53 protein-coding genes and 1 pseudogene (1 of these 54 cut by a window edge) are annotated in these 56,653 nt (G+C 69.3%); 21 read left to right on the forward strand and 33 right to left on the reverse strand.

Annotation, left to right across the window (positions count from 1 at the left end):
* Positions 1-528: 528 nt before the first annotated feature.
* Positions 529-1,803, reverse strand: a complete 1,275-nt coding sequence (gene tyrS / locus ACFWN2_RS39845) for a tyrosine--tRNA ligase (RefSeq protein WP_382435756.1) — start codon at positions 1,801-1,803, stop codon at positions 529-531.
* Between the two features lie 67 nt (positions 1,804-1,870).
* Here tyrS and ACFWN2_RS39850 point away from each other — a divergent pair, with 67 nt between their 5' ends.
* From ACFWN2_RS39850 to ACFWN2_RS39860, 3 genes are all read left to right on the forward strand, one after another.
* Positions 1,871-2,326, forward strand: a complete 456-nt coding sequence (locus ACFWN2_RS39850; protein ID WP_382435757.1) for a hypothetical protein — start codon at positions 1,871-1,873, stop codon at positions 2,324-2,326.
* A gap of 133 nt (positions 2,327-2,459) precedes the next feature.
* Positions 2,460-3,503 carry a toll/interleukin-1 receptor domain-containing protein gene (locus ACFWN2_RS39855; protein WP_382435758.1) on the forward strand — a complete coding sequence of 348 codons (1,044 nt, stop codon included), beginning with the start codon at positions 2,460-2,462 and terminating at the stop codon, positions 3,501-3,503.
* A 26-nt stretch (positions 3,504-3,529) separates the two neighbouring features.
* Positions 3,530-5,035 carry a TIR domain-containing protein gene (locus ACFWN2_RS39860; RefSeq protein ID WP_382435759.1) on the forward strand — a complete coding sequence of 502 codons (1,506 nt, stop codon included), beginning with the start codon at positions 3,530-3,532 and terminating at the stop codon, positions 5,033-5,035.
* Between the two features lie 12 nt (positions 5,036-5,047).
* On the opposite strand, the gene ACFWN2_RS39865 is transcribed toward ACFWN2_RS39860, so the two are convergent.
* Genes ACFWN2_RS39865 through argC form a run of 9 tightly spaced genes read right to left on the reverse strand, consistent with a single transcriptional unit; the run spans position 5,048 to position 12,933 of the window.
* A complete protein-coding gene (locus ACFWN2_RS39865; protein WP_382435760.1) occupies positions 5,048-5,650 on the reverse strand; it encodes a DNA-3-methyladenine glycosylase in 603 nt (200 codons plus the stop codon).
* A complete protein-coding gene (argH, locus tag ACFWN2_RS39870) occupies positions 5,640-7,031 on the reverse strand; it encodes an argininosuccinate lyase (protein WP_382435761.1) in 1,392 nt (463 codons plus the stop codon). The genes ACFWN2_RS39865 and argH overlap by 11 nt, the downstream gene beginning before the upstream one ends.
* Before the next feature lie 29 nt (positions 7,032-7,060).
* Positions 7,061-7,315 (reverse strand): argininosuccinate synthase, encoded by a 255-nt coding sequence (locus ACFWN2_RS39875; RefSeq protein WP_382435762.1) that lies wholly within the window; start codon positions 7,313-7,315, stop codon positions 7,061-7,063.
* Positions 7,316-7,319: 4 nt separating this feature from the next.
* Positions 7,320-7,805: an arginine repressor gene (locus tag ACFWN2_RS39880; protein ID WP_382435763.1), complete on the reverse strand. Its 486-nt coding sequence runs from the start codon at positions 7,803-7,805 to the stop codon at positions 7,320-7,322.
* Complete coding sequence (argF, locus tag ACFWN2_RS39885; RefSeq protein WP_382435764.1) at positions 7,802-8,734, reverse strand: ornithine carbamoyltransferase; 933 nt, start codon at positions 8,732-8,734, stop codon at positions 7,802-7,804. The genes ACFWN2_RS39880 and argF overlap by 4 nt, the downstream gene beginning before the upstream one ends.
* On the reverse strand, positions 8,731-9,864 hold the full coding sequence (locus ACFWN2_RS39890; RefSeq protein ID WP_382435860.1) for an acetylornithine transaminase: 1,134 nt from the start codon (positions 9,862-9,864) through the stop codon (positions 8,731-8,733). Before ACFWN2_RS39890 ends, argF begins: the two co-directional genes overlap by 4 nt.
* Positions 9,865-9,884: 20 nt before the next feature.
* Positions 9,885-10,754 (reverse strand): acetylglutamate kinase, encoded by an 870-nt coding sequence (gene argB / locus ACFWN2_RS39895; protein WP_382435765.1) that lies wholly within the window; start codon positions 10,752-10,754, stop codon positions 9,885-9,887.
* Positions 10,751-11,923, reverse strand: a complete 1,173-nt coding sequence (gene argJ / locus ACFWN2_RS39900) for a bifunctional glutamate N-acetyltransferase/amino-acid acetyltransferase ArgJ (protein WP_382435766.1) — start codon at positions 11,921-11,923, stop codon at positions 10,751-10,753. Before argJ ends, argB begins: the two co-directional genes overlap by 4 nt.
* Positions 11,920-12,933: an N-acetyl-gamma-glutamyl-phosphate reductase gene (argC, locus tag ACFWN2_RS39905; RefSeq protein WP_382435767.1), complete on the reverse strand. Its 1,014-nt coding sequence runs from the start codon at positions 12,931-12,933 to the stop codon at positions 11,920-11,922. The genes argJ and argC overlap by 4 nt, the downstream gene beginning before the upstream one ends.
* 118 nt (positions 12,934-13,051) lie before the next feature.
* Here argC and ACFWN2_RS39910 point away from each other — a divergent pair, with 118 nt between their 5' ends.
* From ACFWN2_RS39910 to ACFWN2_RS39920, 3 genes are read left to right on the forward strand one after another with little or no spacing between them, the layout of a single operon-like run.
* Positions 13,052-14,548: a sensor histidine kinase gene (locus tag ACFWN2_RS39910; RefSeq protein WP_382435768.1), complete on the forward strand. Its 1,497-nt coding sequence runs from the start codon at positions 13,052-13,054 to the stop codon at positions 14,546-14,548.
* The gene (locus tag ACFWN2_RS39915; protein ID WP_382435769.1) at positions 14,545-16,023 is read left to right on the forward strand and encodes a sensor histidine kinase; all 1,479 of its coding nucleotides are present in this window, start codon (positions 14,545-14,547) and stop codon (positions 16,021-16,023) included. The genes ACFWN2_RS39910 and ACFWN2_RS39915 overlap by 4 nt, the downstream gene beginning before the upstream one ends.
* Before the next feature lie 10 nt (positions 16,024-16,033).
* Entirely contained in the window at positions 16,034-16,675 is a 642-nt protein-coding gene (locus ACFWN2_RS39920) for a response regulator (protein WP_382435770.1), read from the forward strand.
* Here the strand turns inward: ACFWN2_RS39920 and sthA are convergent, their stop codons facing one another.
* Positions 16,676-18,091, reverse strand: coding sequence for a Si-specific NAD(P)(+) transhydrogenase (sthA, locus tag ACFWN2_RS39925; RefSeq protein WP_382435771.1), 1,416 nt, complete (start codon positions 18,089-18,091; stop codon positions 16,676-16,678).
* Positions 18,092-18,101: 10 nt separating this feature from the next.
* Complete coding sequence (locus tag ACFWN2_RS39930; protein WP_382435772.1) at positions 18,102-19,106, reverse strand: hypothetical protein; 1,005 nt, start codon at positions 19,104-19,106, stop codon at positions 18,102-18,104.
* Positions 19,107-19,252: 146 nt separating this feature from the next.
* On the opposite strand from ACFWN2_RS39930, the gene ACFWN2_RS39935 reads away from it, so the two are divergent.
* Positions 19,253-19,921, forward strand: a complete 669-nt coding sequence (locus ACFWN2_RS39935; RefSeq protein ID WP_382435773.1) for a DNA alkylation repair protein — start codon at positions 19,253-19,255, stop codon at positions 19,919-19,921.
* Between the two features lie 11 nt (positions 19,922-19,932).
* The gene (locus ACFWN2_RS39940) at positions 19,933-20,496 is read left to right on the forward strand and encodes a GNAT family N-acetyltransferase (protein ID WP_382435774.1); all 564 of its coding nucleotides are present in this window, start codon (positions 19,933-19,935) and stop codon (positions 20,494-20,496) included.
* Here ACFWN2_RS39940 and ACFWN2_RS39945 read toward each other — a convergent pair.
* The 3 genes from ACFWN2_RS39945 to pheS form a co-directional block, all read right to left on the reverse strand.
* Complete coding sequence (locus tag ACFWN2_RS39945) at positions 20,465-20,962, reverse strand: hypothetical protein (RefSeq protein WP_382435775.1); 498 nt, start codon at positions 20,960-20,962, stop codon at positions 20,465-20,467. The genes ACFWN2_RS39940 and ACFWN2_RS39945 overlap by 32 nt on opposite strands.
* A 440-nt stretch (positions 20,963-21,402) precedes the next feature.
* On the reverse strand, positions 21,403-23,880 hold the full coding sequence (gene pheT, locus ACFWN2_RS39950; protein WP_382435776.1) for a phenylalanine--tRNA ligase subunit beta: 2,478 nt from the start codon (positions 23,878-23,880) through the stop codon (positions 21,403-21,405).
* Positions 23,881-23,884: 4 nt separating this feature from the next.
* Positions 23,885-24,952, reverse strand: a complete 1,068-nt coding sequence (pheS, locus tag ACFWN2_RS39955) for a phenylalanine--tRNA ligase subunit alpha (protein WP_382435777.1) — start codon at positions 24,950-24,952, stop codon at positions 23,885-23,887.
* Between the two features lie 134 nt (positions 24,953-25,086).
* Here pheS and ACFWN2_RS39960 point away from each other — a divergent pair, with 134 nt between their 5' ends.
* Positions 25,087-26,850, forward strand: coding sequence for an HSP90 family protein (locus ACFWN2_RS39960; protein WP_382435778.1), 1,764 nt, complete (start codon positions 25,087-25,089; stop codon positions 26,848-26,850).
* A gap of 2 nt (positions 26,851-26,852) precedes the next feature.
* Positions 26,853-29,555: a hypothetical protein gene (locus tag ACFWN2_RS39965; RefSeq protein ID WP_382435779.1), complete on the forward strand. Its 2,703-nt coding sequence runs from the start codon at positions 26,853-26,855 to the stop codon at positions 29,553-29,555.
* A 41-nt stretch (positions 29,556-29,596) separates the two neighbouring features.
* On the opposite strand, the gene ACFWN2_RS39970 is transcribed toward ACFWN2_RS39965, so the two are convergent.
* Positions 29,597-30,055 (reverse strand): YybH family protein, encoded by a 459-nt coding sequence (locus ACFWN2_RS39970; RefSeq protein ID WP_382435780.1) that lies wholly within the window; start codon positions 30,053-30,055, stop codon positions 29,597-29,599.
* Between the two features lie 14 nt (positions 30,056-30,069).
* On the reverse strand, positions 30,070-31,002 hold the full coding sequence (locus tag ACFWN2_RS39975) for an alpha/beta hydrolase family protein (protein ID WP_382435781.1): 933 nt from the start codon (positions 31,000-31,002) through the stop codon (positions 30,070-30,072).
* A gap of 132 nt (positions 31,003-31,134) precedes the next feature.
* Between ACFWN2_RS39975 and ACFWN2_RS39980 the strand changes: the two genes are divergently transcribed.
* Entirely contained in the window at positions 31,135-32,028 is an 894-nt protein-coding gene (locus ACFWN2_RS39980; protein WP_382435782.1) for a LysR family transcriptional regulator, read from the forward strand.
* Here ACFWN2_RS39980 and ACFWN2_RS39985 read toward each other — a convergent pair.
* The 5 genes from ACFWN2_RS39985 to infC all read right to left on the reverse strand — a co-directional run bounded on the left by ACFWN2_RS39985 (position 32,017) and on the right by infC (position 35,104).
* Complete coding sequence (locus ACFWN2_RS39985) at positions 32,017-32,904, reverse strand: S41 family peptidase (RefSeq protein ID WP_382435783.1); 888 nt, start codon at positions 32,902-32,904, stop codon at positions 32,017-32,019. The genes ACFWN2_RS39980 and ACFWN2_RS39985 overlap by 12 nt on opposite strands.
* 36 nt (positions 32,905-32,940) lie before the next feature.
* A complete protein-coding gene (locus ACFWN2_RS39990) occupies positions 32,941-33,783 on the reverse strand; it encodes a TrmH family RNA methyltransferase (RefSeq protein WP_382435861.1) in 843 nt (280 codons plus the stop codon).
* A complete protein-coding gene (gene rplT / locus ACFWN2_RS39995) occupies positions 33,780-34,169 on the reverse strand; it encodes a 50S ribosomal protein L20 (protein ID WP_382435784.1) in 390 nt (129 codons plus the stop codon). Before rplT ends, ACFWN2_RS39990 begins: the two co-directional genes overlap by 4 nt.
* A gap of 78 nt (positions 34,170-34,247) precedes the next feature.
* The gene (rpmI, locus tag ACFWN2_RS40000; RefSeq protein ID WP_086663968.1) at positions 34,248-34,442 is read right to left on the reverse strand and encodes a 50S ribosomal protein L35; all 195 of its coding nucleotides are present in this window, start codon (positions 34,440-34,442) and stop codon (positions 34,248-34,250) included.
* 50 nt (positions 34,443-34,492) lie between these two features.
* A complete protein-coding gene (infC, locus tag ACFWN2_RS40005; protein WP_285639322.1) occupies positions 34,493-35,104 on the reverse strand; it encodes a translation initiation factor IF-3 in 612 nt (203 codons plus the stop codon).
* Between the two features lie 297 nt (positions 35,105-35,401).
* Here infC and ACFWN2_RS40010 point away from each other — a divergent pair, with 297 nt between their 5' ends.
* Positions 35,402-35,743 (forward strand): DUF1844 domain-containing protein, encoded by a 342-nt coding sequence (locus tag ACFWN2_RS40010; protein ID WP_382435785.1) that lies wholly within the window; start codon positions 35,402-35,404, stop codon positions 35,741-35,743.
* Positions 35,744-35,777: 34 nt separating this feature from the next.
* On the opposite strand, the gene ACFWN2_RS40015 is transcribed toward ACFWN2_RS40010, so the two are convergent.
* The 5 genes from ACFWN2_RS40015 to ACFWN2_RS40035 form a co-directional block, all read right to left on the reverse strand.
* A complete protein-coding gene (locus tag ACFWN2_RS40015) occupies positions 35,778-36,431 on the reverse strand; it encodes a hypothetical protein (protein ID WP_382435786.1) in 654 nt (217 codons plus the stop codon).
* A complete protein-coding gene (locus ACFWN2_RS40020) occupies positions 36,428-37,018 on the reverse strand; it encodes a hypothetical protein (RefSeq protein ID WP_191302584.1) in 591 nt (196 codons plus the stop codon). Before ACFWN2_RS40020 ends, ACFWN2_RS40015 begins: the two co-directional genes overlap by 4 nt.
* A gap of 75 nt (positions 37,019-37,093) precedes the next feature.
* Positions 37,094-37,474: a RidA family protein gene (locus ACFWN2_RS40025; protein ID WP_030481733.1), complete on the reverse strand. Its 381-nt coding sequence runs from the start codon at positions 37,472-37,474 to the stop codon at positions 37,094-37,096.
* A 12-nt stretch (positions 37,475-37,486) separates the two neighbouring features.
* A complete protein-coding gene (locus ACFWN2_RS40030) occupies positions 37,487-38,233 on the reverse strand; it encodes an IclR family transcriptional regulator (protein ID WP_382435787.1) in 747 nt (248 codons plus the stop codon).
* The gene (locus ACFWN2_RS40035; RefSeq protein ID WP_382435788.1) at positions 38,234-39,199 is read right to left on the reverse strand and encodes a sugar kinase; all 966 of its coding nucleotides are present in this window, start codon (positions 39,197-39,199) and stop codon (positions 38,234-38,236) included.
* An 85-nt stretch (positions 39,200-39,284) separates the two neighbouring features.
* On the opposite strand from ACFWN2_RS40035, the gene ACFWN2_RS40040 reads away from it, so the two are divergent.
* The 5 genes from ACFWN2_RS40040 to ACFWN2_RS40060 all read left to right on the forward strand — a co-directional run bounded on the left by ACFWN2_RS40040 (position 39,285) and on the right by ACFWN2_RS40060 (position 46,266).
* On the forward strand, positions 39,285-40,577 hold the full coding sequence (locus ACFWN2_RS40040; protein ID WP_382435789.1) for an amino acid deaminase: 1,293 nt from the start codon (positions 39,285-39,287) through the stop codon (positions 40,575-40,577).
* A gap of 13 nt (positions 40,578-40,590) precedes the next feature.
* Positions 40,591-42,174 carry an amidohydrolase family protein gene (locus ACFWN2_RS40045; protein ID WP_382435790.1) on the forward strand — a complete coding sequence of 528 codons (1,584 nt, stop codon included), beginning with the start codon at positions 40,591-40,593 and terminating at the stop codon, positions 42,172-42,174.
* Positions 42,171-43,568, forward strand: a complete 1,398-nt coding sequence (locus ACFWN2_RS40050; protein WP_382435791.1) for a GntP family permease — start codon at positions 42,171-42,173, stop codon at positions 43,566-43,568. Before ACFWN2_RS40045 ends, ACFWN2_RS40050 begins: the two co-directional genes overlap by 4 nt.
* A 4-nt stretch (positions 43,569-43,572) precedes the next feature.
* A complete protein-coding gene (locus tag ACFWN2_RS40055) occupies positions 43,573-44,079 on the forward strand; it encodes a hypothetical protein (protein WP_382435792.1) in 507 nt (168 codons plus the stop codon).
* Between the two features lie 99 nt (positions 44,080-44,178).
* Entirely contained in the window at positions 44,179-46,266 is a 2,088-nt protein-coding gene (locus ACFWN2_RS40060) for an alpha-galactosidase (protein WP_382435793.1), read from the forward strand.
* Positions 46,267-46,322: 56 nt separating this feature from the next.
* On the opposite strand, the gene ACFWN2_RS40065 is transcribed toward ACFWN2_RS40060, so the two are convergent.
* The gene (locus ACFWN2_RS40065; protein WP_382435794.1) at positions 46,323-47,486 is read right to left on the reverse strand and encodes a hypothetical protein; all 1,164 of its coding nucleotides are present in this window, start codon (positions 47,484-47,486) and stop codon (positions 46,323-46,325) included.
* A 71-nt stretch (positions 47,487-47,557) separates the two neighbouring features.
* Positions 47,558-48,709 (reverse strand): FAD-dependent oxidoreductase, encoded by a 1,152-nt coding sequence (locus ACFWN2_RS40070; protein WP_382435795.1) that lies wholly within the window; start codon positions 48,707-48,709, stop codon positions 47,558-47,560.
* Positions 48,710-48,784: 75 nt separating this feature from the next.
* Here ACFWN2_RS40070 and ACFWN2_RS40075 point away from each other — a divergent pair, with 75 nt between their 5' ends.
* Genes ACFWN2_RS40075 through ACFWN2_RS40085 form a run of 3 tightly spaced genes read left to right on the forward strand, consistent with a single transcriptional unit; the run spans position 48,785 to position 51,883 of the window.
* The gene (locus ACFWN2_RS40075) at positions 48,785-49,381 is read left to right on the forward strand and encodes a TetR/AcrR family transcriptional regulator (RefSeq protein ID WP_382435796.1); all 597 of its coding nucleotides are present in this window, start codon (positions 48,785-48,787) and stop codon (positions 49,379-49,381) included.
* Positions 49,382-49,415: 34 nt separating this feature from the next.
* Entirely contained in the window at positions 49,416-50,666 is a 1,251-nt protein-coding gene (locus ACFWN2_RS40080; protein ID WP_382435797.1) for a VWA domain-containing protein, read from the forward strand.
* Positions 50,663-51,883, forward strand: coding sequence for a hypothetical protein (locus ACFWN2_RS40085; protein WP_382435798.1), 1,221 nt, complete (start codon positions 50,663-50,665; stop codon positions 51,881-51,883). The genes ACFWN2_RS40080 and ACFWN2_RS40085 overlap by 4 nt, the downstream gene beginning before the upstream one ends.
* On the opposite strand, the gene ACFWN2_RS40090 is transcribed toward ACFWN2_RS40085, so the two are convergent.
* From ACFWN2_RS40090 to uvrA, 3 genes are all read right to left on the reverse strand, one after another.
* Complete coding sequence (locus tag ACFWN2_RS40090) at positions 51,884-52,351, reverse strand: SRPBCC family protein (RefSeq protein ID WP_382435799.1); 468 nt, start codon at positions 52,349-52,351, stop codon at positions 51,884-51,886.
* A 129-nt stretch (positions 52,352-52,480) separates the two neighbouring features.
* Complete coding sequence (locus ACFWN2_RS40095) at positions 52,481-52,663, reverse strand: hypothetical protein (protein ID WP_382435800.1); 183 nt, start codon at positions 52,661-52,663, stop codon at positions 52,481-52,483.
* The gene (gene uvrA / locus ACFWN2_RS40100) at positions 52,663-55,542 is read right to left on the reverse strand and encodes an excinuclease ABC subunit UvrA (protein ID WP_382435801.1); all 2,880 of its coding nucleotides are present in this window, start codon (positions 55,540-55,542) and stop codon (positions 52,663-52,665) included. Before uvrA ends, ACFWN2_RS40095 begins: the two co-directional genes overlap by 1 nt.
* A 225-nt stretch (positions 55,543-55,767) precedes the next feature.
* On the opposite strand from uvrA, the gene ACFWN2_RS40105 reads away from it, so the two are divergent.
* A complete protein-coding gene (locus ACFWN2_RS40105; protein WP_382435802.1) occupies positions 55,768-56,520 on the forward strand; it encodes a maleylpyruvate isomerase family mycothiol-dependent enzyme in 753 nt (250 codons plus the stop codon).
* Between the two features lie 47 nt (positions 56,521-56,567).
* Here the strand turns inward: ACFWN2_RS40105 and ACFWN2_RS40110 are convergent.
* A pseudogene (locus ACFWN2_RS40110) lies at positions 56,568-56,653 on the reverse strand (acyltransferase family protein); its annotated part runs 874 nt beyond the window's last position; the annotation flags it as partial.

The raw sequence follows: 56,653 nt of genomic DNA on the forward strand, positions 1-56,653 counted from the left end.
TCTTGCCTCAAAGGAACTACCTCGACGAGGAGGTAATTCATATATTACTGGCTGTGTTTCGGCACGCTGTTGAGTTCTCAAAGAACACGCGCTCATCATCACGATCCGCCACACGGCGGCTCGATCCGAGGCTGTGTCATACATAAGCTTTTGGTTGAAACTTCCGACGCCCTTGGCCTCTGAGCTCAGACGAGCTACCGGCTGGGTCTTCATCGTTTCGCGGTCACCCACTCTACCACAGTCCGTGGAAGCTTGGTTCGTGACCTGTGTCGCGCTCCGTTCCGGTGTTCCCGGCCCGTTCCTCGCTGACATGGAGAAAGTTACACGCACGCCAACTGAGGGTCAAATCGGGGGCAACCCGGCTTCCTGCGATCCAGAAACCGCAGGTCAGCAGCCCCGTACAGGACCCTCCGACCACGCTATCGCAGGCCAAACCCGTGCACACTGTGACCGCGATCACACGCAGAAAGATCGAAGGCCGCCGGTCCCAGGTGGGATCGGCGGCCTTCGGAGACCTGAACGTGCAGGTCAGACCTCTACGTGCACGCTCGCGTTGTTGCGCTTGCCGCGACGGAGCACCAGCCACTTGCCGTGGAGCAGGTCCGACGGCGCCGGCTTCCACTCCTCGTCGGTCACCTTCGCGTTGTTCACGTAGGCACCGCCCTCGTTGACCGTGCGCCTTGCGGCACCTCGGCTGTCGGCCAGGCCCGACGCGATCAGCAGGTCGACGATCGTGGGCTCGTCCGCCAGGCGCACCTGCCCCTTGGGAGCCTCGGCCAGCGCCGCCTCCAGCACCGGCGCGTCCAGGTCGCGCAGCTCGCCCCTGCCGAACAGCGCCGACGACGCGAGGATGACCTGCTGCGTCGCGCGTTCGCCGTGCACCAGGTCCGTGAACTCCTGCGCGAGACGCTTCTGCGCGGCCCGCTTGTGCGGCTCCTCCGCGGTCTGCTTCTCCAGCTCGTCGAGCTCCTCACGCGTGAGGAACGTGAACAACCGCAGGTAGCGCAGCACGTCGGCGTCACCGACGTTCACGAAGTACTGGTACCAGGCGTACGGCGACGTCATCTCCGGGTCGAGCCACACGTTGCCGCCGCCGGTGGACTTGCCGAACTTCCTGCCCTCGGCGTCGGTGACCAGCGGCGCGGTCAGGGCGTGGACGTGCTTGCCCTCGACGCGGCGGATCAGGTCCACCCCGCCGACGATGTTGCCCCACTGGTCCGAGCCGCCGATCTGCAGCGCGGTGCCGTGCTTGCGGTGCAGCTCCAGGTAGTCGTTGGACTGCAGGAGCAGGTAGCTGAACTCGGTGTACGACATGCCGTCGCCTTCGAGGCGGCGCTTGACCGTCTCCCGCGACAGCATGACGTTGATCGAGAAGTGCTTGCCGACGTCGCGCAGGAACTCGAGCGCGGTGACCTGGCCGGTCCAGTTGAGGTTGTTCTCGACGACGGCGCCCGTGGGCGAGTCGTCGAAGTCGACGAACCGCTCCAGCTGGCCGCGGATGCGACCGGCCCACTCGGCGACGGTGTCCAGCGAGTTCAGCGTGCGCTCACCGGTGTCGCGCGGGTCGCCGATCATGCCCGTCGCACCGCCGGCCAGCACGATCGGCCGGTGGCCCGCCATCTGGAAGCGCTTGAGCATGAGCAGCGGCACCAGGTTGCCGGCGTGCAGCGACGGCGCCGTCGGGTCGAAACCGCAATAGAGGGTGAGCGGGCCGGCGTCCAGGTCCTTCCGGAGTGCGTCGAGGTCGGTGGACGTCGCGATCAGGCCGCGCCAGGCAAGTTCGTCAAGGATGTGCTCGCTCACGCGTCTCATTGTCGCCTACCTGGTCCAACAGGTTTCGACCCGGTCGTGTGACGGGTACGCCGTCGCCATGACGGAGCCACGTGACTCGGAGTTACGCCGGCCGACCGAGCGCTTGCCGCGCGTCCAGGACCCGCGCGTGCAGGAACCGGTCGTCGAAGAGGTCGTCGAGCGAGACGACAGCTACCGCAAGCTGCGGACGGTGCGGACCGTCTGCGCAGTCATCGACATCGTGTGCTGGACGTTCGCCATCGTGCTGTTGGTGCACATCTTCCTGGTGATCGCGGGCGCCAACGCGGGCAACGGGTTCTTCCAGTTCGTCGCCGGTTGGGCGGACGGGATCACCCTCGGCCTGGACGGTCTGTTCACACCGGAGAACGCGTCCGTGGCCACGCTCCTCAACGAGGGCCTCGCAGCTCTCTTGTGGTTGGTCATCGGTGCGTTGCTGACCAACCTGATCACCCGCGTGGCACTGCCTTCCGGACACCGGCGGGCCTGGTACCGCCGGACCACCGCCATCCGCTGACGACACGGCCAGGGTTCCCTGGTCGAGGGAGTGTTCACCGACGAGCGTCGCAGCGGCGGGGCGCTCGTCGGTGGAACGCCGCTGTCCGGCGTCAGGTGGTCCCCCAGGACGTTTCGAGCCGTACATTGGTCCGGTGGCCGAGTACGAGTTCGACGTCGCTCCCTCGTTCGCCGAGCAGGACAGGGATCGGGTGCTGCCGATCGTGCGGCGCCTGGAGGAGCTGGGCGTCGCGGTCTACTACGACGACGACCAGGTCGTCGCGCGGTGGGGTACCGACCTGGTCGAGCACATCGCGGAGACGTTGACGCACAAGGTTCGTTACGTGCTGATGTTCGCGTCACGGAACTACGTCGATCGTGGTCTGGTGCGACACCAACGCCGAACCGCGCAGGCGCGGGCGTTGGTGCAGCAGAACGAGTTCTTGCTCCCCATCCGGATCGACGACACCGAGGTGCCCGGTCTGCTGCCCAGCATCGGGTACCTGGACCTGCGCAAGCACGACAACGAGGTGATCGCGCAGTCCGTCGTGCAGAAGCTCGCTCAGCACCGCGCCGAGTTCACCCCGACGACGCCGATCACGGCCAAGTCGGTGGCGGCGCTGGCTCGGGAGAAGCCGAAGGGGTGGGAGTACCTGCTCTACGCGACCGTTGTGGCGCAAGGACTTGCCGAGTTGCAGCCGAAGTACCGCGAGCACTTCCTGCGCTACTCGCCGCGCAACGGGACCGTCGAGCACGGCAACGGGATCGGGCTCATCCGGGATCGCAACGTGCTGCTGAGCGAGATCATCAAGGTCGCCGTCGAGTCGGTCTTCACGCCGGAGACGCAGGAAGCCGCGTTCGGCAGGGTCGGTGAGGCCGGGGACGCGGACCGGATCGTGCACCTCGGCGAGCTGTTCGTGCGGACGTTCGACGAGATCCTCGAATGGGCGCGGGGCATTCACGGGACCAGCTACGCGGACGACCACGCTCGTGCCGCGGCTCGGGTGCAGGCGCGGTTCGCCGATCGGCAGCTCCAGGCGATGCACGTGGTGGCGCAGGACCTGCGGGCGGTGGCGGACACGCTGGTCGAGCGGTTGACGGCCGGGGAGCAGATCAGCATGACCGTGCCGCTGGTGTTCGAGGTGGAGCCGGCGTTGGAGCTGGAGTTCAAGGCGGCGCTGGACAAGCTCTCACGCTGACGTGCGCGCACGGGCAGAATGACCGGGTGCAGGAGTACGAGTTCGACGTCGCCCTTTCGTTCGCCGACCACGATCGGATGCAGGTACTTCCGATCATGCAACGGCTGGAGGATCTGGGCGTCAGGGTCTACTCCGAAGAAGACAGGCTCGTGGAAGGGTGGGGCCTCGACCTCGTGGACCTTATCGTGGACACCTTGAACCACAAGGTCCGCTACGTGCTGATGTTCATCTCGCGGCACTATGTCGGGCCTGAGTGGTCACGGCGAGAACTCCTTGGTGCGCGGACAAAAGCGTTGGCCGAGCAGAACAAGTACGTGTTGCCGGTCAGGCTCGATGACAGCGAGGTACCCGGCCTCGTGTTGAGCATGGGCTATCTGGATCTGCGCGTGCACAACATCGAACTCATCGCGCAGGCGGTGGTGCAGAAGCTCGCACAGCACCGCTCAGGGTTCACGTCGCCAGTTCTGGTCACGCCGCGGACGGTCGAAGCGCTCGTTAGGGAGAAGCCGAGCGGCTGGGAATACCTGCTTTACACACGGGTGGTACTCGAAGGCATAAGCGAGCTCGAGAACAAGTACCACGAGCACTTCCTCCGATATGCGCCACGCAACGACAGGGTGGAGCACGGCAACGGACTGGACCTGATCAGCGATCGCGGTGTCAGGCTCGACGAGATCATCACGGTCGCCATGGCAAGGGTGTTCGCTCCTGAAGCTCAGCAGATCGCGTTCGGCCCACCGGGCATGGCCGGCAACGCGAGCAGGATCATTCACTTCGGCGAGCTGTTCGTGCAGGTCTTCGACGAGATCCTGAACTGGGCCAGGGACATCCACGGCACGAGTTACGCCGACCCGAACGCCCGCGACGTGGCGTACGTCCAGGCGCGCTTCGCCGACCAGCCTCTGCAGACGATGCGAGGACTCATGGCACGCCTCCGCGACGTCGCGGACACGCTTGTCGAGCGATTCGCCGCAGGCGAGAAGATCGACCTGACCTTGCCCCTGGTGCTGGAGGTCGATCACAGAGTCGAGGAAGAGTTGCGCGACGCCGTCGCCCAGTTGTCGGCCAGCGGCGTTCCAGCAGAACGCGCCCGAGCTTCTGAGTACGAGTTCGACGTCGCGACATCGTTCGCGGGGGAAGACCGCGAGGAAGTTCTGCCCATCGTGCGACGACTGAAGGAACTGCACGTGCGGGTGTTCTACGACGAGGACTTCACCGCCGAGCTGTGGGGTGTGAACCTCGTCGACCACCTTCCGAAGGTCTACGGGCAAAGCGTTCGGTTCGTGCTCCTGTTCGTCTCCAAGAACTACGTTGGTCCCACGAAGAAGTGGACCAAGGTCGAACGCCAGGCGGCGCAGGCTCGCGCTGTCGAACTGACCGAGGAGTACCTGCTGCCGATCCGCCTGGACGACACCGAAGTCCCAGGGCTGTCGTCGTCCGTCGTGTACCTGGATCGTCAGAAGTACTCAGTGGAGGACATCGCACAGACAGTTGTGCGCAAGCTCGCCAAGATTACGGGCGGAGCGAACTGAGCCAACAAGCTCTCACGCTGACGGGCGGCGCTTGCCGCCTCTCTTGTAGGTCGACACGGCAGGAGAGTCGATCCAGAACCGCCACGGCACGTCCATCGCCACGGCGACACCGACGCGCGGGCCGGAACGCACCTCGGAGACTGGATCACCCGCGTACAGGCGCACGGGCGAGACGGCAGACGTCAGGTCGAGGCCGTTGGACGACCGGTCCAGCCCGAGGACCTTGCACAACCGTGCGGGACCCTTGGCCAGTTCCGCGGCGGAACGCGAGGCGGGGCGGCGGGAGAAGGCGACGTCCTCACCCTCGACGACCTCGCCCGCACGCAGGAGAACGGCGCCGGGCACGCCGTCGGTCAGCGACACGACGTTGGCGCAGAAGTGCATGCCGTAGACGAAGTAGACGTAGAGGAAGCCGGCCGGGCCGAACATCACCTCGTTGCGCGGGGTCCTGCCGCGGTAGCAGTGGGACGCCGGGTCGTCGCCGCCCCGGTACGCCTCCACCTCGACGACGCGCACGCGCACGCCGTCGGCCTCCAGGAACGAACCGAGGAGGAGCCGGGACGCATCGACCGGGTCGATGGCCAGCTCCTCCCTGGTCAGAAGCCTAGAACTCACGTGCGGCAGCGGCCTTCGCGACGAGGGCGTCCAACTGCTCGCGGACGCGAGAAGGTGCCGTGCCGCCGTGGGCGTCGCGCGAGGCGATCGAGCCCTCGACGGTCAGCACCGAACGGACCTCGGGTGTGAGAGCGGGCGAGATCGCCTGGAACTCCTCGTCGGTCAGGTCCTCCAGGCCGACGCCGCGCGACTCGGCGGCGCGGACGCACGCGCCGGCGGCCTCGTGGGCCACGCGGAACGGAACTCCCTGGCGCACCAGCCATTCCGCGATGTCGGTGGCGAGGGTGAAGCCGGCCGGGGCGAGTGACGCCATCCGCGCGACGTCGAACTTCAGCGTGGCCACCATGCCGGCGAAGGCGGGCAACAACAGCTCCAGCTGCCCGACCGAGTCGAACAGCGGTTCCTTGTCCTCCTGCAGGTCGCGGTTGTACGCCAGCGGCTGGGCCTTCAGCGTCGCGAGCAGGCCCGCGAGGTTGCCGATCAGGCGGCCCGACTTGCCGCGCGCCAGTTCGGCCACGTCCGGGTTCTTCTTCTGCGGCATGATCGAGCTGCCGGTGGACCAGGCGTCGTCGAGGACCGCGAAGCGGAACTCGGCGGTGGTCCAGATGATGATCTCCTCGGCCACGCGGGAGAGGTTCACGCTGACCATGGCCAGCACGAACGCGATCTCGGCCGCGAAGTCGCGGGAGGCGGTGCCGTCGATCGAGTTCTCGACGGGGGCGTAGAAGCCCAGGTCCGCGGCCACCTTCGCCGGGTCCAGGCCCAGCGAGGAACCGGCCAGGGCGCCGGAGCCGTACGGGGAGTAGCCGGCGCGCTTGTCCCAGTCGTGCAGGCGGTCGACGTCGCGCAGCAACGCGTGGGCGTGCGCCAGCAGGTGGTGCGAGAGCAGCACGGGCTGGGCGGACTGCAGGTGCGTGCGGCCCGGCATGACGGCACCGAAGTGCGTGGAGGACTGCTCGGCCAGCGCGTCGACGACGTCGAGCACTCCGGCGGCGACGCGGCGGGCGGCGTCGCGCAGCCACATGCGGAACAGCGTGGCGACCTGGTCGTTGCGGGAACGGCCTGCGCGCAGCTTGCCGCCCAGTTCGGTGCCGGCGCGGTCGATCAGACCCCGCTCCAGCGCCGTGTGAACGTCCTCGTCCTCCAGCACCGGGGTGAACGCGCCGGACTCGACGTCGGCGAGCAGTTCGTCCAGCGCCTTCTGCATGCCGGCGAGCTCGTCGTCGGTCAGCAACCCGGCGGCGTGCAGCACACGGGCGTGCGCGCGCGAACCGGCGATGTCGTACGGCGCCAGCACCCAGTCGAAGTGCGTCGACAACGACAGCCGTGCCATCGCCTCGGCCGGTCCCGACTCGAACCGGCCACCCCACAAAGAACTCATTGCAGTGCAACTTTCATTTCGGCTAACTCTCAGCTAGCGAAGTCGTAGAGCGATTCTTCCGAACGGGCCACCAGCCCGACCACGCGCCCCTCGTACAGTGCGACGTCCACCTCGCCGGAACCCGACGGCAAGGCCATCCGCGCGACCCGCACCGCGACCGTGCCCAGGCTGGACCTGATCACGCCGGCGCGGAAGTTGAGCTCGCGGACGGCCTCGGCGACGGAGACGGTCTCGCCGTCCACCGCCACGACCACGCCCGCGTCGAACGTCAGAACGGCGTGCACGGGCTCATTCATCGACGTCGCCCGACGCGAGCGCGGTGATCCGCTCGGCGAGCTCGGCGCCGGTCATCGGTTCGCGGGCGACGACCAGGATCGTGTCGTCCCCCGCGATCGTGCCGACGACCTCGTGCAACGCCGCCCGGTCCAGGGCGGAGGCCAGGAACTGCGCGGCGCCGGGAGGGGTCCGCAGCACCGCGAGGTTGCCGGAGAAGTCCGTCGACACCAGCAGTTCGCCGAGCACGCGGACCAGGCGCGTGGTGCCGCCCTGGACTCCGCGCACGGGACTGCCGTCCTCCGGGATCACGTAGACCGGCGCACCGCCGTCAGGACCGCGCAGCTTGACCGCGCCGAGCTCGTCGAGGTCGCGCGACAGCGTGGCCTGCGTGACGTCGATCCCTTCCGCGGCAAGCAGTTTCGCGAGCTCGGACTGGCTGCGCACGGCTTGGTGCGCGACCATCTCGACGATGCGGCCCTGACGGGCGGTGCGGGTCATGCCGACTGCTCCAGCAACCACACGAGGAGCGCCTTCTGCGCGTGCAGCCTGTTCTCCGCTTCCTGCCACACGAGCGACTGCGGGCCGTCGAGCACGTCGTCGGTGATCTCCCAGCCGCGGTGCGCCGGCAGGCAGTGCAGCACCGTCGAGTCCGGCTTCCCGGTGGCCCCCAGCAACGACGCGTTCACCTGGTACGGCCGGAACGGGCCGACGCGGTCCTTGCCGTCGTTCTCCTGCCCCATCGACGTCCACGTGTCGGTGACCAGCACGTCCGAGCCGTCGACCGACTCCTGCGGGTCGCTGATCAACGCCACCGAACCACCGGTCTCGGCGGCGCGCTTCTTGGCGTCCTCCAGGAACTGCGGGTTCGGCAGGTAGCCGGCGGGCGCGCCGATGCGCACGTGCATGCCGGCCGTGGCACCGCCGAGCATCAACGAGTGCGCCATGTTGTTGGCGCCGTCGCCCAGGTACGTGAGCGTCAGTCCGGCCAGCTTGCCGTAACGGCGGCGGATCGTCTGCAGGTCCGCGAGCACCTGGCACGGGTGGAACTCGTCGGTCAGCGCGTTCACGACCGGAACGCGCGACACGGAGGCCATCGCCTGCATGCGGGCCTGGGCGAACGTCCGCCACACCACCGCGTCGACGTACCCGGACAGGATGCGCGAGGTGTCCTCGATCGTCTCCTCGCGGCCCAGCTGCATCGACCGGCCGTCGATGATCACCGGGTTGCCGCCGAGCTGAGCGATGCCGACCTCGAACGAGAGCCGGGTGCGCGTGGAGTTCTTCTCGAAGATCACGGCGACGGACTTGGGGCCCGCCAGCGGCTTCGCGGTGAAGCGGTCCGCCTTGTAGGCGTCGGCGAGGTCGAGGACGGCCGCCTGCTCCTCGGTGGACAGGTCGTCGTCGCGAAGGAAGTGCCTCAGGCTCACTGCGTCTCCTCGAAGAAGGTGGGGAGCGCGGCGACGAAGGCCTGCGCGTCGGACTCTTCCAGAACCAGGGGCGGGGCGAGCCGCAGCACGTCGGGCTGGATCGGGTTGATCAGGTAACCGGCCTTCTGCGCAGCTGCCGCGGCCTTCGCCGAGACCGCCTCGCGCAGCGTGATGCCGAGCAGCAGACCGGCTCCCCGCACTCCGGAGATCGCGGGGTGGTGCAACGCCTCCACCCCCGCGGCGATCTCCTTGCCCACGGACGAGGCGTGCTCCAGCAGGCCTTCCGAGGCGATCGTGTCGAGCACCGCGAGACCGGCCGCGCAGCACACCGGGTTGCCGCCGTACGTCGTGCCGTGGTGGCCGGGCTTGAACAGCTCCGCCGCCGCGCCGAAGCCGATCGTGGCGCCGAGCGGCAGGCCGCCGCCGATGCCCTTGGCCAGCGTCATGACGTCCGGCACGATCCCGGCCTGCTGGAACGCGAACCACGTGCCGGTGCGGCCGACGCCGGTCTGCACCTCGTCGAGGATCAGCAGCGCGCCGTGCTCGGAGGTGATCCGGCGGGCCTCCTGCAGGTAGCCGGCGGGCGGCACGATGACGCCCTGCTCGCCCTGGATGGGCTCGACGATGAACGCCGCGGTCTCGTCGTCGATCGCCGCTTCCAGTGCTGCCACGTCACCGAACGGGATGTGCGAGACACCGGGCACGAGAGGTTCGAACGGCGCGCGCTTCGGCTCCTGGCCGGTCAGCGTCAACGCGCCCATCGTGCGGCCGTGGAACCCGCCGATCGTGGAGACGATCCTGGTGCGGCCGGTGAGGCGCGCCATCTTGAGCGCCGCCTCGTTGGCCTCGGCGCCGGAGTTGCAGAAGAAGACCTTGCCGGGCTCCCCCGCGAGGTCCAGCAGGCGTTCGGCGAGCTTCAGCGCGGGCTCGTTGACGTACAGGTTGCCCGTGTGGCCGAGCTTCGCGATCTGCGTGGACACCGCCTCGACGATCGCCGGGTGCGCGTGGCCGAGGGCGTTGACCGCGAGACCGGTCAGCAGGTCGACGTACCGGTTGCCGTCCGCGTCCCAGACGTGCGCGCCCTCACCGCGTTCGAGCTGCAGCGACGGTGTGCCGTAGTTGTCCATCATGGACTGTTGCCACCGCGTGGTCACTTGTCCCCCAAGACCATCGTTCCGACACCTTCAGTGGTGAAGACTTCGAGTAGAACGCTGTGGGCCAGCCGGCCGTCGATCACGTGCGCCTGCGGGACACCGCCGCGCACCGCGCGCAGGCAGGCCTCCATCTTCGGCACCATGCCGCTCTCCAGGTCCGGCAGGATCTTCTCCAGGTCGGAGGCGCGGATCTGGTTCAGCAACGACGAGCGGTCCGGCCAGTTCGCGTACAGGCCCTCGACGTCCGTGAGCACCACGAGCTTCTCGGCGCCGAGAGCGACCGCGAGAGCGCCGGCCGCCGTGTCCGCGTTCACGTTGTGCGGCACGCCGTGGATGTCCGGCGCGACCGACGACACGACCGGGATGCGGCCCGCGCGCACGATGTCGAGCACCGCGTCCGGGTTGACCTCGGTGATGTCGCCGACGAGACCGATGTCGACCTCCTCGCCGTCCACGATCGCGCCGCGGCGGGTGGCCGTGAACAAGTGCGCGTCCTCGCCGGAGATGCCCACGGCGTAAGGACCGTGCTGGTTGATCAGGCCGACGAGCTCACGCCCGACCTGTCCGACCAGGACCATCCGCACGACGTCCATGGCCTCGGGCGTCGTGACGCGCAGGCCGCCGCGGAACTCGCTGTGGATGCCGAGCCGGTCCAGCATGGACTTGATCTGCGGGCCGCCGCCGTGCACGACGACCGGGCGCAGGCCGCACAGCCGCAGGAACACCATGTCCTCGGCGAACGCCTTCTTCAGCTCGTCGTCGATCATGGCGTTGCCGCCGTACTTCACGACGACGAGCGCGCCGCGGAAACGCTCCAGCCACGGCAGTGCTTCGACGAGGACTGCCGCCTTCTCCTGTGCGTTCATGAGGAATACGCGCTGTTCTCTTCGACGTAGTCGTGCGACAGGTCCGTGGTCAGCACGGTGGCTTCGGCCTCACCGACGTTGAGGTCGATGACGATCTCGATGTCACGGCCCGAGAGGTCGGCCTCGGAACGGTCGCGGTCGCGAGTTCCGTTGCGGTACAACGAGACGCCGTTGATGATGATCTGCAGGACGTCCGGGTCGATCTCGGCGTCCGCGCGGCCGAGCGCCATCGCGATGCGGCCCCAGTTCGGGTCGCTGCCGAACAACGCGGTCTTCACCAGGTTGTCCTCGGCGACGGTCCGTCCGATGTGGACCGCCTCGGCCTCGGTGGCGGCCTGCTTCACGGTGATGCTGATCTCCTTGGTCACGCCCTCGGCGTCACCCTGGAGCTGCTTGACGAGGTCACCCGCGACCTCGGTCAGCAGAGCCACGAAGTCGTCGAACGACGGCTCGACACCGGAGGCGCCGGAGGCCAGCACGAGCACGGTGTCATTGGTGGACGTGCCTCCGTCGACGTCGAGCCGGTCGAACGTGCGGGACGTCGCGAGGCGCAGTGCCTTGTCCAGCTGGTCGCCGGAGATCTTGGCGTCGGTCGTGATGACCGACAGCATCGTGGCCATGTTCGGGGCGAGCATGCCCGCGCCCTTCACGAACCCGCCGGCGGACCAGCCCTGCTCGGAGGCCTTCCACGACTGCTTGGGGCGGCTGTCCGTGGTCATCACGCCGGTCGCGGCGTTGAGCCCGGCCTCGATCGACGAGTCCAGCTCCTTCGCGACGTTCTCGACGCCGGTGAGGATCTTGTCCATCGGCAGGCGCTCGCCGATCAGGCCGGTCGAGCAGACCGCGACGTCGACCGCGCCGGTGCCGAGCACCTCGGCGACCTTCTCCGCGGTGGCGTGCGTGTCCTGGAAGCCCTCGGGACCGGTGCACGCGTTGGCGCCACCGGAGTTGAGCACGACCGCGGTCAGTCGCCGGGACTGGATCACCTGCTGCGACCACAACACCGGCGCGGCCTTCACCTTGTTCGTGGTGAAGACGCCCGCGGCGGAGTCGGACGGGCCGTCGTTGACGACGAGGGTGAGGTCCAGCGCGCCGGATTCCTTGATCCCGGCGGCGATCCCGGCTGCCCGGAAGCCCTGGGGTCCGGTGACGCCCTTGTTGCGGTTCACGGAGCGACTCCAACGGTCGAGAGGCCGGTCGTTTCCGGCAGTCCGAGAGCGAGGTTCATGCACTGGACAGCGGCACCGGCGGTGCCCTTGGCCAGGTTGTCGACGGCGGCCACGACCACGAGCCGGTTCAGGTCCGGGTCGACGGTGACTTGCAGCTGGACGGCGTTCGAACCGAGCACGGCGTTCGTCGTCGGCCAGAGACCTTCGGGCAGCAGGTGCACGAACGGCTCGTCCGCGTACGCCTTCTCGTAGGCCTCGCGAACGTTTGCGCCGTCCTTCAACGTCGCCGTGCAGGTCGCGAGGATGCCCCTGGACATCGGCGCGAGCACCGGCGTGAAGCTGACCTTGATCGGCCGGCCCGCCGCCGCCGTGAGGTTCTGGGTGATCTCGGGCGTGTGCCGGTGCGCGCCACCGACGCCGTACGCGCTGGCGGAGCCCATCACCTCGGAGCCGAGCAGGTTCGTCTTCAGCGACTTGCCGGCGCCGGACGTGCCCGACACGGCGACGATGACGACCTCGTCCTCGATGAGGTCCACGGCCGGTGCGAGCGCCAGAGAAGAGACCGTCGGGTAGCAGCCGGGCACGGCCACGCGGCGGGCGCCCACGAGCGCGTCCCGCCCGTTGGGAAGTTCGGGAAGCCCGTACGGCCAGGTGCCGGCGTGCTCTCCGCCGTACCACCGCGTCCAGTCGTCGGCGCTGGTCAGCCGGTGGTCGGCGCCGCAGTCGATCACGACGGTGTCGTCGCCGAGTTGCTCGGCGAGCGCGGCTGAGTGACCGTGGGGAAGTGCGAGGAACACCACGTCGTGGCCCTTGAGGGTCTCGACTGTGGTGTCTTGTAGTTCCCGGTCGGCGAGCGGCAGGAGGTGCGGCTGGTGCTTGAGCAGCTTGTCACCGGCGCTGCTGTTGGCCGTCAGCGCGCCGATCTCGATGTCCGGATGGCCCAGTAGCAGGCGGAGCAGCTCGCCACCCGCGTACCCGCTGGCGCCCGCGACCGCGATCCTCACTGTCATGCGCATGATTATGCACGGTCATGCAAACTCACTCAACAGTGAACGTGGCCACCTGGCCACCCGATCGGGGCCACCTGGCGCTGTGGACGGGTGACCGGCGTCGACCATGATGATCAGCGTGGACGTGAAGCTGCGCGACGGGCTGTGGACGGCCGGCGCCTTCGTTCTGGCGCTGTTGTCGCTGTTCGCGCCGCTCGGCAGGCCGGTGGAGCCGTGGCTGATCGTCGTCTCGGCGGTGTGGGCGGCCGCGCTGGTGCCGATCAGCGCGCGGTGGCCGCGCTGGGCGATCGTGCTCACCACTCCCCTGCACGGCGTGAACAACCTGCTCGCGGTGGCACCGACGTCACTCGTGATCTTCCGGTCGGCGCGGTCGATGCGCTCGCCGTGGCAGGTGGTCGCGGTGGTCGGTGCCAGCGCGGTGCTGCAGGCCGGGTTCGGCGCCCTGCACTCGTGGCGGGTGGGCAACAGCCTCACCGAGTTCCTGCTCGACACCGCGTTCACCGTGCTGTTCCTGCTGGTCTTCCCCGCCGTGGCCGGTGCGCTCGTCGGACACCGCAAGCCACTCACCCAGGTGTTGATGGAACGAAACGACTACCTGGAACACACGCGCGTGCTGACCGCGAACACCACGAGGTCCGCGACGCGCGCGCACATCGCAAGCGAGATGCACGACATGCTCAGCCACCGGCTCCGGCAGCTGACCGCGCACGCGGGCGCACTGGAGCGGTCCGCCGCCGAGCAGGCCCCTGAGCTGCGCGAACAGGTCGAGCTGATCCGCAAGACGTCCGCCGTGGCGATGGACGAACTGCGCGAGATCCTCGGCGTGCTCGGCACCTCCGCCGACGCCGACGAGGACGCCGGTACGCGCACGGACGTCGAACGGCTCGTGGCCGCGTCGGCATCAGCAGGCGTGTCCGTGCACCTGGACTGGTCAGGACCTGATCTGGCCGATGCCGACGCACGGCTGCGCAGGGCCGTTCATCGGGTCGTGCGCGAAGCACTCACGAACGTGCACAAACATGCGCCGTCGGCTCGCACCCGCGTGTCCGTGGTCGTCGCGGACCGGGTGAAGGTCGAGGTGCTCAACGCGCCCAGCGGCGAACCCCGGGGCGGCGGCACGCGTCGTGGGCTGATCGGGCTGGAGGAACGCGTCGAGCTGATCGGCGGCACGTTCCTCGCCGGGGTGCCGCTCGGAGGCGGGTTCCAGGTGACGGCCGACCTGCCGGCGCACCCGGTCGTGCAGGACGAGGCGGGTGCGGCGGGCGCCGTGGCGGAGGCACCGCCCCCGATCACCGCCGAGATCCTCACGATGCCGCGCGTGATCGGCAGCGGCTGCCTCGGCACGCTCGCCGTCATCCCGGCGCTGGGCACGGCGATGGTCCTGCTCATCATCGCGATCTTCAGCCGCACCGAGATCAGTCCGCAGGAGTACGCGGCCTTCCAGGAGTCGGTCACGCACGAGCAGGAGGTCACCGAGACGTTCGGCTTCGGCGTGCTGTCGGGCAACCCCGGCTGCTACCGCTACCACCTGCGCGACTCGGACGACCGGGACGTCGAGCTCTGCTTCGGCAGGGACGACGGCCTGCTGACCACGAAGAGGGAGCTCGCACGATGAGGTTCGTCTGGCCGTCGCTCGCGTTCCTCGTCGGGCTCGTGCCGCTGATCGCCCCGCTGGCGCCGATCCCGCACCCGTTGCTGACCATCGCCAGCGCGTTGTGGATCGCCGCTCTCGTGTGGTTCGCGCCGAGCAGGCCGGAGTGGGCGTTGCTGCTCACGGCCCCTCTCTTCGCGATCAACAACCTCTGGGCGATGTCCCTCACGGCGTTCGTCGTCTTCGCCGCGTCCCGGCGCGTGCCGCGGCTCGGCAGGCTGTGGGCGCTGCTGGGCGTGACGACGCTCCTGCAGACGGCGTTCGGCCTCTTCCAGGTCTACGACAACTCGCCGCTGTGGCAGACCCTGGTCGGCGGTTTCTTCGGGTCGGCGTTCTTCGTGGTCTTCCCCGCCGTCTCCGGCATGCTGCTCGGCCGCCGCAGGCCCATGGTCCGGCTCCTGCGGGAACGCAACGAGTACCTGGAACGCGCCCGCGCGCTGACCGCCGCCTCCGCCCGTTCCGAGGAACGCGCGCACATCGCCGGCGAGATGCACGACATGCTGGGCCACCGCCTGAGCCTGATCTCCATCCACGCCGGGGCGCTGGAACTCGCGACCGCGACGAAGGCGCCCCAGCTGCACGAGCAGGCCGAGCTGATCCGCACCACGTCGTCGCTCGCGATGGCCGAGCTGCGCGAGATCCTCGGCGTGCTGCGCACCAACCCCGAACCCGAGTCGCTCGACGAGGACACCGGCACCAGGTCCGACATCACCGCGCTGGTCGAGAGCTCGGTGAACGCGGGCATCACCGTCTCGCTCGACTGGTCCGGCGACGACCTGCACGGCGCCGACCCGCGCACCCGCCGCGCCGTGCACCGGGTGGTCCGCGAGGCCCTGACCAACCTCCACAAGCACGCCCCCGCCGCACGGGCACGGGTGCAGGTGGCGGTCCAGGCGGGCAGGGCGCGCATCCAGGTGCTGAACGGCCCGTCCACCGCGGTGCCCGGCAAGGGCACCCGGCGCGGCCTGATCGGCCTGGAGGAACGCGTCGGGCTGCTCGGCGGCTCGTTCACCGCGGGCCCGCCGCCCGAGGGAGGGTTCCGGGTGGCGGCGGACGTCCCGCTGCACCCGCCCACGCAGGCGGAGCAGGCGGCCACCGAGGTCGCCGAGGTGCCCCCGCCGCTCGCCGCCGAGGTGCTGACCGTGCCGCGCGTGCTGGGCGGCGGCTGCCTCGGGTTGCTGGCGCTGGTGCCCATCGTCGGCGCGCTGACCGTGCTGCTGCTCTTCGCGTTGCTGAACACCAGCCAGATGAACGCGCCGTACTTCGACTCCCTGAAGGTGGGCGTCACCCCGGAGGACGAGGTGATGGACCAGTTCGGCGTCGGACAGCTCGGCGTGGACGGGTGCTCGCGGTACCGGACCTCGCACAACGCCGAACTGCTCTACAAGCTGTGCTTCCGCGACGGCAGGCTGCAGTCGAAGGAGCAGGAGAGGCCGTAGGGTGCGGGGCGTGATCCGAGTGCTCATCGCCGACGACGAAACGCTCATGCGCGCCGGCATCCGGCTGATCCTGGAGAACGACCCGGACATCACCGTCGTGGCCGAGGCGAGCGACGGCAGGCAGGCCGTGGAGCTGACGCTGAAGCACTCGGTCGACGTCGCGCTGCTCGACATCCGCATGCCGGGCGGGGACGGGTTGAAGGCGGCGGAGCAGATCGCGTCGAGGGTCAACGTCGTCATGCTCACGACGTTCGGCGAGGACTCCTACGTGGCGCAGGCGCTGAAGGTCGGCGCGACCGGGTTCCTGCTCAAGGACACCCCTCCGCAGGAGCTGATCAACGCCGTGCGCAAGGCCGCGCAGGGCGAACCGATCCTCGCCCCGCAGATCACCAAGCGCCTCATCGAGAAGCACCTCGTCGCACCCGACGACGGCACGGAGGCGCGCCGCAAGATCGACGCGCTGACCGAGACCGAACGCAACGTGCTCAAGCTCGTGGGTGAGGGGCTGTCCAACACCGAGATCGGCGAGCAGCTCTTCATGGCGACCGGCACGGTGAAGGCGCACATCAGCCGGATCCTGCCCAAGCTGGAGGTCACCAACCGCGTGCAGGCCGCCATCGTGGCTCACGACGGCGGCCTGACCCGGTCGTGATCACCTGGTCGTGAAGCGCTCCAGCGCACGGATCTTGTTCGTGGCGTCCAGCGCCGCGATCTTGTACGCCTCGGACAGCGTCGGGTAGTTGAAGACCGTGTCGACCAGGTAGTCGACCGTGCCGCCGCAGCCCATCACGGCCTGGCCGATGTGCACGAGGTCCGTGGCGCCGGTGCCGAACACGTGCACGCCGAGGATCTTGCGGTCCACAGTGGACACCAGCAGCTTCAGCATGCCGTACGCGTCGCCGACGATCTGGCCGCGTGCGAGCTCGCGGTAGCGGGAGATGCCGATCTCGTACGGCACGGCGGACGACGTCAGCTCGGCTTCCGTGGCGCCGCAGTAGGAGATCTCGGGGATCGTGTAGATGCCGATCGGCTGCAACGAGGTCAGCTCGTGCACCGGCTCGCCGAACGCGTGGTACGCGGCCAGCCTGCCCTGGTCCATCGACGTCGCGGCCAGCGCCGGGAAGCCGATCACGTCGCCGACGGCGTAGATGTGCTCGACCGGCGTGCGGTAGTGCTCGTCGACGGACAGGCGCCCGCGGTTGTCGGCTTCAAGACCGGCCGCGGCGAGGTCGAGCTTCTCGGTCGTGCCCTGGCGGCCCGCCGAGTACATGACGGCGGCGGCCGGGATGCGCTTGCCCGACGCGAGCGTCGTGACCGTGCCGCCGTCGGAGACCTGGACGTTCACGACCTTCTCACCGAAGCGGAACGTGACGGCCTGGTCGCGCAGGTGGAACTTCAGCGACTCCACGATCTCCGGGTCGCAGAAGTCGAGCATCCGCTCGCGCTGCTCCACGACCGTGACGCGGGTGCCGAGCGCCGCGAACATCGACGCGTACTCGATGCCGATCACGCCCGCGCCGACCACGACCAGTGACGACGGGATCTCGGTGAGTGCGAAGACCTCGTCGGAGTCGAGGATCCGCTCCTCGTCGAAGTCCACGACGGACGGACGCGCGGGCGTCGTGCCGGTCGCGATCACGATGAACTCGCCGGTGATCGTCGTGTGGTCGCCGCGGTGGGCCCCGTCCACGGCGATGGTGTGCTCGTCGAGGAACCGGCCGAACCCGTTGAGCAGGTCGACGCCGTTGCGGTGCAGCTGCGCGCGCACGACCTGGACCTCGCGGCCGATGACGTGCTGCGTGCGGGCCATCAGGTCGGTGATCGTGATGTCCTGCTTGACGCGGTAGCTGGCGCCGTACAGCTCGCGCTGGCTCATGCCCGTCAGGAACATGACGGCTTCGCGCAGCGTCTTCGACGGGATCGTGCCCGTGTTCGTGCAGACGCCGCCGATCATCTCCTGCTTGTCGATGATGGCCACGCGCTTGCCCAGTTTCGCACCCGCGATCGCCGCTTTCTGGCCGCCAGGACCAGAGCCGATGACGATCAGGTCGTAGTCGTACGGCGTCATGGTCAGCAGCCTACTTCGACGGCTGCGATTCCACGGAGGAACTCGTGAACGGCAGCAGGTCGATCAGGCGGGTCGTGGCGCGGTACTCGGCGACGCGGTCCGCGAACGGCCGCTGCACGATCCTGTGCACGGCGTCGCTGCTCAGCCGCTCGTAGGCGGGCACCGTGTCGTTGCTCAGGAAGTCCCAGCGGGCCACCCGGTCCGCGTAGTTGAACGCCGGCAGCGGACCGCCGAACAACGGCCGGTACTGCGCCGGCGTCTTCCCGCCCGGCACCGGCATCGGCCCGGCGACCGTGATCGCGTACGTGACGATCTCACCGGGTGGCAGCAACCTCGACCGCATGCGGTTGAACTGGTCCGCGATCACCAGGTTCTGCTCGCGCGAGGAGAACTCCATGACCGCCTGCGCCGGGTCCTCCCACGCCGCGGTGGTGTCCGCGTCGATGAGGCCCGCGTCGCGCATCTCCCGGACGGCGTCGACCCCGCCGTGCAGGTACGCGGCGTGCATCGCGCCCAGGTCCATGAAGATGTGCTTCTGCATCGCCATCAGCATCGTCGAGAACCAGCGCAGCTCCGGCACCGAGCCGAGGTCCAGCATTCCGGCGGCGAACGCGGGCGCGCCGATGTTCGCGAACCCCATCCACCGCAACGTGTCCGGGTGCGTCAGGTAGAGCCTCGCGTAGAAGTCGTAGACGGCGAAGATCACGGACCGGTTCGCGGCGGCGGTGCGCTGGGGGTCCCACTCGGACAGGTTCACGCCCGCGTCCTCGGCGGCGCGGACGATCCAGTACTGCCACAGCAACGCCTTGAACCTCACCGGCGAGATGCCCTCCGCGCGGTATCCGGCCAGTGACTGCTCGATCGTGGCGCGGTCGGTCGGCAGGTCGGGGTGCACTCCACCCCGCTGTTCGCCGTTTCCGTTCACCAGCGGCAGATCCAGATAACCCACCGCGTCCGCTTTGGTGGCGCCCATGCTGCCGAGCACGAGCGCCGCCACGACCATGAGCACACGCATGAGCGCGAACTGTATAGGGGCCGAGCATCCTTTCCGTTCACAGAAGCGCCCGGTCAAGTGATGTTTTGCTGGTTCGTTAGCACTTTCGGTACCGATGGGGCCATAAATCTCAACAGGGCTACTCCTAATGCCTATACCGTTTGGACGTGACTCTTGAGGTTTCCTTGATCAAAGCGGTCAGAACGGGGCTGGAGGAGCTCGCGGATCCCGTGAAGGCGCCGGAGATGCAGGCGTACATGAAGTCCGACATGCCGTTCCTCGGCGTGCAGAAACCGGGACGCGTGACGTTGCTCAAGTCGTTGCCCCGGTTGCACGACCGGGACGAGTGGCTCGACGCCGTGCGGACGTTGTGGCGCGAGGCGACCTATCGCGAAGAGCGCTACATCGCGTTGTCGTTGAGCGGGGACAAGCGCTTTCAGTCCGTTGATCTGCTGCCGTGGTTCGACGAGATGATCGTGACCGGCGCGTGGTGGGACTACGTCGACGAGATCGCGTCGAAACGCGTCGGGCCGTTGCTGCGGACGGATCCGGGCGTCGTGCGGCCGTTGATGGTGAAGTGGTCGCGCGACGCGGACAAATGGCGGCGGCGGACGTCGGTGATCTGCCAGCTCGGGTTCAAGGGCGCGACGGACGTGGAGCTGCTGACGGCGTGCGTGGACGCGAACGCGGACGATTCCGACTTCTTCCTGCGCAAGGGGATCGGGTGGGCGCTGCGGGAGTTCGCGAAGACCGAGCCGGGGTGGGTGCGCGCGTTCGTGGAGGCGCGGCCGGGGTTGTCGCCGTTGTCACGGCGAGAGGCGCTCAAGCACCTCTAGGGTCAGTCCTCATGGAAGGGAAACACGTCCGGCTCGAACCGCTGTCGCTGGACCACGCCGAGGAACTGTTCGACGCCACCCGCGACCCGGAGATCTGGACGTGGCTGCTGAGCCTGCGGCCGTCCTCGGTCGACGACATGCGCGAGTGGGTCGCCGCCGCGATCGTGTCGCGGGAGGCGTTCGCGCAGATCGAGGTCGCCACCGGGCGCGTCGTCGGGACCACCTCGTTCTACGAGGCCTCGCCGGAGCACCGCAGGCTCGTGATCGGCTACACGATCGTCGGCAGGGAGTGGCAGGGCACGGCGATCAACCCCGAGGCCAAGCTGCTGTTGCTGACCGAGGCGTTCGACGTGCGCGGCGCGCTGCGGGTCGGCTGGTACACCGACGCGGCGAACGTGCGGTCGCAGCGGGCGATCGAGAAGCTCGGTGCCGTGAAGGAGGGCGTGCTGCGGGCGAACATCACGCGGCCGGACGGCACTCAGCGGGACACGGTCGTCTACTCGATGGTGCCGTCGGAGTGGCCGGCGGCGCGCGAGCGGCTGGCTAGCCGTGTTTCGCGCGGCCCGAGTAGGTGAGCGGGAAGACGAGCTCGGCGCACTCCGCCGGCACGTCCTGCGCGACCTCGACCTTCATGGCGACCTCGACCGCACCACCGGCGGGGATCTCCACGATGTCGGTGAGCGGCACGACGGTCAGCACACCGGCCGGGCACCCCTCGACGCGCTGCTGGGTGGCGTCGAGCGGCTGACCGGGAACGGCGGACAGGCTCTCGACGATGATCACGACCGGGTTCGGGTTGGACAGGCGCACCTTGCGCTCGCCCACCGCGCCCGGCGTGAGCTCGACGGGGGCGCCGGAGATGTCGTTGATCTCGAACGGCTTGAGCTGCTGCATGCCGGACTCGCCGCTGCTCACGGAGTACGCCATCGCCGGCTTCTGCGGCTCCGGCCACGTCAGGTGCATGGCAGCCACGACCGCCGCACCGAGCATGAGGATCGTCAAGGACACGGCGATCTCAAGGCGCGGACCCAGACTACGCATGGCGCAACTCTCCAGAGTTGTTGCTCCCAGGCGGTGGGTTCGCCTCTAGCTCCCCACCGGACCGGCGACCAACTCGCCCGGTGGTTCATCGCTTCGCCCCTCGGCCCTAGCGGGCCGCGTTGCCAATCTTGGAGAAGCTTCACCTAGTGCGCAAGCGTCCGACGGGCGCCGATTTCCCCCTGTAATGGAGGACTTTTGGCACCTTGACAGCTACGCAGGGCTACCACCTGCTGGTTTGATCCCAAATCCCGTCGCGCGGGATTCACCCGATCGAGCGAACCTTTTACGGGCAGTTCATGAATGACACGTCAGCTGGACTCTGCATCAGCCCGTTTCTGTGTTTGACACAGTACTGCGTACATAAGGACTTCCCGGTACCGACACACGAGAAAGGCCCGGGACTCCCGCAGGGGAGTCCCGGGCCTCTCCACAGAGGACGATCAGGCGCGCAGTGCCGCGCCCAGGCGTTCCGCGGCGGCGGCGACGGCGGCGTCACGGGCCGTGGTCGCCTCCTCCACCGTCAGCGTGCGGTCCGGCGCGCGGAAGCGCAGCGAGTACGCGAGCGACTTCTTGCCCTCGCCCACCTGCTCACCCGTGTAGACGTCGAACAGGCGGATGTCCTCGAGCAGGTCGCCCGCGGACGCGCCGAGCACCTCGGACACCGACTGCACCGGCACGGAGGCGTCCACGACCAGCGCGACGTCCAGCAGCACCGGCGGGTACGCCGACACCATCGGGGCCGGGCGGTGGTCGTCGAGCGGCAACGCGTCCAGGTCGAGCTCGAACGCCACGGTCCGCTTGGGCAGGCCCAGCTTCTCGACGACCTTCGGGTGCAGCTCACCGGCGTGGCCGACGGGCCAGTCGCCCACGCGCAGCTCGGCGCAGCGGCCGGGGTGCCACGGCAGCAGGTCCGACGCCACGACGCGCAACGTCACGCCGTACGCCTCGCCGACGCGGCGGGCGGCCTCGACGGCGTCCGACCAGTCGGCGATGCGGCCCTTGCCCCACCAGCCGGCCAGCTCGCGGTGGCCCGTGAGCACACCGGCGACGTGCAGCGGCTGGTTCGGCAGCGAGGCCAGCAGCGACGCCACCTCGGCCTCGGTCGGCCTGCGGTCCACGCCCAGCGCCGGCACGGGGACCTGCTGCGCGCGCGGCAGCGTCACCTGGGCGATGTTGTAGAGCGAGACGTCCTTCGCACCGCGGGCCAGGTTGCGCTGCACCGTCTCCAGCAGGCCCGGCAGCAGCGTCGTCGCGAGGACGTTCTTGTCGGCTTCGAGGGGGTTCAGCACGCCGACGGTGTCGCGGCGGACGTCGTCCTCCGCCAGACCGAACGCGTCGAACACCGTCGGGTCGATGAACGGGAACGGCTTGACCTCGACGAACCCGTCCTCGGCGAGCGTGCGCCACACCGTGCGGCGGCGGCGCTGCTGCTCGGTCAGGCCACGACCGGCTGGCGCGGGCGGCAGCACGGACGGGATCGTGTCGTAGCCCTCCAGCCGCAGCACCTCCTCCACCAGGTCGGCGGGCTGCACGAGGTCGGCGCGCCACGTCGGCGGCACGGCCGTGACGATCGTCTGGCCCTCCTCCGAGGTGGTCACGGAGACCTGGCAGCCGATCTGGCCGAGACGGCGGGCGGTGACGCCCCGCTGGTAGCGGACGCCGGCGATGCGGTCGGGCAGGTCGATCGGCATCGACACCGCCTCGGGCAGCGTCGGAGCGCCCACGTCGGTGCGGCCGGGCTTGATCTGGCCCTCGGCGTAGTGGTTGAGCAGCTTCGCGGCGCGTTCGAGGGCCACGGGGGCCAGCGCCGGGTCCACGGTGCGCTCGAAGCGCTTCGCGGCCTCGGACGGCAGCTTGTGACGGCGGACCGTGCGCGCGATGGACGCCGGGTCCCAGTTCGCCGCTTCCAGCAGGATGTCCGAGGAGTTGTCGCCGACCTCGGTCGACGCGCCGCCCATGACACCGGCCAGCGAGATCACGCCCGAGTCGTCGGCGATCACGATGTCGTCGACGTCGAGGGCGCGGACCTGGTCGTCCAGCGTCGTGAGCTTCTCGCCCGCGTGGGCGCGGCGGACCGTCAGCGCGCCCGAGAGCGACGCCGCGTCGAACGCGTGCAGCGGCTGGCCCAGTTCGAGCATCACGTAGTTCGTGACGTCGACGGGCAGCGAGATCGAGCGCATGCCCGCGAGCATCAGGCGGCGGCGCATCCACCACGGCGTCGGCGCCGTCGGGTCGACACCGGTGACGCGGCGCGCGACGAACCGCGAGCAGCCGGGGCGGTCCTCGATGTGGACCGGCCACGCCTCGCCCTCGGGCTCGGGGATCTCGACCGTGCCGGGGTCGCCGAACGGCACGTCCAGCGCGCAGGCGATCTCGCGGGCCAGGCCGCGGACCGAGAACGCGTAACCGCGGTCCGGGGTCGGCGCGAGCTCGATGACGGTGTCGTTCAGGCCGAGCAGCTCCAGCGCGTCGTCGCCGGGCTGCGCGGTGCCGGTGGGCAGCACGAGGATGCCCGAGTGGTCGTCGCCGATGCCGAGCTCGTCGGAGGCGCAGAGCATGCCCTGCGACACGCGGCCGTACGTCTTGCGCTCGGCGATCGAGAACCCGCCGGGCAGCACAGCGCCGGGCAGCGCGACGACGACCGAGTCGCCCTCGACGAAGTTCGTGGCGCCGCAGATGATCTGGTTGGTCTGCTCGGGACCGACCTCGACCTTGCAGTAGCGGATCGGCTTCTTGAACTCGGTGAGCTCCTCGATCTCGACGACGCGACCGGCGACGATCGGGCCGGTCACGGGACCGAGCGGGCTCACCTCCTCGACCTCGATGCCGATGCGCGTGAACGCCTCGGCGAGCTCGTCGGGCGTGGGGACTTCGTCGAAACCGAGGTGTTCGACCAGCCAGCTGACCGGGACTCGCACCGGATCAGGCCTCCGTTCCGAATGGCTGGGTGAAGCGGACGTCGCCCTCGACCATGTCGCGCATGTCGGGCAGGCCGTTGCGGAACTGCAGGGTGCGTTCCAGGCCCATGCCGAACGCGAAGCCGGAGTAGACGTCCGGGTCGACGCCGGTGGCGCGCAGCACGTTGGGGTTGACCATGCCGCAGCCGCCCCACTCGACCCAGCCGGCGCCGCCCTTCTTCTCCGGGAACCACACGTCGACCTCGGCCGACGGCTCGGTGAAGGGGAAGAAGCTCGGGCGCAGGCGGGTCTTCGAGTCCTCGCCGAACATGGAGCGCGCGAACGCGTCCAGGGTGCCCTTGAGGTGGCCCATCGTCAGGCCCTTGTCGACCGCGAGACCCTCGACCTGGTGGAACACCGGGGTGTGCGTCGCGTCGAGCTCGTCGGTGCGGAACGTGCGGCCGGGGCACACGACGTAGACCGGCAGCTCGCGGTCCAGCAGCGTGCGGGCCTGCACGGGCGAGGTGTGGGTGCGCAGCACGAGCTGCGAGTCACCCGGCGCGATGTAGAACGTGTCCTGCATCGAGCGGGCCGGGTGGTCCTTGCCGAAGTTCAGCGCGTCGAAGTTGAACCACTCGGTCTCGAGCTCGGGGCCCTCGGCGATCTCGTAGCCCATGGCCACGAAGACGTCACCGATGCGCTCGGCGAGCGTGGTGATCGGGTGGCGCGCGCCGCGCGGGAAGCGGTCCCAGGGCAGCGTGACGTCGACGGACTCCTCGCGCAGCACCCGCTCGTCGCGCTCGACCTGGAGCACGGCGAAGCGCTCGTCGAACGCGGTCTTGATCGCGGCCTGCGCCTCGTTCACGCGCTTGCCGGCCTCGGCCTTGGCCTTGGGGGGCAGGGCGCCGATCTCGCGGCGGGCCAGCAGCACGGGCGACCGGTCACCGAGGTGGCCGGGCTTGACCGCGGCCAGCGCCTCCAGGTCGGCTGCCCCGGCGAACGCCTCGCGCGCCTTCTGCACGGCCGCGTCGAGGTTCTCGGCCGACAGCGCCGCGACCTGCTTCGGGTCGTACGGGTCGTTGGCTCCGGACATGGTTTGTGGACTGCTCCCAGTCTGACCGACACAGCGGACATCAGTAATGAACAGGCCGATCCTAGTCGGTGCGCTGTTGACCGCTTCGGAGCGTTCCGTTAAAGGGCGGCACCGGCTCCCGTGTCGTCTCTAGGATGGGCGGCATCATGGGGCACACCTTCCGCGTCGACCTGCGCGGCATCATCGACCTGCTCAGCCACCACCTCTACAGCAGCCCTCGCGTCTACGTGCGCGAACTGCTGCAGAACGCCGTCGACGCGATCACGGCGAGGCGCGAGCTCGACCCGTCCTGCCCCGCCGGCGTCACGATCACCTGCGGCCCGGAGCTGACGATCACCGACACCGGCGTGGGGCTCACCGAGTCCGAGGTCCACGAGCTGCTGTCCACGCTCGGCCGGACGTCGAAGCGGGACGACCTGGGGTTCGCCCGCGAGGGGTTCCTCGGCCAGTTCGGCGTCGGCATGCTGTCGTGCTTCCTCGTCGCCTCGTCCGTGACGGTGATCACCCGGTCCGCGCGCGGCGGCCCTGCCGTCCGGTGGGAGGCCGACTCGTCCGGCAACTACACGGTGTCCGTTGTGGACGGTGACGTGCCGGTGGGCACGACGGTGAGGATGAGCGCGTCGCGCGGCAACGAGCACTGGCTCGAAGCGGACGTCGTGCGCCCGCTGGTGGTCGACTACGGCGACCTGCTGCCGGCGGCGGTGACGCTGGACGGCGCCGAGGTCACCCGCGGCGAACGTCCGTGGGACGACGAGGACGCCGATCTCTCCGCGTACTGCGAGCAGGTCTTCGGGTTCACGCCGTTCGAGGCGATCCCGATCGAGGTCGAGGCGGCGGGACTGACCGGGGTGGCGTTCGTGCTGCCGTCCGGTGTCCACCCCGGAACGCGCCAGACGCACCGGGTGTACCTGAAGCGCATGCTGGTCGGCGACAACGTCGAGGGCCTGCTGCCGGACTGGGCGTACTTCGTGCGGTGCGTGGTCGACGCGTCCGCGATCAGGCCGACGGCGTCGCGTGAGTCGCTGTACCAGGACGAGATGCTGCTGGCCGTGCGCGAGGAGCTGGGCGAGCAGATCCGCGACTGGCTGATCAGGCTGGACGCGATCGAACCGCGCCGCGCCGGTGAGCTGCTGGCCGCGCACCACCTCGGCATCAAGTCGCTGGCGCGCTCGGACGACGAGATGCTGCGGCTGGTCGAGCGGTGGCTGCCGTTCGAGACGACCGAGGGCGCGATCCCGTTGCGGCAGTTCAAGCGCAAGCACGGCGCGATCCTCTACATCCCGGACGTCGACGAGTTCCACCAGCTCGCGCCGGTCGCCGCCGCGCAGGGCCTGGGTCTGGTCAACGCGGGCTACGCCTACGACATGGAGCTGCTGAACCGGCTCAGCGCGCTGGACGGCCCGTCCGTCGCGCGCCGGGTGGCACCGACCGAGCTGCTGGCGGCGCTGGCCGATCCCGAGCCGGACGTCGAGGCGGCCCTGAAGCTGCGGCTCTCCGAGGGCGCGGCGGCGCTGGACCGGCACGACTGCGACGCGGTGATCCGCGACTTCGACCCGGTCTCGCTGCCCGCGTTGCTGATCACGAACGCCGAGCAGCAGCGCAGGCTCGACACCGAGCAGACGGCCGAGGAGGTGACGGACCCGTTGTGGGCGGAGCTGTTGGGGCAGCTGACGGCGGGCTCCGACTCGTCACGTCCCGAGCAGCTGGTCCTCAACTGCCGCAACCCGCTCGTGCAGCGGCTGGCGCGGCTGAACGACCCGTCGCTGGTGGAGCTGACGCTCGAATCTCTGTACGTGCACGCCGTTCTGCAGGCTCGGCGGGCGATGCGACCGAAGGACACGGCGGCGCTCAACCGCTCGTTCCTGGAACTTCTCGACCGTGCCGTTGGGGGCAAGTGAACATGGCCGACTTCACCAACGAGGACGCGGAGAAGGCGTTCCTCGACGCGTACAACATGCCGACGGGGATGCCGAAGCACGAGGCGCTGGAACGGGCCGCGCGCATGTCCGACGCGCTCGGGCACCTGCCGCTCGGCGTCTCGTGCCGGACCGCGCTGATCGACTCGGCGTACTACCTGTCGCGCTACGACCTGATGCTCGCGCCGTTCGCGTGGGTGCGGGCCGCGGAGCAGAAGGACCCCGAGGCGTTCAACGAGTACGAGGTCCACGCGCTGAACTGGGCGCACAAGTGGATCGCGACGGGACTGCGGCGCGACCCGAAGTTCTCGCTGGAGCAGCTGCAGGCCGTCATCGGCCAGCTCGCCGACCGCTACGCCCAGCTCGGCTTCTCGGTGCAGCCGGTGCACGGCGCCCGCGCCGAGTACGCCTACCACGTCGGTGACCTGACGGGTCTCGCCGAGCACCTCGGCCGTTATCTCGCAACGGAACGCGGGCCGATGGCGGACTGCGAGGCGTGCGTGGTCGAGGAGCAGGTCTGGATGCTCGCGCGCCTCGGCCGCCACCAGGAGGCCGCCGCGCACGGCTGGGAGGGCCTGTCGGGCAACACCGGCTGCGCCACGCAGCCGCAGGGCATCCTGTCCGCGCTCTTGTGGCCGTTGCTGGAGATCGGCGAGCTGGAGAAGGCCGCGCACGCGCACACCACGGCGTACCGGTTGATCAAGGACGACGACATCACGTCGTACGTGCACGAGCACATCCGGTTCTGCGCGCTGACGGGCAACCTGTCACGCGGCGAGGACGTCCTGCGCCGGTCGCTGCACAAGGTGACGGGCGTGCAGCTGCCCGCCGACGAGATGTCGTTCGCGGAGTGCGCTTCCGTTCTGCTGCAACGGCTTCCGGCGGACACGGTGTTCGAGGTGCCGGCGGTCGGCACGCGGACCGCCGCCGAGCTGCTCGACCGGCTGACGAAGCGGGCGTTGCAGCTGGCCAGGCAGTTCGACGAGCGCAACGGCACGTCCGCCTGGGTCGAGCGGGTCACGAAGTCCTTGGAGCAGGCGGACCACCCGGCCGTCGAGCTCGCCGTGCCCGCCGCCCCGGTGACCGCGCCCGCCGAGGAGTCCGTCGTGTCCGGCGACCCGGTGGAGATCGCCGAGTCGATGGTGTCGCTGTACGACCAGGGCGATTTCGTGAAGGCGCGGCGGATGCTCGACTCGCTGCCCGCGGACATGGACTCGTTGCTGCCGCCCGACCTCGCGGCGCACGCGGGCGTCCGGCGGATGACGACCGGGCTGGTCCCGTTCGACCCCGAGGCGTTCGACCAGCTGCTGACCGCGCTGCCCGCCGACCTCGCGCTGCGCTACCAGGCGCGGCTCGCGATGGGCCTGGAAGGCGGCAGGGAGCTCGCGGAGAAGTGCCTCGCCGAGGCGACGTCCGACTACACGCGGACGGTCGCGGCGCTGACGCTGGCCGAGCTGCTCGACAACGAGCACGCGCACGAACGCGCTGACGAGATGCTCGCCCTGGCGTCCTCTTTGGACGTTCCGGAGCTGCGCGGCCGCGTCGCCGTCGACTCGGCGGAGCACAAGGCGCGGCAACAGGACCTGGAAGGCGCGTACGCGGACGTCCTCACCGCCATGGCGGGCGAGCTGCGGCCGAACGCGCGGTTCGAGGGCTACCGGTTGCAGCTGCGGCTGGAGACCGTGATGCACAAGGTGCCAGAGGCGGTGGCGACGGCACGCGCGTTCGTGGCGGCGTTCCCGCTTCCGGAGTCGGCCGAGGCGCGGTGGTTCCAGGTCGCGGCGATCCAGGAGCTGGACCAGGAGGGCGCCTGCCTGGGCGAGCTGCGCGAGGCCGTGGCGATCTCGCGCGTGCACCTCTCCCCCGGCCACACCGCGCACTTCTGCTTCGCGCTGAGCGGCGGCTACGTGCAGACGGACCGGTTCGTCGAGGCCGCCGAGGTGCTGGAGGAGTCGTTGCGGCTGCTGCAGGACGGCCAGGAGGACCTGCGGCTGCAGGTCGTGTTCCGGCTCGGGCAGGTGTGCCGCAAGCTGGGCGAGCTCCCGGCCGCCGAGCGGTACCTGCGCGAGGCGTCCAGCCTGCTGCCGCCCGAGGAGACGGGGCGCAGGGCGTTCCTGCTCGACGCGCTCGCCTCGGTGCAGGGCCAGCTCGGCAACCACGACGAGGCGATGGCGTCGTGGCGCGCCGGTGCCGCGCTGTGGCAGCAGGAGGGCAACCTCTCCGAGGCCATCGGCTCGCTGGTCGAACTGGCGTCGAGCCTGCCGGACGACGAGGTGAAGGAGACGCGCGCGGCCGTGGACGAGGCCGAGGCGTTGCTGCCGCAGCTAGACGACGAGCGGGAGATCACCCGGCGGCGGGCCGAGATCGCCGCGATCCGCGCGTGGGTGCACGGCCAGGTCGAGGAGTTCGCGCTGGCGATGAAGCAGTACCGCGACGCCGAGGCGCTGGTGGTGTCGCTGGGCGACGAGGGCTGGCGGGTGTTCGTCGTGCTGAAGTCGGCGAACATGCTGCTCAACGCCGGTGACGCGGAGGGCGCGGAGGCCGAGTCGCGGCGGGCTGCATCGCTGCTGCCCGACGACCAGCAGGTCGGGAACGTGCTCTCGATGCTGTCGGAGGCGTTGCGGCGCCAGAACAAGCCGTCTGGCACGGATCCTCTGGTGCGCGAGCTGACCGCCAGGCTGGACTAGCCGTTCTCGGGGCCGGTGGAGCACCACCGGCCCCGTTCACCTCAGCCGAACGGCTTGTCCGGCGAGAGGTGCGTCATCGTCTGCCCGGTCGCGAAGTCGGTCGGCATCGAGACGTGGTCGTGGACCATCAGCCACTCGCCGCCGATCAACCGGAAGCAGTTCGTCGTCCGCACCCAGAAGTCGACCTCCTGGCCGTTCATCGTGCCGGCGAGGCGGGCGAGGAGGCGGGCGAATCCGAGTTCGCCGGATGCGTGCACCCGCATCCCGGAGAACTCGAACTCGAAAGGCCCGTCGAAGGCGGCGAAGAACGCGACCCAGTTCTCGCGCCACATCTCCCCACCGGAGAACTCGATGGGCGGCATGAGGTCGAACGCGGTGAACGCGTCACCGTCCGCGTAGAAGGACATCACCCCGTCGACGTCCTTGGACTTGAACACTTCCCGCCAGTCCAGCATGCGCTGCCTGATCTGGCTTTCGAGCTCCGTTTCGGCAACGGTCACAGTTGTTTCTCCGATCATTTCATGAATTTCGCGAACCAGTCCAGCGCCTGCCGCGGTTCGCGTTGGAAGTGCAGATATCCGTCCCAGCGCGCCGTGGTCCCGCGGATCCAGTGCAGTTCCTTCTCCGCCGGGACGTTGTCGAACATCGACCGGACGTCGGCAGGACGGGTGAGCAGGTCGTCGTGGACCTGGTAGAGGAACGCCGGGACCGTGACGGACTTCGCCGCCTCCACGGGCGAGAGGTCCGCGAGGCCGAACCCCGCGACGGCCCTGATCTCGCGGTCGAGGTCGTCCATCCGGCCGGCCAGCCCGAGCCGTTCGAGAACCCGGGACAGCAGCACGCCGACCGAAAGCGGTTGCGCAGCCACCAAGCAGCGCACATCGCCGAACTGCTCGGGGTGCTCCGCCATCGCGAAGATCGTCGCGTTCGCGCCCTGACACCGGCTGAAGAGCCCGATGCTCATGCCCTTCAGCGCCGTCCGCGCGTACTGGAGCGACCCGATGACGTCGCGCGCCTCGTAGCGGCCGCCGCTGTTGACACCGCCGTTGGCCGGGGCGCTGTGGCCGGAGTTGCGCTCGTCGTAGGTGAGCACGTTGTACCCGGCGTCGTGCAGGATCCGGTAGTCGGGAATGAAATCGACCTCGAAGTCATTTCCGGTGGCCTTTCCGTTCGACTTCCACGGCTCCAAATGCGCCGGGAGCCCGTACCGGTTGAACCAGCGCGGGTGGTTGGCGATGATCAGCCTGTCCGAATCCGCACGCGGGATGAACCACGCCTCCAGTGGAATTCCGTCCTGCGCCGGGAACCACACGCTCTCGAACGCCAAGCCCGCGTCAGCGGGTGTTCTCAGAACCGGCGAACGAAGTGGGCCGAGCACTCCTTCGTGCTGAGCGATCTCCTTCAGGATCTCGGCGATCTCCTCTTCGCTCCGCGTGGGCTGTGTCATGAGAACAGCTATTCACATGGCACCGGCTCACGTCCAAGACCTGATTCGCAACGGCCGATGCGCGACGGCTATCACCGCACCACCGCGCCTTTTTCGCGAATAGAACTATTTCCGCGCGTGTTAGCCTGAGGCATGTCCGAGCCGGTCGTTGATCTCGACCTTCGCCTGGTGCGGTACTTCCTCGCCGTGGCCGAGCACGGCCACTTCGGCAGGGCCGCGGCGGCGTTGCGGGTGGCCCAGCCGTCGCTGTCCCGGCAGATCCACCGGCTGGAGCACGAGCTCGGCGCCCGGCTGATCGACCGCACCCCGCAGGGCAGCAGGCTCACCGAGGCCGGCCGGGTGTTCCTGCTCCAGGCCAGGCCGCTGGTGCAGGCGGCGAACCAGGCCGTGGCCACCGTCCGCGCCTCGACACGGCCCGCGCGGATCACGGTCGGCTACACGCGCGACCTCATCGTCACCCCGGCGGTCCGCGAACTGCGCCACCGCCACCCGGACGCCGACGTGCACACGCTGCACCTGGGGTGGAACGAGCCGCCCACCGCTCTGCTGGAACATCGGGTGGACGCGGTGGTGGCGCGCATGCCGTTCGCCACCACGGGTCTGGAGACAACGCTCCTGTTCGAGGAGCCCAGGGTGCTGGTGGTCTCGGTCGAGCACCGGCTGGCGGGCAAGGAGTCCGTCACCCTCGCCGACATCGCGGACGAGCCCATCGCCCGCATGTCCGACCCGGAGTGGAACGCGTTCTGGCGCATCGACCCCCGTCCGGACGGGCGACCTGCCCCCGACGGGCCGCTGGTCGACACGGTCGAGGACAAGCTGGAGCTCATCGCGGCCAACCAGACGGTGTCCGTCGCCTCGGCGGGCCTGCTCAGCACCAGCCTGCGCCCGGACCTGGCCGTGATCCCGATCGAGGACGTCGCGCCGGCGCAGGTCGTCACCGCCACCCGCGCCGACGACCCCAGCCCCCTCGTCACCGCGTTCCGCGAGATCGCGCAGGCCCAGCTGACGGGCGTTCTAGTGCGGTGAGGCGGTCGCCTTCTCGTAGGCGACGTCGAAGGCCTCGTCGGCGGGCACCGCGATGTGCGGGACGACGCCGACGCCCTCCCAGTTGGTGCCGGAGATCGGGTTGATCGCGCGCCCGTTGGGCACGGCGGACTTGAGGTGCGGGCCGACCCGGTAGCGGTCGCCGGGGTGGGCGCCGCCCTTGGTGGTCTCGCCGATGAGGGTGGCGCGCTCGTTCTGCTGGAGGTTGTAGCTCAGTTCCTCTGCGCCGGAGAACGTGCGGGCGCTGGTGAGGACGTAGACCGGCTTCGTGCCGCCGAACTTCGGGCCCGGCACGTGTGGGAGCGTCCAGAACTGCTGGGTGGAGTCTTCCGGGCGGTTGTAGATGTCGTTGAGGTGCACGGGTTCGTCGAACAGGTAGCTGCAGATCAACGCGACCGTGTGCGGGTCTCCGCCGCCGTTGTTGCGCAGGTCGATGATGAGTGCGTCGGTGTACGCGATCAGGTTCATCGCGGCGATGATCGCGGGGGTGGCGATCTCGGCGTCGTGCAGCAGGCGGAGTTCGAGCAGGCCGACGTTGCCTTCGAGGCGTTCGATCCTGCGGATGCCGTAGGCGTCGAGCTCGGCTTCCTTCTTGTACGCCACCGGGTCCCAGGCCGACTCCTGGCCGGTCTCGGGTACTTCCTCGGCGCTGTGGAGCAGACGCAGGTGCTTGTCGCCGTTGACCGACTGCAGGTCCTCGGTCACCCGCCTGGCGAACTCCTCGTCATCGTCCACATCGGAGTACGCGCCCTCGTCGAGGCGGGTCCGCAGGACTTTCGCGATCTCGTTGGCCGTGTCGGGAAAGACGTAGTAGGAGGCGAGCTGGGAGCAGAGGAGTTCGATCTCGGGTTCGCGCACGGGCGCACAGTAACCGCGCGCCCGGCACCCGTCAGCTCAATTCCGCTGGTCCCTGGCGGAGGCGTAGAGGCACACCGCGGCGGCCGTCGCGAGGTTCAGGCTCTCGGCGGCGCCGTACAGGGGCACCTTCAGCGACGTGTCCAGCTTCGCGACCACGTCGTCGGGCAGGCCGTGGGCCTCGCTGCCGAAGACCCACGCGGTGGGCTGCGCCAGGTCGCCCTGCGCCGAGGCCTCGACGATGTCCTGCTTCGCGTAACCGTCGGCGGCCACGAGCCTCAGGCCGGCCTGGCGGCACGCGGCGAAGACCTCGTCGGCGTCGCGGGAGCGGGCGATCGGCAGGTGGAAGAGCGAGCCGGTGGAGGCGCGCACGCACTTGCCGTTGTGCGGGTCGACCGTGTCGCCCGCGAAGATCACCGCGTCCGCTCCGGCCGCGTCGGCCACGCGCGTGACGGTGCCCGCGTTGCCGGGGTCGGAGATGCCGTGGAGCACCGCGACGAGACGCGGGGTGCCCCGCAGAACCACGTCGAGGGGCTGCGGCACGACGTCGCACACCGCGATGAGCCCCTGCGGCGTCACGGTCTCCGACAGCGACGCGGCGGCCTTGTCGTCGACCTCGCTGATCCGGACGCCCTGGCCCCCCGCTGCCTGGAGCAGTTCGGGGTTGCGGTCCGCGGCCGTCGCCGTGACGAACAGCTCGTGCACCTCGCCGCCCTGCCAGGCCAGTGCTTCGCGCACGGCCTGAGCGCCCTCGACGAGGAAGCGGCCCGCCTTGTCACGGCCCTGGCGGCGAGTCAGGTGGCGAGCAGCAACGACCCGAGGTGTCCGTTCGGTGAACGGAGCTGCCTCGGGTCGGTTACGTCCGCGGTCGTGCTGGCTCAGGCGTTGTCCCCGGCCGGAGCGTTCACGTCGGCCGGGAGCGCCTTGCGGGCGATCTCGACGAGCGCGGTGAAGGCGGTGGCGTCGTGGACGGCGAGGTCCGCGAGGATCTTGCGGTCGACCTCGACACCGCCCAGGCGCAGGCCCTGGATGAGGCGGTTGTAGGTCATGCCGTTCGCACGGGAGGCAGCGTTGATGCGCTGGATCCACAGCTTGCGGAAGTCGCCCTTGCGCGCACGGCGGTCGCGGTACGCGTAGTTGAGCGAGTGGAGCACCTGCTCCTTGGCCTTGCGGTACAGCCGCGAGCGCTGACCGCGGTAACCGCTGGCCAGCTCAAGAACGGTACGACGCTTCTTCTGGGCGTTTACAGCCCGCTTGACGCGTGCCACGGGTACATCCTGTCGATCTCATGGGGAAACCGGCGTCGGGGGCCGGTTTCCCGAATTAGCTGGGGGGTTCGAAGCGGGTCAGAGACCGAGCAGCTTCTTGATGCGCGGGGCGTCGTTCTCCGACACGACCGCGGTGCCGCTCATGCGACGCGTCACCTTGCTGGACTTCTTCTCCAGGATGTGGCGCTTGCCGGCCTTCTCCCGGAGGATCTTGCCGCTGCCGGTGACCTTGAAGCGCTTCGAGGTCCCGCTGTGCGTCTTGTTCTTCGGCATTTCCGTCCTCGTCTCGTGCTACCCACCGGAGTCGGGGGCGGGCGTGCGTCCTACGCCTCTTCCGAAGCGGTGTCGTCCGCCTCGGGTGCGTCGTCGTCGTGCTTGACCACGCGCGGCTTGATGTTCTTGTGCGGCGCCAACACCATGATCATGTTGCGGCCGTCCTGCTTGGGGTTCGACTCGACGAAGCCCAGCTCCGCGACGTCCTCCGCCAGCTTCTGCAAGAGCCTGTAGCCGAGCTCGGGGCGCGACTGCTCGCGACCGCGGAACATGATGGTCACCTTGACCTTGTTCCCGTGCGAGAGGAAGCGGGCCACGTGGCCCTTCTTCGTCTGGTAGTCGTGCGGGTCGATCTTCGGGCGGAGCTTCTGCTCCTTGATGACCGTCAGCTGCTGGTTCCGACGCGACTCGCGAGCCTTCTGCGCGGTCTCGTACTTGAACTTGCCGTAGTCCATGAGCTTGCAGACCGGCGGGCGAGCCTGAGCGGCGACCTCGACGAGGTCGAGATCCGCTTCCTGCGCGAGTCGGAGCGCGTCCTCGATGCGAACGATCCCGACCTGCTCACCATTCGGCCCGACCAGACGAACTTCCGGCACCCGAATGCGGTCGTTGATGCGCGGCTCGGTGCTGACGGGTGCACCGCGGTTCGAGGGACTTGTCATTCACGTCCTTTGAGACTCGTTTGCGCCAAAGACAAGAGCCCCGTCGTCGATGACGACAGGGCCCGCTTCCGACCGATCACACTCCGGCCTGCCGGGCGCTCGTGCACCCTGACTGCCAGGAGGACCGGACCCGGCCACCTCAAGAAGCGGTGATCGCGGGTGGGAGCGGGGCTCCACTTGCCGCTCTCGCACTAACGAGAGCTGGTCGCGTCGGAAATACTAGCAGACGCTCTTGTCAACCCCCGAATCGCGGCCTGTGACGCCGGTCCTGCCAGGGCACTTGCTTGAATGTAGGACGTGACCGATCCGCTTGAAGAAGACATCCGCGACCTGGGCGACGTCCCCAGCATCGAGGTGATCAGCCGGGCCGCGGTGATGCTGCTGTCCGCCTCCGCGGAGCGCCTGGGCCTCGCCGACCCGGACCCCGACAACTCGCCTCGCCGCGACCTCGACGAGGCCCGCCGCCTGATCACCGGCCTGGCCGGCCTGGTCACCGCGACCTCGGAGTACCTCGGCCCGCACGCGGCGCCGCTGAAGGACGGCCTGCAGTCGGTGCAGCGCGCGTTCCGCGAGGCCTCGGCGGTGCCGGACGAGCCTGGCCAGGGGCCGGGCGAGAAGTTCACGGGTCCCGTCTACTGACTCCGGCCGGCGCGCGGGGTGATCGGGCGCCCGGTCACTCCGCGCGCACCACGACCGGTTCCCACGGCTCGGCCTTCACCTGGAACACCGCGCTCGCCCGCTGCCCCGTCGCCGCCCGGAACGTGATCGCGGACCCGTTGTACAGCGGCCCGATCTCCAGGTGCTCGACCGGCGGCTCGTCGTACTGCGACAACCCCAGCACCCGGCTGCCCGGCACCACGGACACGGTGAGCTGCTGGATCACCGCGGGCCCGCCGAAGTAGCTGAGCCGGAACTCGTCGGGCGCGCCGGGAGTGATCGCGAACGTCGGCTCGCCGACGCGGCTGCGCTGGGAGGCGAGGGCCTCGACCATCTCGTTGACCTGCATCGTCACCTGGTGGGCGATGAGCTGCGCCTCGTCGGCCAGCACCCGTGACGCCGCAGCCTCCGCCGCCGCCTTGCCGACGGCCTCCTCGGCCTTCGCGGCCGACTTCTTCGACTCCTCGGCCGCCGTCCTGGCCTGCAGGGCTGCGGACGTGGCCTGTTCGACGGCCTTGCGCGCGGCGGCCGCCTCCTCCTGGGCCTTGAGAGCGGTGTCGGCCGACTCACGAGCGGCGTTCTGGGCGCGCTTGGCCTCGCGGGCCTGCCACAGCGACACGGCCACGGCGCACATGGCGACCACGGCGGAAATGACGGCGAGGGCGATCATGCCCGCACCCCCACGGAGGCCAGCTGGCGGCGGGCCAGCTCGTCGATCACGTCGGTGTCCCCGGTGCGCCACGCGACCGCGGGGTCTCCGTCGAACTTGCCGAGCTCCCGCGGCGACAACGATGTGAGCGCTCTCAGGGCCAGCAGATCGGGTTTGTCGCGCAGGCGGGCGGTGTTCGCGGCCTTGCGGGCGTAGCGGAGCCTCAACGGCAACCAGGTGATGAGCAGGAACAGCACCGGCACCACGACCAGTGCCGCCGCGAGCCAGAACGCGGAGTCCTCGACCACGCCGATCTGCGCGTTGCCCGCGCTGGTGAGCGTCTCGCCGGCCTTGCTGCCGTTGCCCAGGGCTCCCGCGAGGTCCTCGCCGACGAACGGCACACCACGGGCCTTGCCCGCGGCGTTGGTGAAGGCGTCGCGAATGCTGCCACCCGCGTTGACCAGTCCGTCTCCCGGCGCCCGCAGTTCGAGCACCCAGTCGTGGACGGTGGTCGCCACCCAGATCCAGAGCGCCACCCAGCCGACGGCGAGGAGGTCGGCGATCAGCTGACGCGTGAACCTGACAGGTCTGTCCGCGTACCACTTCATGCGCGGATCGTGTCACAACCGCAACGACGGCCCTGAGTCCAGCTGAGACTCGGGGCCGCCGTTGCGACGAACAGCTCAGTCGACGACGGCGAGTGCGTCGATCTCGACCAGCAGGCCGGCGGGCAGCCCGACGTACACGGTGGTGCGGGCGGGCGCCGGGTCCGTCACGAACTCGCCGTAGACCTCGTTGAGCTCCGCGAAGTGCGCGGTGTCGGTGAGGTAGACGCGGATCATGACGACGTCGTCGATGGACGCGCCACCGGCGGCGAGGACCGCGTGCAGGTTCGCGAACGTCTGGCGCGTCTGCTCGGCCACGGTGGTGCCGACGATCTCGCCCGACTTCGGGTCGAACGCGACCTGCCCCGCCACCTGCAGGATGTTGCCCTTGCGCACACCCTGCGAGAAGCGGGCCACCGGCTGCGGAGCGTCAGCGGTCTTGATCTCTACCTTGGACAACGGAATTCCCCTTTACCTCGGAACATGACCGCATTCGGCCGACGCGGCCTCGGCGGTGGCGAGCAGGTCTGGCAGGTGTGACAGCAGGCCGTCGTAGTCGAGCAGCACCTTCGGCACGGACATCGAGACGGCCGCGAGCACCTCGCCGCGCGCACCCCTGATCGGGGCGGCGATGCAGTGGATGAAGTCCTCGTGCTCGGAGTTGTCGACGGCGTACCCGTTGGCGCGCACGCGTTCCAGCTCGGCCAGGTACGCGGCGGGCCCGAGGATGGTGTTCTCGGTCAGGCGCGGGAACTCCATGCCGGACAACACCTTCTGCAGGGCGGGGCCCGGCAGGTCGGCCAGCAGGATCTTCGCCACGGCCGTGCAGTGCAACGGCGCGCGGCGGCCGATGCGCGAGTACATGCGCATCTGGTGCCGCGACTCGTACTTGTCGATGTAGATCACCTCACCGTCCTCGTAGGACGCGAGGTGGACGGTGTGGCCGAGCCGGGAGTTCAGGTCGCGCAACGCGGGTTCGGCCGCACGGCGGACGTCGCGTTCCTCCAGGGCGAGGTTCGCGAGGTCGAAGAGGGCGGTGCCGAGGCGGTAGTGGTGCACGCCGTCGCGCTGCACGAACCGGTGCGACTCCAGCGTGCGCAGCAACCGCAGCGTCGTCGACTTGTGCACGCCGATCACGGCGGACAGCTCGTCCAGCGTCTTCGGGCCCGTCGCGAGCTGGCTCACGAGTGTGAGCGCTCTGTCGAGACTCTGGCTCATCTACACCTCCAGGCGGGCGGACGCCCAGGTCTGCGGGTCGGCGCGCAGCAGCGGATCCGTCACGTCGTCCGGCAAAGGATCTCCGACGTCCTCCGCGGTGAGCAAAGCGGACGCCGCCTGCAGGTGCCCGGCGCGCAGCCGCACCGACGGGCTCTCCCCCGCCAGGGTGGCCGCGAGGAAGCCCGCCGCGAACGCGTCGCCCGCGCCGACCGGTTCCACGACCTCGACCTTGAGCGCCGGTTCGAAGTACGACTCGCCGTCCTCCAGCAGCGTCGCGCCGTCCGCGCCCTGCTTCACCACCAGCGAGAGCGGTCCGGGCAGCAACTGCCGCAGCCGTGCGGGATCCCCCGTCCCCCACACCAGCTCCGCCTCGTCGGACCCGGCCAGCACGACGTCCGCCAGGTCCGCGAGCTCGCGCAGCACGCGCGGGTCGCGGTCGGCCCACAGCGCGGGCCGCCAGTTCAGGTCGAACGAGATCCGGAACCCGTGCCGCGGCCGTCGCAGCAGCTCGCGCATCATCGCGAGGCACGAGTCGGACAGGGCGGGCGTGATGCCGCTGAGGTGCACGAGCCTCACCTCGCCGAGGCCGAGCCGGTCGATCATCTCCAGCCCCATGCCCGAGGCCGCCGAACCTCGCCGGTAGTAGCGCACCGGGCTGCCGTGCGGCGAGGCCTCCTTGACGTAGAGGCCGGTCGGGCGGGTCGGGTCGATCCTGACCTGCGACACGTCCACGCCGAAGCCGCCCACGGTGTCGAGCACCGCCATCCCGAACGAGTCGTCGCCGACGGCGCTGACCCAGGACGACCGCACGCCGAGGCGCGTCAGGTACATGGCGACGTTGGACTCGGCGCCCCCGACGGCCCTGTGCCAGGTTCGCACCAGATGCACGGGACCGGGTTCAGCCGGAACCATCATCACCATGGTCTCGCCGAGACACACGACACCACCGACGTGATCGAACCGCATGCGCGCTCCAGAGGTGTTCGTTGACGGCGGCGAGACCGAATGCTACACAACTCAGCATCACATCGCGCAATGGGAGTTGCAAAATATGCAACATCTGATGGAGATGGACCTCTCGGCCGTCGCGGACATCAGGTCGGAACAGATCAGCTGGCGGTTCAAGGGCCTGCCGTCGACCACGTTCGGGGCGACCGTCGGCGAGGTGGCCGACCGGCGCCTCGACCTGTTCGCCGACGAGTTCGTCGGGCCGCTGGTCGTGCTGGACGCCGACGCGCTGACGCACAACCTGACAACGATGGCCAAGTGGTGCGACAACCACGGCGTCAAGCTGGCACCGCACGGCAAGACGACGATGGCGCCGCAGCTCTTCCAGCGGCAGGTCGAGCACGGGGTCTGGGGCCTCACCGCGGCCAACGCCTCCCAGCTGCGCGTCTACCGCGCGTTCGGCGTCTCGCGGATCCTGCTCGCGAACCAGCTGCTCGACCCTGCCGCGCTGCGCTGGCTGGTCCGCGAGCTGGACGGCGACCCCGGCTTCGAGTTCAGCTGCTGGGCCGACTCCGAGGCCGGTGTCACGCTGATGAGCGAGACGCTGCAGGAGCTCCAGCCGTCGCGGCCGGTCGACGTGATCGTCGAGCTCGGCGCTCCCGGCGGCCGCACGGGCGCGCGCGACCTGGAGACGGCGCTGGCCGTCGCTCGGGCGGTCGACCAGAGCCCCGTGCTGCGGCTCGTCGGCGCCGGCGGTTACGAGGGCGCGCTGGCTCACGACGCGTCCGAGGCGTCGCAGTCCGTTGTGGACGGATACCTCACCGACCTGCGCACGCTCGTGCTGCGGCTGGCCGACGCCGGGCTGCTCGACGAGTTGGACTCGGTGATCGTCACGGCGGGCGGCAGCGCCTACTTCGACCAGGTGGCCGCCACGTTGTCGCAGCCGTGGCCGTTCGCGGTGACCCCGGTGCTGCGCAGCGGCGCGTACATCACCCACGACGACGGCTTCTACCGAGGGATCTCGCCGTTCGCGCGGATCGACGGCGTGGAGCCGTTCCGGGGCGCCCTGCGGGCGTGGGCCCAGGTGACGTCACGGCCGCAGCGCGACCTGGCGCTGCTGACGATCGGCAAGCGCGACGCGTCGTTCGACGAGGGCCTGCCGGAACCGCAGCTCGTGCGCCGCCGCGACGGCGCCATCGCCCCGCTGACCGGCGCGACGATCACCGCCCTGAACGACCAGCACGCGTTCCTCCAGCTCGGCGCCGAGGCCGCGGTCCGCGTCGGCGACTGGATCGGGCTCGGGCTGTCCCACCCCTGCACGGTGTTCGACAAGTGGCAGCTCATCCCGGTCGTGCAGGGCACGACCGTGGTCGACCTGATCCGCACCTACTTCTAGAAGGAGTGCACCGATGGACGACGTCGTCCTGCGCGGACCGCTGATCGCCGACGGCACGGGCGCGCCCGCCTACCAGGCGGACGTGGGGATCAAGGACGGCCGGATCTCGTCGATCGGTGACGGGATCTCCGCCACGCGGTCGATCGACGCGGACGGGCTCGTGCTCGCGCCGGGGTTCATCGACATGCACTCGCACTCGGACCTGCGCGTCCTCGCCGAGCCGGACCACCTGGCGAAGGTCTCGCAGGGCGTCACGACCGAGGTGCTCGGCCAGGACGGCCTGTCCTACGCGCCGGTGAACGACGAGGTGCTCGCGACGCTGCGCGGCCAGCTCGCCGGGTGGAACGACGACCCGCCGGGCTTCGACTGGAACTGGCGCTCGGTCGGGGAGTACCTCGACCGGCTCGACCGGGGCATCGCGGTCAACGCCGCGTACCTGGTGCCGCAGGGGACGTTGCGGATGCTCGTCGTCGGCTGGGACGACCGCACGCCCACCGAGTCCGAAATGGACACCATGAGGTCCGTTCTCGCGCAGTCGCTCGCCGAGGGCGCGATGGGCATGTCGTCGGGCCTCACCTACACGCCGGGCATGTACGCGGACACGTCCGAGCTCGTCCAGCTGTGCGAGGTCGTCGGTCAGCACAACGGCTTCTACAGCCCGCACCACCGCAGCTACGGCGCCGGCGCGTTGGAGGCGTACGCCGAGATGGTGGACGTCTCGAAGCGCTCGGGCTGCGCACTGCACCTGGCGCACGCGACGATGAACTTCCCGGTCAACAAGGGCAAGGCGCCCGAGCTGCTGGCGTTGCTCGACGAGGCGATGGCTCAGGGCGCCGACATCTCGCTCGACACCTACCCGTACCTGCCGGGCGCGACCTACCTGTCGGCGCTGCTGCCGTCGTGGGCCACGGAGGGCGGGCCGGACAGGGCGCTGGCAAGGTTGTCCGATGTGGACACCCGCGAGCGCATCCGCAGGGAGATCGAGGAGATCGGCTCGGACGGCTGCCACGGCGTGCCGGTCGACTGGGACTCCATCGAGATCAACGGCGTCCGCAACGAGCGCAACGCCCACCTCGTCGGCGCCAGCGTGCTGCAGTCGGCGGCCCGGCTCGGACGCGCACCCGGCGACCTGTACTTCGACGTGTTGGTCGACGAACGAATGGGTACGTCCTGCCTCATGCACGTGGGCCACGAGGAGAACGTGCAGGCGATCATGAAGCATCCGGCGCACACCGGCGGCAGCGACGGGCTGCTGGTCGGCGACCGGCCTCATCCGCGCGCGTGGGGCACGTTCCCCCGCTACTTCGCGCGCTACGTCCGCGAGCTGGGCGTGCTGAGCCTGGAGGAGTGCGTCGAGCACCTCACCGGCCGTGCCGCCAAGCGCTTGCGGCTCACCGACCGGGGTCTGGTCCGCGAGGGCTACGCGGCCGACCTGGTGCTGTTCGATCCCTCGACGATCGCCGACACGGCGACGTTCGACCAGCCTCGGCAGCAGGCAGCCGGCATCCCGTTCGTGTTCTGCAACGGGGTGACGGTGATCGACGACGGAACCGCCACCGGCTCATTGCCAGGCCATTCACTCAGGAGCCGCCCGTGATCGACTGGTTGCAACACTCAACTCCGGGTCTGCTGACCCTCGCGGTGGTCAGCATCGCGGTGCTGCTCCTGCTGATCATCAAGTTCAAGGTCGAGCCGTTCATCGCGCTGATCGTCGTCGCCCTGCTGGTCGCCCTCTTGGCGGGCGTGCCGGTGGAGACGCTGGTCGGGTCTGCGCAGAAGGCCTCGGACTCGTTGCTGGAGAAGGGCTTCGGCTCGATCCTCGGCCACATCGCCGCGATCATCGGTCTCGGCACGCTGCTCGGCGCGATCCTCGAAGCGTCCGGCGGCGCGCAGGTGCTGATGGACAAGCTGATGAACGCGTTCGGCGAGAAGAAGGCGCCGGTCGCGATCGGTCTCGCCGGTCTCATCTTCGGTGTGCCGGTCTTCTTCGACATCGGCATCTTCGTGCTGGCGCCGCTGGTCTACGTGGCGGCGAAGCGGTCCGGCAAGTCGATCGTGCTGTTCGCCATGCCGTTGCTGGCAGGCCTTTCGGTCATGCACGCGTTCATGCCGCCTCACCCGGGACCGGTGGCGGCGGCCGGTCTGCTGGGCGTGTCGCTCGGCTGGATCATCATCATGGGCCTCGCGGTGGCGATCCCGTCCTGGTTCGTCGGCGGCATCCTGTACTCGTACTGGATCGGCAACCGCATCATCGTGCCGGTGCCGGAGGAGATGCTGGCGGCGGCCGAGGCGGCGCGACGGGACGACGACGGCCGCGAGCCGCCGTCGCTCGGCCTGGTGCTCTCGATCATCGGCCTGCCGCTGGTGCTGATCCTCGCCGGCACGTTCGGTTCGATCCTGCTCGCCAAGGGATCGAGCCTGTACTCGGTGGCGACGTTCTTCGGCACGCCCGCGGTGGCGCTGACGATCTCGGTGCTGCTCGCGTTCTGGCTGCTGGGTTTCCGGCGCGGCATGACCCGCGAGAAGGTCGCGGAGCTGTCCGCCGCCTCGTTGAAGCCGGTCGCGATGATCCTGCTCGTGGTCGGTGCCGGTGGCTTCTTCGGCGCCGTGCTGGCCGCGACGGGCATCGGCAAGACGCTGGCGAACGAGCTGTCGGGCATCGGCCTGCCGGTGATCGCGCTGGCGTACGTGATCAGCTGCGTCATCCGCATCGCCCAGGGTTCGGCGACGGTCGCGATCGTGACGACCGCCGGCATCGTGGCACCGACGCTGGCGGACCTGAACTACTCGCAGCCGCAGCTCGCGCTGGTCGTCATGGCCATCGCGTCCGGTTCGATCATCGCCTCGCACGTGAACGACGGCGGGTTCTGGATCGTCTCGCGGTACTTCGGCCTGTCGGTGAAGGAGACGCTGCAGTCGTGGACGATCGTCGAGACCATCCTCTCCGTGGTCGGTTTCGCGGTCGCGGCGTTGCTCAGTCTGGTTGTCTGACCGTGTGCTCCGGAACCTGATCGGTCTGCTCGTGGTCGCGGCGGTGGCGGGATGTTCCTCGCCACCGCCGCCCGCGTCCCCGCCCACCCCGGATCCGGCGGCCGTGCAGAGGTGGGTCGACCAGGTCTGCGCCGCCGACAGGCCGATCCTGACGGTGAGCGCCGTGGTGTCGGTGGCGCCGAACTTCGTGCAGGGGCAGCAGCCGTCGGAGGCCGACCGTCCGGCGGTCATCGCGTCGATCACCAAGCTCCGTGACATGTACACGGAGTCGAAGACCCTGTACGACGCCATCGGCCAGTCGCCGTTGCCGCGAGGGGACGAGCTGGTCGCCGGGCACCGCAAGGGCCTCAGCGAACTCGTGCCGAAGCTGCAGGGCTACCTCGCCAACGCGCAGGCGTTCCCCGCTCAGAGCCTGGACGCGCCGATGACCCTGGCGAGCCTCGACGCCGTGACGTGGAAGCCGGAGGGGCCGACGCTGAACGAGCTCCAGGCCCCGAAGTGCTCCCGCTGAAACAGACACAACTCAACATTTCCCAACGCTTGACACCACCCCGCCCGCACCTGAGGATCGGCACAATGTTCATTTGTGTTTGATGTGGACGGGGCCCGCATGAGCAACACGAGGGTCGTGCACCTGCACGACGACACCTCCAGCGTCGTCATCACTCTCGAAGGCACGAGCCTGCCGGTCGTGACGCACTGGGGCCGCACGCTCGGAGACATCGGCCAGACCGCGTTGCACGGCCTCGTCGGCGCCGTGTCGTGGACCAACCCGAACAACGCGCCGGACCACCAGATCCCGCTCGCGCTGCTGCCCGACGCGGGCGCCGGGTACGCCGGCAGGCCGGGGCTGCGCGGTCACCGCGACGGCGACCACTTCGCGCCCGCGCTGGAGGTCACGTCGTTCTCGAACGAGGACGGGATCTTCCGGTACGTCGCGTCGGACGAGGCCGCAGGGCTGACCGTGAGCGGCACGCTGGAGCTGCTGCCGTCCGGAATGCTGCGCCTGCGGCACGTCGTCCGCAACGACGGCGAGACGCCGTACTCGTTGGAGGGCCTGGAGACCACGCTCCCCGTCCCGTCGCACGCCACCGAGCTGCTCGACTTCACCGGACGCTGGAGCCGTGAGCGCGCGCCGCAGCGGCAGGCGTTCCAGCACGGGTCCTGGGTGCGCGAGAACCGCCGCGGCCGCACCGGGCACGACGCGACCATCGGACTGCTGGCCGGCACGCCGGGGTTCTCGTTCCGCGGCGGCGAGGTGTGGGCGCTGCACGTGGCGTGGAGCGGCAACCACGTGACGTACGCGGAGAACCTGGTCGACGGCTCACCCGTGCTGGGTGGCGGCGAACTGCTGCTGCCGGGCGAGATCATCCTCGCGGCGGGCCAGGAGTACGAGTCGCCGTGGATCTACGCCGCGTATTCGAGTGACGGCGTCGACGGCATCAGCGGCGCGTTCCACCGGCAGCTGCGCGAACGTTCGCTGCGGCCCCGCCCGGTCGTGCTCAACACGTGGGAGGCCGTGTACTTCGACCACGACCTCGCGCGCCTGACCTCGCTGGCCGACACCGCCGCCGCCATCGGCGTGGAGCGGTTCGTGCTGGACGACGGCTGGTTCCGGCACCGCCGCGACGACTCAGCCGGCCTCGGTGACTGGTTCGTCGACGAGACGGTGTGGCCGGACGGGCTGACGCCGCTGATCAAGCACGTCCGCGCGCTCGGCATGGAGTTCGGCCTCTGGTTCGAGCCGGAGATGATCAACACGGACTCGGACCTCTACCGCGCGCACCCGGACTGGGTGCTCGGCCCGCGTCCCGGCGTGCTGCCGCCGTCGTCGCGCAACCAGCAGGTGCTCAACATCGCGCACCCCGAGGCGTACGCGTACATCCTGGACCGCGTGTCGTCCGTGTTGGCGGACAACGACATCGCGTTCGTGAAGTGGGACCACAACCGCGACCTGATCGGCTCGCGCGTGCACGACCAGACCGCCGCGTTCTACCGGCTGCTGGACGACCTGCGGCTGCGGCACCCGCACGTGGAGATCGAGAGCTGCTCGTCCGGTGGTGGCCGGATCGACCTCGGCGTGCTCGCCCGCACGGACCGCGTGTGGACGTCGGACTGCAACGACGCCCTGGAACGCCAGCTGATCCAGCGCTGGACCGGCGTGTTCCTGCCGCCGGAGCTGATGGGCGCGCACGTCGGTCCCACGAAGTCGCACACCACCGGGCGCGTGCACGACCTGTCGTTCCGCGTGGTCACGGCGATGTTCGGGCACTTCGGGATCGAGTGGGACATCAACTCGGCCACCGACGAGGAACGCGCGGGGCTGCAGTCGGCGATCGAGTACTACAAGGACGTGCGGTCGTTGGTGCACAGCGGTGTCTCCGTGCACTCCGACCACCCGGACGGTTCGGCCTGGGTGCACGGGGTCGTCGCGGCTGACCTGTCCGAGGCCCTGTTCGGGTACGTGCAGCTCACGACGTCGGTGCAGAACAAGCCGCGCCGGGTGCGCCTGCCGGGACTCGACCCGGCGCGCACGTACCGGGTGTCGTTCGACGCCCCGGCCGGACATCCCGCGCTGTGCCAGCGGCAGCCCGCGGACTGGAGTCCGGTGGAGCTGCCCGGTTCCGTGCTGTCGGAGGTCGGGATCCAGCTGCCGGTGCTCGAACCGGAGCAGGCGTTGTTGTTGCGCCTGCGGTAGATCGCGCGAAAGGCCCCGGCGGGAGCGCTCCCGCCGGGGCCCCTCCCTCTCCCCTGTTACCGGCCGGCGCGACTTCCGTCGGCCTTCGTAGCCCACCACTTGCCGCCAACGCCCTGCCCGTTGGCGTCACCGCACACCTTGTCCCCTGCGAACAGGTACTGCGGCCACCCCGCGATGGTGAGCTGCTTCTTCCCGTCCCGCTCGATCGTCCCCACGAGCGAGGCGTCCACGCCCTGCACCTGGAAGCCCTCGTCGACGAAGGCGGGCGGCCACTGCTCCGCGCACTTGCCGGAGCAGTTGCTGGTCGGCGGTTCGGCGGAGTCGTCGTCGAACCGGTAGAGCGTCATGCCGTCCTTGTCGGTGGCGACGACGCCCAGGTCCCCCACGGTCGCGCTGGTCAGCGCGATCGCCTTGTTCTGCTGGGCCTTCTTGCCGTCGGTGGCCGTGGCGAACCACTTCTCCACCGTGACGCCCTTGGCCTCACCGGGCTTGGTGTCGTTCTTGAACGTGTACTGCGGCCAGTTCGCGACCGTCAGCTGCTTCTTGCCGTCCTTGCGGGTGATCGTGCCGAGCAGCTTCGCGTCGACGCCCTTCACCCGCGGCGTCTCGCCGTCGACCAGCACCGGCGGCCAGGCCTCGGCGCAGCCACCGTCGCAATTGGACACCGGCGGCTGCGCGGTGTCGCCGTCGAACCGGTAGAGCGTGAGGCCGGCGTTGTTGGTCAGCACCGCGCCGAGACCGGCGACGACGCCCGTCCGCGCCGCGAGCTGGGTGCGCGTGCCGTCCACGCCGGTGGCGAACCACTTGCCCTGCAGGCCCTGCCCCTTGGTCTCGCCGGGCTTGGTGTCCTTGGCGAACCGGTACTGCGGCATGCCGTCGACGAGGAGCTGGCGGCTGCCGTCCTTGCGGACGAACGTGCTGACGAGGCTCTTGTCGACGCCGTTGACCGTGAAGTTCTCACCGGTGACCGTGGCGGGCGGCCAGGTCGCGGCGCACTCACCGTCGCAAGTGGACTCGCCGGGCTTGTCGCCGTCGAACCGGTAGAGGGTGAAACCCTGGTCGTCGGTGACGACCTGGCCGAGGTCGGTGATGTCGACGCTCTTCAGCGCCACAACGCCTTCCTGCTGTTGCTGCGCAACCGGTGTGCTCTGCGGCGCCGTCGCGCAGGCGGTCAGCGAGATCAACCCCAGCGCCACGACCGCAACGCTCTTGCGGATCATCCTGAACCTCCTGGCTCGTGCCTCCAACGCCCATGACACGTAGAGCGAGCCGGATCGGTTCAAAGTTTTTTCTAGAACATCGCGCGCTTCAACGCGGGCACCGCCGCAGCGGTCCTGAGCACCGTCCTGAACAGGGTCCGCGCCACCGGGCTCCCCTCCGCGAACTGCCTCGCCGCCCGCAGCGAGTCCCGCACGGCCGCGAACCCGTACTCGTACATCTCCGCCTCGTACCGGGCGATGACGTCGCCGCCTTCGGAGATGTACCGCGAGAGCAGCTGCGCGTCCTTGAGCGCGATGTTCGCACCGATGCCTCTCATTGGCGTCATCGCGTGGACGGCGTCGCCGAGCAGCGTGACGTTGGTGGGGCGCCAGCGTTCGATCGGCTTCGACGACCTGATGTGCCACTGGCTGACCGTCTCCGGATGCGACTCGCCCACGACCCTGCGGAGGTCGGGACTCCAGGTCGCGATCCGGCGCAGCACCTCGGACTGCAGGCCGTCGCTCAGGTCGAGGTTCTTGGCCGCGTACGCCCACATCAGGTACGGACGCACGTTGTCGAACAGCACGCCGTCGTCGTCGGTGTGGCCCAGCCCGTCGTGGGCCACGAGGAACATGCCGCACGAACTCGTCGGGATGATCGAGTTGGCCCTGATCAGCAGGCTCTCGGGAATCCAGTCGTGCTCGTCGAGGAAGAGCTTGCCCGCGACCGCCGTGATGCCGACGTCCTCCGTTCCCGCGTGCGGCAGGTACTGCGCGCGCACGCGTGACCGGATGCCGTCCGCGCCGACGAGCACGTCGCACCCGGCGGTCGTGCCGTCCTCGAAGTGCAGGGTGATGTCGCCGTTCTGCTCGTAGCGCTCGAACCTCTTGCCGAACCGGACGTCCAGCCCGTCGAGCAGCACCTGCCGGAGCGTGATCCGGCTGGCCGAGTAGTGCTTCTCCTCGTCCGGGTCGAGCACCAGCAACGGTCTGAGCTGTTCGGTCAGGAAGCCGAACCCGTTCTCGCTGGTTCCCGCGCTCTCCTCGAACCGCCGCCAGTTCGCCGCCGGCAAGCACTCCCGCAACGCGGCGGCCCCGTCCGGGTTGATGTGCACCCGGTACCCCTGCAGGCGGTCCGTGCGCGAGAGATCGCGCTCGTACACCGCCACGTCCACGCCGGCCTTCCGCAACCCGTGCGCGAGGCACAGTCCGCCGATTCCCCCGCCTACTACCGCGATTCTCATGCCACCAATTTTCAACCGCACGGTTGATTAAGTCAACCCGTTGGTTGAAAGTAGGCCGTCGGCTACCGTGTCGACGTGGATCAACGCCGTTCTCCCAGCGCCTCGGAACGCAAACGGGACCCGGAACGCACGCGGGCCCTGCTCCTGGAGGCGGCCGCGGCGGAGTTCGGCGCGAAGGGCTACGCGGCCACGCGCACCACGGACATCGCGGCGCGGGCGGGCGTGAACAAGCAGCTGATCTCGTACTACTTCGGCGGCAAAGAGGGCCTGTACAAGGAACTCGCCACGAGCTGGCACTCCTCCGCCGCCGAGATGGCGAGCACCGACGAGCCGCTGGCCGACGTGGTCGCGAGCTTCGTGCACACCACCCTGACCGACCACGGCAGGCTCTGGGCGTGGTCGAACCTGGCGGGTGACAGCCCGCCCACCGACGAGGCGTTCCTGCGCGCCCAGGTCGACCAGATGCGCGAACGCCAGGCCGCCGGCGAACTGCCAGCCGACCTCGACCCCGGCTTCCTGCTGCTGGCGCTCATGGCCGCGGCCTCGGCCCCGTTGACCCTGCGGCACACGGCGGGCCAGATCACCGGCGAGGACCCGGCGACGCCCGAGTTCGCGACGAAGTACGCGGAACAGCTGACACTGCTCGTGCGGCACCTGTCCGGCCGAACCTGACTTCCTTTCCCCCCAAACTCTGTACCGTTTTCCCATGGACGAGCGGGGACTCCCCATCGGCGCGGCGAACAAGCTGCCGCGGGAGACGTCTGACGTGATCGCCAAGGCCCACGGGGAGCTGGCGGAACCCGACGCCGATCCCAAGTACACCGTGAACCTCGGCAGGGCCAAGGGCGTCGTCGTCGGCGACAACGCCCGGCAATGGAACACCTTCTGGGAACTGCCGAAGAGCGTGCGGCGGCTGCTGATCGTCCTGCTCGTGGGATTGCTGGTCGCCGGCACGGGTTTCGTCGCGGTGCGGTGGATCGTCCCGATGTTCGCGCCCGTCTACAAGACGACGTTCCTGATCGACGCCGCGGAAGGCGACCTGGCGAGCGTCACCGGCGCGCTGACGACCATCGTCGGCAACTCGGGTGAGCGCGACTCCCAGTCGTTGCGCAGCTTCGGCGGCGAGTGCGGGTCGGAGGAGAACACGACGCAGCTCGTCGGGTTCGGCACCGGCAACAGGCAGGAGATCGCGGAGGCGGCGCGGTCCGTGCGGCAGGGTTCCAAGGCGACATTGCAGCGCGGGATCGTCGAGGCGGTCGCGGACTTCACCACTCCGCTGTCGCTCAAAGCCAGACAGGTCAACAGGATCATCGTCGTGACCAGGCACGGCGAGGACGCCTGCGACCCCGACGCCGAGTTCGTCCAGAACCAGATCCGGGACCGGGTAGCGGCGGCCGGCCTGTCGATCGAGTTCAGGTTCATCGGCTACCGGGTGAGCGACGACGGCGACCGGCTGGCCGAGCTGGCAACGCGGCTCGGGCAGCAGGAGCCCGCGTTCACGAACTCACCGGAGGAACTGGAGCGCGTGCTCGCCTGGTTCACCACGATCGAGCCGGTGCTGCGGTCGTCGCAGTCGGTCGTCACCGTGCTGAACCCGACCGTGGACAAGCTCAACTCGGCCACGAAGTCGTTGGAGGACGGGCGTTTCGACCTCGCCGAGTCCGCGCTGGCACAGGCCCGCGCCGCCGTCGTCGACCTCCAGATCGAGGACCTCGACGGCCGCACCAGCGCACCGGAGGCGGTGCGGTTGCGGGACATGTCGGTGCGGCTGCGAACGTTGCAGGGCGAGGTGGTCGCGGGCGCGGAGGCGTTGCTCGACGCGACTCGTTCGGGGCGGAACCCGGCCGGCCCGCTCGACGTCTACACCCGTGCCGCGGCCGCGTACAACGCCGAGGCGCAGAAGATGACCGAGGCGCTCACCTCGTTGCGCGCCCAGGGGCCGGGGGGCGTGCGATGAAGCGGTGGCTGCCGCTGGGAGCAGCGGTCGTCGTGGTGCTGACGCTGGTCGGCGGAGTCCTGTTCCTCGTCCTGACTCCCGCCCACCGCACCACGTTCCTCGTCGACTCCTCCGAGTCGGCGGACTTCCGCGACGTCGCCGACGCCGTCGGAACAGCCGCCGCGAACATGTCGCCGGACGACGCGCTGGCGTTGCGCCGCTTCGGCGGCACGTGCGACGCCCCCGACACCGCGGAGCTGGTCACGCCCGGCACCGGGCAGGCGGCGAAGATCGGCGACGCGGCCCGCGCGATCACCCCGAACGGCAAGCCCACGCTGCTCAACGGGGTCATCGCCGCGATAGACGACTTCGCGCGCACCTATCCGTTCCGCGGCAGCGAGACCAACCGGATCGTCGTGGTCGCCCGCGGCGGTGCCGACGCGTGCGGCAAGAGCGCCGACGAGGTGCGCACGATCATCAGGGAGCACTCCGACCGGACCGGCGTGAAGATCGACTTCCGCTTCGTCGGGCATCGGCTGAGCTCCGAGCAGGCCAAGGTCCTGAAGGCCATCGCCGACGCGACCGAGGCGCGGGCCACCCGGTTCACCGACGACGCCGCCGAGCTCGTCACCACCATGAAGGAGGTGTCGGTACCCACGTCGCTGATGGCGCAGGAGGTCGTGCTGCCGAAGTCGCCCTGCGAGCTGGTGACGCAGGAGGTGCTGATGGCGGCCTACTCCGTCCCACGGGAGATCAACGGGTACAAGACCTTCTACGACGACATCAACTGCCAGCAGGACCGGTATGTGCGCGCGGTGGGCCTGGTCGAGCCGCCCGGTGTCGCCCAGTCGTTCCCGATCATCTTCGAGCTGAAGGACGGGAAGTGGCAGATGTGGAACGCGGGCACGGGAGGGTTCTCCTGCGGTGAGATCCCGCGGGAGGTGTGGAAGGCCTGGAACTGGCGCTGCACGCCCGAACCGGTCGTGTGCCGTGACGCCGACGACTACACGAAGGTGACCGACATGAACGACGTCGGCTGCCCCGTCGCGATCGACATCGCCGACCGGTACATCGCCGCGGCCCAGGCAGGTGAGACGCAGGGCACCGGGACGTTCTGGATCACCGACGAGTGGACGTGCTCCAAGTACCCGATGCCCGACCGCCCGAACGTGGCCAACCCGCTGCAGTGCGAGCGCAACGCCGACCGGGCGGTCGTGCGCCTGGGCGACAACTGGTGACTAGCGCTCCGGGCGGCTGGCTGCCTTCGCGTCGAGAGCGGCCTTCAGGCCCTTGAAGCCGCCGCGCATCATCATGTCGTGGTTGCCGCGGAAGAACGGCTTGGCGATCAGCACCAGGCGCCTCAGCAGCGGCTTGTTGACCACGACCTCCTGGTCGAACAGGAGGTCCGTGCCCCCGTCGCGGCCGGTGATCTCCCAGCTCGCATAGCCTTCGAGATCACCCGACAGGGTGGCGCGCAGCAGGCCGGCCTGCTGGTCGCGGATGCTGTGCCTCACCTGCACGACCAGGTCGAACGGCAGGAACGAACGGCACCGGAGCTCGCCGGTCTCGTCGTCGATCTTCGTGGCTTTCCTGACCTCGTGCCACCACAGCGGGTAGTTCGCGATGTCGGAGAGCACCTCGTACACATCAGTCGGAGGCGCGTCGACGTGCCACACGCTGTGGAAGCGATAGCGGTTGAGTGGCACGGCCGCCATCATCCCGGATACCTCGTCCGAGTGACAGGTTCTCAACGGAACTCACAGGTAACCGAGAATTCCTCACGGGCTGTAATACGGCTCTAGTGGAACTCCAGCGCCCCACTAGGCCGTCCGTGTTCACTTGTCGGCTAGACGAGGAAACCGTTCGCAGGTTCGCATCCAGCTGACAGCCGCGACCCGCCGGAGTGCCTGCTCCGACGAGTCGAGCGCCTCCACGAGGCTGAAGGGATGCTCCAGGGACTCGCCGCGCGACGCCTGAAGAACGCGCTCGCGGTGGGCCAGCACATCGAGTGGGATCATCACCCTGCCGCCGACACCTCCTCGTTCTCGAGCACCTGCAGCAGGAACTGCCCCGTGTAGCTCTTCTCGACCGCGGAGATCTGCTCGGGTGTGCCCTCTGCCACGACCATACCGCCGCCGGAGCCCCCTTCGGGACCCATGTCGACGATCCAGTCGGACGTCTTGATGACGTCGAGGTTGTGCTCGATCACGATGACGGTGTTGCCCTTGTCGACCAGGCCGTTGATCACGCCCAGCAGCTTGCGGATGTCCTCGAAGTGCAGACCCGTCGTCGGCTCGTCGAGGATGTAGACCGTCTTGCCGGTCGACCGCTTCTGCAGCTCGGACGCGAGCTTCACGCGCTGCGCCTCACCACCGGACAGCGTCGGCGCCGGCTGGCCCAGCCGCACGTAGCCCAGACCGACCTCGACCAGCGTCTTCAGGTGCCGGTAGATGGCGTTGATCGGTTCGAAGAACGTCGCGGCCTCCTCGATCGGCATGTCGAGGATCTCGGAGATCGTCTTGCCCTTGTAGTGCACTTCCAGCGTCTCGCGGTTGTAGCGCGCGCCCTTGCAGACCTCGCAGGGGACGTAGACGTCCGGGAGGAAGTTCATCTCGATCTTGATCGTGCCGTCGCCCGCGCACGCCTCGCAGCGGCCGCCCTTGACGTTGAACGAGAAGCGGCCCGGCTGGTAGCCGCGGACCTTCGCCTCCGTCGTCGCCGCGAACAGCTTGCGGACGTGGTCGAACACGCCGGTGTAGGTGGCCGGGTTCGACCGCGGGGTGCGGCCGATCGGCGACTGGTCGACCCGCACCAGCTTGTCGACCTCGCCCAGGCCGTTGATCCTGGTGTGGCGGCCGGGGACCTGGCGCGCGCCGTTGAGCTTGTTCGCGAGCACCGTGGCCAGGATGTCGTTGACCAGCGTCGACTTGCCGGAGCCGGACACGCCGGTGACCGACGTGAGCGTGCCGAGCGGGAACGACACGTCGATGCCGCGCAGGTTGTGCTCGCGCGCGCCGACGACCGTGAGCTGGCGCTTCTTGTCGATCTTGCGGCGCTTGGCGGGCATCGGGATCGACTTGCGGCCAGACAGGTAGGCGCCGGTGATCGACTCCTTGTTCGTCAGCAGCTTCTTGTACGGGCCGCTGTGCACGACCTTGCCGCCGTGCTCGCCCGCGCCGGGGCCGATGTCGACGACCCAGTCGGACGTGCGGATCGTGTCCTCGTCGTGCTCGACGACGATCAGCGTGTTGCCCAGGTCGCGCAGCCTCGTCAGCGTCTCGATCAGGCGGTGGTTGTCGCGCTGGTGCAGGCCGATCGACGGCTCGTCCAGCACGTACAGCACGCCGACCAGGCCGGAACCGATCTGCGTGGCGAGCCGGATGCGCTGCGCCTCGCCGCCGGACAGGGTGCCGGACGCGCGGTCGAGCGACAGGTAGTCGAGACCGACGTCGAGCAGGAAGTGCAGGCGGGCCTGGATCTCCTTGAGGACCGCGCCCGCGATCATCGACTCGCGCTTGGCGAGCTTGAGGCCGTCGAGGAAGTCGGAGCACTCCGACACGCTCATCGCGCAGACCTCGGCGATGGACCTGTCGCCCTTCTTGCCGTGGTGCAGCGTCACGGCGAGGATCTCGGGCTTGAGGCGCGTACCCGAACACGCGGGGCACGGGACCTCGCGCATGTAGCCCTCGTACTTCTCCCGCATGTACTCGGACTCGGTCTGCTCCTGGCGCCGTTCGAGGAACGGGATGACGCCCTCGTAGTTGGCGTAGTAGGAGCGCTCACGGCCGTAGCGGTTCTTGTAGCGGACGTGCACCTGCTCGTCGATGCCGTGCAGGACCGCCTTCTGGACCTTGGCCGGCAGGTGCCGCCACTGCGTGTCCATCCGGTAGCCGATGGTCTCGCCGAGCGACTGCAGCAGGCGGATGAAGTACTCCGCGGTCTGCCCGCCGGCCCACGGCGCGATGGCTCCGTCGGCCAGGCTCAGCTCGTCGTCCGGGACCACGAGCTCCGGGTCGACCTCCTTCTTGACGCCGATGCCCGTGCAGACCACGCACGCGCCGTAGGGCGAGTTGAAGGAGAACGACCGCGGCTCCAGGTCCTCGATCGCGAGCGGGTGGCCGTTGGGGCACGCGAGGTTCTCGGAGAAGCCCCTGATCCGCTTCGGGTCGGTCTCGGGGAGGTCGACGAACTCGAGCTCCACCAGGCCGTCGGCGAGCCGCAGCGCCGTCTCCACCGAGTCGGTGAGGCGCTGCTTCTGCGCGGCCTTGACGCTCAGGCGGTCGATGACGACCGCGATGTGGTGCTTCTCCTGCTTCTTGAGCTTGGGCACCTCGGCGAGCGCGTGGACGACACCGTCGACCTTCACGCGCGAGTAGCCCTGCGTCTGCAGGTTCTGGAACAGGTCGACGTACTCGCCCTTGCGGCCGCGGATGACCGGGGCGAGCACCTGGAACTTGGTGCCCTGCTCCATGGCGAGCACCTGGTCGACGATCTCCTGCGGCGTCTGCTTGCCGATCGCCTCGCCGCACTGCGGGCAGTGCGGCTTGCCGGCGCGGGCGTAGAGCAGGCGCAGGTAGTCGTAGACCTCGGTGATGGTGCCGACGGTCGAGCGCGGGTTGCGGCTCGTGGACTTCTGGTCGATCGAGACGGCGGGTGAGAGGCCCTCGATGAAGTCGACGTCGGGCTTGTCCATCTGCCCGAGGAACTGGCGCGCGTACGCGGAGAGCGACTCGACGTAACGCCGCTGGCCCTCGGCGAAGATCGTGTCGAAAGCCAGGCTCGACTTGCCGGAGCCGGACAGCCCCGTGAAGACGATCAGGCTGTCCCTCGGCAGGTCGAGATCGACGCCGCGCAGGTTGTGCTCGCGGGCGCCGCGAACAACAAGACGGTCTGCCACTGGGGTCCCTTCGGCTGCGATTGGCGGGTCACTCACGCCACACTCTCCCGAACAAGCGTTCGAAGAGTACTAGCATCGGATTGGAGGCTGCGACCGACCCGCCGACCATGCTAGGGCTGACCCCTGACAAAAACGGTTCTGGCCGTTGTCGCATTCCCCTGATCTGGGATTACCCATAGTCTGGTCACTTCGATCAGAAGCCTCAACGTCGGGGAGAGGCAGCACATGACCTACACGCCGTCCACCGAGCAGACGTCCGTGCCCGCACCGCGAGGAGTGCCTGACCGGCACATCACCGCCGTGCGCCAGGCGACGGACGTGCTCTACGAGGTCGTCGAGGAGCTGGACGAGGCCGCCGTGCGCGGCCGGACCCTGCTGCCGGGATGGACCCGAGGACACGTCATCACCCACCTCGCGCGCAACGCCGACGCGCTGGTGAACCTGCTCACGTGGGCGAGAACAGGGGTCGAGCACCAGGCCTACGCCTCGCGCGCGGACCGCGACGCGGACATCGAGGAGGGTTCCCACCGGCTGCTGCAGGTGATCAAGGCCGACCTCGACTCCGCGTGCCAGCGGTTCGACGCCGCGTGCCGCGAGTTCCCCGCGCACTCGTGGCGTTCGGAGGTCACCGGCCCCAAGGGGCAGACGATCCTGGCGTCCGCGGTGCCGTTCCTGCGCCTGCGCGAGATCTGGATCCACCTCATCGACCTCGACGCGGGCGTCGGGTTCGGCGACCTGCCCGCCGACTTCGCGGAGGAGTTCCTCGACGACGCGGTGAAGCAGTTCGAGGGCAGGGTCGACCCCTTCGGGATCGAGGTGACCCTGCCCGGCGGTGATCAGCGCAGCTGGGTGGTCAGCGGCCCGGCCAGCCGCAGCTCCGTGAGCGGGTCGGCCGGAGCCGTCCTCGGGTGGCTCACCGGCAGGACCGACGGCTCGGAGCTGCGCGGGGAGCTGCCGGACCTGCCCGACTGGATCTGAGTCAGCAGCTTGTAGGCGGGGCGTTCGACGAACTTCGTCATCGCCCAGCCGAGCACCAGCGCCGAGGTGACGAACCCGGCGAGGAGCCACCAGGACCGCAGCCCTGCGGCGTGCATGCGGTCCATCACCACCG

Source organism: Lentzea sp. NPDC058436, assembly GCF_042721515.1.
Taxonomy (GTDB): domain Bacteria; phylum Actinomycetota; class Actinomycetes; order Mycobacteriales; family Pseudonocardiaceae; genus Lentzea.

What these genes read in the sequence shown, in the direction of transcription:
- infC (WP_285639322.1), bottom strand. Translation starts at nt 35,104, where the DNA reads ATGACAAGTCCCTCGAACCGCGGTGCACCCGTCAGCACCGAGCCGCGC.
- argH (WP_382435761.1), bottom strand. Translation starts at nt 7,031, where the DNA reads ATGAGTTCTTTGTGGGGTGGCCGGTTCGAGTCGGGACCGGCCGAGGCG.
- ACFWN2_RS39850 (WP_382435757.1), top strand. Translation starts at nt 1,871, where the DNA reads ATGACGGAGCCACGTGACTCGGAGTTACGCCGGCCGACCGAGCGCTTG.
- ACFWN2_RS39945 (WP_382435775.1), bottom strand. Translation starts at nt 20,962, where the DNA reads ATGCGTAGTCTGGGTCCGCGCCTTGAGATCGCCGTGTCCTTGACGATC.
- ACFWN2_RS39915 (WP_382435769.1), top strand. Translation starts at nt 14,545, where the DNA reads ATGAGGTTCGTCTGGCCGTCGCTCGCGTTCCTCGTCGGGCTCGTGCCG.
- ACFWN2_RS39880 (WP_382435763.1), bottom strand. Translation starts at nt 7,805, where the DNA reads ATGACCCGCACCGCCCGTCAGGGCCGCATCGTCGAGATGGTCGCGCAC.
- ACFWN2_RS40085 (WP_382435798.1), top strand. Translation starts at nt 50,663, where the DNA reads ATGAAGCGGTGGCTGCCGCTGGGAGCAGCGGTCGTCGTGGTGCTGACG.
- rpmI (WP_086663968.1), bottom strand. Translation starts at nt 34,442, where the DNA reads ATGCCGAAGAACAAGACGCACAGCGGGACCTCGAAGCGCTTCAAGGTC.
- ACFWN2_RS39975 (WP_382435781.1), bottom strand. Translation starts at nt 31,002, where the DNA reads ATGACACAGCCCACGCGGAGCGAAGAGGAGATCGCCGAGATCCTGAAG.
- ACFWN2_RS39940 (WP_382435774.1), top strand. Translation starts at nt 19,933, where the DNA reads ATGGAAGGGAAACACGTCCGGCTCGAACCGCTGTCGCTGGACCACGCC.
- ACFWN2_RS40040 (WP_382435789.1), top strand. Translation starts at nt 39,285, where the DNA reads ATGCAACATCTGATGGAGATGGACCTCTCGGCCGTCGCGGACATCAGG.
- ACFWN2_RS40070 (WP_382435795.1), bottom strand. Translation starts at nt 48,709, where the DNA reads ATGAGAATCGCGGTAGTAGGCGGGGGAATCGGCGGACTGTGCCTCGCG.
- ACFWN2_RS40020 (WP_191302584.1), bottom strand. Translation starts at nt 37,018, where the DNA reads ATGAAGTGGTACGCGGACAGACCTGTCAGGTTCACGCGTCAGCTGATC.
- ACFWN2_RS40030 (WP_382435787.1), bottom strand. Translation starts at nt 38,233, where the DNA reads ATGAGCCAGAGTCTCGACAGAGCGCTCACACTCGTGAGCCAGCTCGCG.
- ACFWN2_RS40045 (WP_382435790.1), top strand. Translation starts at nt 40,591, where the DNA reads ATGGACGACGTCGTCCTGCGCGGACCGCTGATCGCCGACGGCACGGGC.
- argB (WP_382435765.1), bottom strand. Translation starts at nt 10,754, where the DNA reads ATGAACGCACAGGAGAAGGCGGCAGTCCTCGTCGAAGCACTGCCGTGG.
- ACFWN2_RS40095 (WP_382435800.1), bottom strand. Translation starts at nt 52,663, where the DNA reads ATGATCCCACTCGATGTGCTGGCCCACCGCGAGCGCGTTCTTCAGGCG.
- ACFWN2_RS40105 (WP_382435802.1), top strand. Translation starts at nt 55,768, where the DNA reads ATGACCTACACGCCGTCCACCGAGCAGACGTCCGTGCCCGCACCGCGA.
- ACFWN2_RS39960 (WP_382435778.1), top strand. Translation starts at nt 25,087, where the DNA reads ATGGGCGGCATCATGGGGCACACCTTCCGCGTCGACCTGCGCGGCATC.
- ACFWN2_RS40080 (WP_382435797.1), top strand. Translation starts at nt 49,416, where the DNA reads ATGGACGAGCGGGGACTCCCCATCGGCGCGGCGAACAAGCTGCCGCGG.
- pheS (WP_382435777.1), bottom strand. Translation starts at nt 24,952, where the DNA reads ATGTCCGGAGCCAACGACCCGTACGACCCGAAGCAGGTCGCGGCGCTG.
- ACFWN2_RS39930 (WP_382435772.1), bottom strand. Translation starts at nt 19,106, where the DNA reads ATGCGTGTGCTCATGGTCGTGGCGGCGCTCGTGCTCGGCAGCATGGGC.
- ACFWN2_RS39890 (WP_382435860.1), bottom strand. Translation starts at nt 9,864, where the DNA reads ATGATGGACAACTACGGCACACCGTCGCTGCAGCTCGAACGCGGTGAG.
- sthA (WP_382435771.1), bottom strand. Translation starts at nt 18,091, where the DNA reads ATGACGCCGTACGACTACGACCTGATCGTCATCGGCTCTGGTCCTGGC.
- ACFWN2_RS40065 (WP_382435794.1), bottom strand. Translation starts at nt 47,486, where the DNA reads ATGATCCGCAAGAGCGTTGCGGTCGTGGCGCTGGGGTTGATCTCGCTG.
- ACFWN2_RS39980 (WP_382435782.1), top strand. Translation starts at nt 31,135, where the DNA reads ATGTCCGAGCCGGTCGTTGATCTCGACCTTCGCCTGGTGCGGTACTTC.
- ACFWN2_RS40015 (WP_382435786.1), bottom strand. Translation starts at nt 36,431, where the DNA reads ATGATCGCCCTCGCCGTCATTTCCGCCGTGGTCGCCATGTGCGCCGTG.
- argC (WP_382435767.1), bottom strand. Translation starts at nt 12,933, where the DNA reads ATGACAGTGAGGATCGCGGTCGCGGGCGCCAGCGGGTACGCGGGTGGC.
- ACFWN2_RS40060 (WP_382435793.1), top strand. Translation starts at nt 44,179, where the DNA reads ATGAGCAACACGAGGGTCGTGCACCTGCACGACGACACCTCCAGCGTC.
- ACFWN2_RS39965 (WP_382435779.1), top strand. Translation starts at nt 26,853, where the DNA reads ATGGCCGACTTCACCAACGAGGACGCGGAGAAGGCGTTCCTCGACGCG.
- ACFWN2_RS40035 (WP_382435788.1), bottom strand. Translation starts at nt 39,199, where the DNA reads ATGCGGTTCGATCACGTCGGTGGTGTCGTGTGTCTCGGCGAGACCATG.